46 protein-coding genes (2 of these 46 only partly in view) are annotated in these 57,671 nt (G+C 71.5%); 24 read left to right on the top strand and 22 right to left on the bottom strand.

From position 1 onward, the window contains the following. Positions 1-1,420 carry the 3' portion of a gamma-glutamyltransferase gene (gene ggt / locus AC07DF_RS38605; protein ID WP_478981756.1) on the top strand. The gene continues 386 nt to the left of window position 1, outside the view, so the window shows 1,420 of its 1,806 coding nt (coding positions 387-1,806); its start codon lies off the left edge, out of view; it ends in the stop codon at positions 1,418-1,420. 48 nt (positions 1,421-1,468) lie between these two features. On the opposite strand, the gene AC07DF_RS38600 is transcribed toward ggt, so the two are convergent. Together AC07DF_RS38600 and map are read right to left on the bottom strand one after the other, a co-directional pair. Then, on the bottom strand, positions 1,469-3,997 hold the full coding sequence (locus tag AC07DF_RS38600; RefSeq protein ID WP_478981754.1) for an ATP-dependent Clp protease ATP-binding subunit: 2,529 nt from the start codon (positions 3,995-3,997) through the stop codon (positions 1,469-1,471). Between the two features lie 187 nt (positions 3,998-4,184). Further along, complete coding sequence (map, locus tag AC07DF_RS38595; protein ID WP_478981752.1) at positions 4,185-4,952, bottom strand: type I methionyl aminopeptidase; 768 nt, start codon at positions 4,950-4,952, stop codon at positions 4,185-4,187. A gap of 32 nt (positions 4,953-4,984) precedes the next feature. Between map and AC07DF_RS38590 the strand changes: the two genes are divergently transcribed. The 9 genes from AC07DF_RS38590 to AC07DF_RS38550 all read left to right on the top strand — a co-directional run bounded on the left by AC07DF_RS38590 (position 4,985) and on the right by AC07DF_RS38550 (position 16,180). Next, positions 4,985-5,236 carry a helix-turn-helix domain-containing protein gene (locus AC07DF_RS38590; RefSeq protein WP_478981750.1) on the top strand — a complete coding sequence of 84 codons (252 nt, stop codon included), beginning with the start codon at positions 4,985-4,987 and terminating at the stop codon, positions 5,234-5,236. Between the two features lie 111 nt (positions 5,237-5,347). Then, positions 5,348-7,120 carry a hypothetical protein gene (locus AC07DF_RS38585; RefSeq protein WP_478981748.1) on the top strand — a complete coding sequence of 591 codons (1,773 nt, stop codon included), beginning with the start codon at positions 5,348-5,350 and terminating at the stop codon, positions 7,118-7,120. Positions 7,121-7,289: 169 nt separating this feature from the next. Next, on the top strand, positions 7,290-8,132 hold the full coding sequence (locus AC07DF_RS38580; RefSeq protein ID WP_478981746.1) for a nitrilase-related carbon-nitrogen hydrolase: 843 nt from the start codon (positions 7,290-7,292) through the stop codon (positions 8,130-8,132). Next, the gene (locus tag AC07DF_RS38575) at positions 8,129-9,415 is read left to right on the top strand and encodes an aspartate aminotransferase family protein (RefSeq protein ID WP_478981744.1); all 1,287 of its coding nucleotides are present in this window, start codon (positions 8,129-8,131) and stop codon (positions 9,413-9,415) included. The genes AC07DF_RS38580 and AC07DF_RS38575 overlap by 4 nt, the downstream gene beginning before the upstream one ends. Before the next feature lie 27 nt (positions 9,416-9,442). Further along, positions 9,443-11,008 (top strand): PucR family transcriptional regulator, encoded by a 1,566-nt coding sequence (locus AC07DF_RS38570; RefSeq protein WP_478981742.1) that lies wholly within the window; start codon positions 9,443-9,445, stop codon positions 11,006-11,008. A gap of 155 nt (positions 11,009-11,163) precedes the next feature. Next, on the top strand, positions 11,164-12,006 hold the full coding sequence (locus AC07DF_RS38565; protein WP_478981740.1) for a nitrilase-related carbon-nitrogen hydrolase: 843 nt from the start codon (positions 11,164-11,166) through the stop codon (positions 12,004-12,006). Positions 12,007-12,078: 72 nt separating this feature from the next. Continuing rightward, complete coding sequence (hydA, locus tag AC07DF_RS38560; RefSeq protein WP_478981738.1) at positions 12,079-13,479, top strand: dihydropyrimidinase; 1,401 nt, start codon at positions 12,079-12,081, stop codon at positions 13,477-13,479. 11 nt (positions 13,480-13,490) lie between these two features. Further along, positions 13,491-14,513, top strand: a complete 1,023-nt coding sequence (locus AC07DF_RS38555; RefSeq protein WP_478981735.1) for a TIGR03842 family LLM class F420-dependent oxidoreductase — start codon at positions 13,491-13,493, stop codon at positions 14,511-14,513. Between the two features lie 140 nt (positions 14,514-14,653). After that, positions 14,654-16,180, top strand: coding sequence for an NCS1 family nucleobase:cation symporter-1 (locus tag AC07DF_RS38550; protein ID WP_478981733.1), 1,527 nt, complete (start codon positions 14,654-14,656; stop codon positions 16,178-16,180). 24 nt (positions 16,181-16,204) lie between these two features. Here AC07DF_RS38550 and AC07DF_RS38545 read toward each other — a convergent pair whose 3' ends face one another. Further along, a complete protein-coding gene (locus AC07DF_RS38545) occupies positions 16,205-16,879 on the bottom strand; it encodes a hypothetical protein (protein ID WP_478981731.1) in 675 nt (224 codons plus the stop codon). A 273-nt stretch (positions 16,880-17,152) separates the two neighbouring features. Here AC07DF_RS38545 and AC07DF_RS38540 point away from each other — a divergent pair, with 273 nt between their 5' ends. The 3 genes from AC07DF_RS38540 (at position 17,153) to AC07DF_RS38530 (ending at position 21,509) form a co-directional block, all read left to right on the top strand. Next, positions 17,153-18,979, top strand: coding sequence for a gamma-glutamyltransferase family protein (locus AC07DF_RS38540; RefSeq protein ID WP_478981729.1), 1,827 nt, complete (start codon positions 17,153-17,155; stop codon positions 18,977-18,979). A 114-nt stretch (positions 18,980-19,093) separates the two neighbouring features. Then, positions 19,094-19,939: an inositol monophosphatase family protein gene (locus AC07DF_RS38535; protein ID WP_478981727.1), complete on the top strand. Its 846-nt coding sequence runs from the start codon at positions 19,094-19,096 to the stop codon at positions 19,937-19,939. A 160-nt stretch (positions 19,940-20,099) separates the two neighbouring features. Next, a complete protein-coding gene (locus AC07DF_RS38530) occupies positions 20,100-21,509 on the top strand; it encodes a phytoene desaturase family protein (protein WP_478981725.1) in 1,410 nt (469 codons plus the stop codon). A 202-nt stretch (positions 21,510-21,711) separates the two neighbouring features. On the opposite strand, the gene AC07DF_RS38525 is transcribed toward AC07DF_RS38530, so the two are convergent. Beyond that, positions 21,712-22,545, bottom strand: coding sequence for a class II glutamine amidotransferase (locus AC07DF_RS38525; RefSeq protein WP_478981723.1), 834 nt, complete (start codon positions 22,543-22,545; stop codon positions 21,712-21,714). Between the two features lie 239 nt (positions 22,546-22,784). Between AC07DF_RS38525 and AC07DF_RS38520 the strand changes: the two genes are divergently transcribed. From AC07DF_RS38520 to AC07DF_RS38510, 3 genes are all read left to right on the top strand, one after another. Further along, the gene (locus tag AC07DF_RS38520) at positions 22,785-25,457 is read left to right on the top strand and encodes a winged helix-turn-helix domain-containing protein (protein WP_478981721.1); all 2,673 of its coding nucleotides are present in this window, start codon (positions 22,785-22,787) and stop codon (positions 25,455-25,457) included. Next, a complete protein-coding gene (locus AC07DF_RS38515; RefSeq protein WP_478981719.1) occupies positions 25,454-25,984 on the top strand; it encodes a hypothetical protein in 531 nt (176 codons plus the stop codon). The genes AC07DF_RS38520 and AC07DF_RS38515 overlap by 4 nt, the downstream gene beginning before the upstream one ends. A gap of 114 nt (positions 25,985-26,098) precedes the next feature. Then, positions 26,099-26,296, top strand: a complete 198-nt coding sequence (locus tag AC07DF_RS38510) for a hypothetical protein (RefSeq protein ID WP_382578135.1) — start codon at positions 26,099-26,101, stop codon at positions 26,294-26,296. A 36-nt stretch (positions 26,297-26,332) separates the two neighbouring features. Here the strand turns inward: AC07DF_RS38510 and AC07DF_RS38505 are convergent, their stop codons facing one another. Both AC07DF_RS38505 and AC07DF_RS38500 read right to left on the bottom strand, forming a co-directional pair. Continuing rightward, on the bottom strand, positions 26,333-27,739 hold the full coding sequence (locus AC07DF_RS38505; RefSeq protein ID WP_478981716.1) for a DUF2252 domain-containing protein: 1,407 nt from the start codon (positions 27,737-27,739) through the stop codon (positions 26,333-26,335). A 3-nt stretch (positions 27,740-27,742) separates the two neighbouring features. Next, the gene (locus AC07DF_RS38500; protein ID WP_478981714.1) at positions 27,743-28,363 is read right to left on the bottom strand and encodes a potassium channel family protein; all 621 of its coding nucleotides are present in this window, start codon (positions 28,361-28,363) and stop codon (positions 27,743-27,745) included. Between the two features lie 262 nt (positions 28,364-28,625). Between AC07DF_RS38500 and AC07DF_RS38495 the strand changes: the two genes are divergently transcribed. Together AC07DF_RS38495 and AC07DF_RS38490 are read left to right on the top strand one after the other, a co-directional pair. Next, the gene (locus AC07DF_RS38495) at positions 28,626-29,066 is read left to right on the top strand and encodes an SHOCT domain-containing protein (RefSeq protein ID WP_478981712.1); all 441 of its coding nucleotides are present in this window, start codon (positions 28,626-28,628) and stop codon (positions 29,064-29,066) included. A gap of 25 nt (positions 29,067-29,091) precedes the next feature. Further along, on the top strand, positions 29,092-29,541 hold the full coding sequence (locus AC07DF_RS38490; RefSeq protein ID WP_478981710.1) for a DUF7144 family membrane protein: 450 nt from the start codon (positions 29,092-29,094) through the stop codon (positions 29,539-29,541). 69 nt (positions 29,542-29,610) lie between these two features. On the opposite strand, the gene AC07DF_RS38485 is transcribed toward AC07DF_RS38490, so the two are convergent. Next, positions 29,611-31,275, bottom strand: coding sequence for an ATP-binding cassette domain-containing protein (locus AC07DF_RS38485; RefSeq protein ID WP_478981708.1), 1,665 nt, complete (start codon positions 31,273-31,275; stop codon positions 29,611-29,613). Positions 31,276-31,510: 235 nt separating this feature from the next. Next, positions 31,511-33,556, bottom strand: a complete 2,046-nt coding sequence (locus AC07DF_RS38480) for a SpoIIE family protein phosphatase (protein ID WP_478981706.1) — start codon at positions 33,554-33,556, stop codon at positions 31,511-31,513. Positions 33,557-33,717: 161 nt separating this feature from the next. On the opposite strand from AC07DF_RS38480, the gene AC07DF_RS38475 reads away from it, so the two are divergent. Continuing rightward, positions 33,718-34,548 (top strand): alpha/beta fold hydrolase, encoded by an 831-nt coding sequence (locus tag AC07DF_RS38475; RefSeq protein WP_478981704.1) that lies wholly within the window; start codon positions 33,718-33,720, stop codon positions 34,546-34,548. Between the two features lie 218 nt (positions 34,549-34,766). Continuing rightward, positions 34,767-38,663 carry a glycoside hydrolase family 2 TIM barrel-domain containing protein gene (locus AC07DF_RS38470; protein ID WP_478981702.1) on the top strand — a complete coding sequence of 1,299 codons (3,897 nt, stop codon included), beginning with the start codon at positions 34,767-34,769 and terminating at the stop codon, positions 38,661-38,663. 30 nt (positions 38,664-38,693) lie between these two features. On the opposite strand, the gene AC07DF_RS38465 is transcribed toward AC07DF_RS38470, so the two are convergent. After that, entirely contained in the window at positions 38,694-39,056 is a 363-nt protein-coding gene (locus AC07DF_RS38465) for an ArsR/SmtB family transcription factor (RefSeq protein ID WP_454361444.1), read from the bottom strand. 131 nt (positions 39,057-39,187) lie between these two features. Here AC07DF_RS38465 and AC07DF_RS38460 point away from each other — a divergent pair, with 131 nt between their 5' ends. Together AC07DF_RS38460 and AC07DF_RS38455 are read left to right on the top strand one after the other, a co-directional pair. Beyond that, positions 39,188-40,657 carry an AlkA N-terminal domain-containing protein gene (locus AC07DF_RS38460; RefSeq protein WP_478981700.1) on the top strand — a complete coding sequence of 490 codons (1,470 nt, stop codon included), beginning with the start codon at positions 39,188-39,190 and terminating at the stop codon, positions 40,655-40,657. 9 nt (positions 40,658-40,666) lie between these two features. Next, positions 40,667-41,149 (top strand): methylated-DNA--[protein]-cysteine S-methyltransferase, encoded by a 483-nt coding sequence (locus tag AC07DF_RS38455; RefSeq protein ID WP_478981698.1) that lies wholly within the window; start codon positions 40,667-40,669, stop codon positions 41,147-41,149. Here AC07DF_RS38455 and AC07DF_RS38450 read toward each other — a convergent pair. The 4 genes from AC07DF_RS38450 to AC07DF_RS38435 form a co-directional block, all read right to left on the bottom strand. After that, entirely contained in the window at positions 41,146-41,877 is a 732-nt protein-coding gene (locus AC07DF_RS38450; protein ID WP_478981696.1) for an SIR2 family NAD-dependent protein deacylase, read from the bottom strand. The two genes, AC07DF_RS38455 and AC07DF_RS38450, sit on opposite strands and share 4 nt — an antisense overlap. A 99-nt stretch (positions 41,878-41,976) precedes the next feature. After that, positions 41,977-42,471, bottom strand: a complete 495-nt coding sequence (locus AC07DF_RS38445) for an NUDIX domain-containing protein (protein WP_478981694.1) — start codon at positions 42,469-42,471, stop codon at positions 41,977-41,979. A gap of 28 nt (positions 42,472-42,499) precedes the next feature. Continuing rightward, on the bottom strand, positions 42,500-43,015 hold the full coding sequence (locus AC07DF_RS38440) for a hypothetical protein (protein ID WP_478981692.1): 516 nt from the start codon (positions 43,013-43,015) through the stop codon (positions 42,500-42,502). Between the two features lie 277 nt (positions 43,016-43,292). Continuing rightward, complete coding sequence (locus tag AC07DF_RS38435; RefSeq protein ID WP_478981690.1) at positions 43,293-44,363, bottom strand: ADP-ribosylglycohydrolase family protein; 1,071 nt, start codon at positions 44,361-44,363, stop codon at positions 43,293-43,295. Positions 44,364-44,564: 201 nt separating this feature from the next. On the opposite strand from AC07DF_RS38435, the gene AC07DF_RS38430 reads away from it, so the two are divergent. After that, the gene (locus AC07DF_RS38430) at positions 44,565-45,683 is read left to right on the top strand and encodes a glycerate kinase family protein (protein ID WP_478981895.1); all 1,119 of its coding nucleotides are present in this window, start codon (positions 44,565-44,567) and stop codon (positions 45,681-45,683) included. A 256-nt stretch (positions 45,684-45,939) separates the two neighbouring features. On the opposite strand, the gene pssA is transcribed toward AC07DF_RS38430, so the two are convergent. From pssA to AC07DF_RS38385, 9 genes are all read right to left on the bottom strand, one after another. Beyond that, positions 45,940-46,719: a CDP-diacylglycerol--serine O-phosphatidyltransferase gene (pssA, locus tag AC07DF_RS38425; RefSeq protein WP_478981893.1), complete on the bottom strand. Its 780-nt coding sequence runs from the start codon at positions 46,717-46,719 to the stop codon at positions 45,940-45,942. Between the two features lie 58 nt (positions 46,720-46,777). After that, complete coding sequence (locus AC07DF_RS38420; RefSeq protein WP_003994082.1) at positions 46,778-47,434, bottom strand: phosphatidylserine decarboxylase; 657 nt, start codon at positions 47,432-47,434, stop codon at positions 46,778-46,780. A gap of 170 nt (positions 47,435-47,604) precedes the next feature. Then, a complete protein-coding gene (locus AC07DF_RS38415) occupies positions 47,605-48,810 on the bottom strand; it encodes an acyl-CoA dehydrogenase family protein (protein ID WP_399016321.1) in 1,206 nt (401 codons plus the stop codon). A gap of 2 nt (positions 48,811-48,812) precedes the next feature. Beyond that, positions 48,813-49,325, bottom strand: a complete 513-nt coding sequence (locus tag AC07DF_RS38410; RefSeq protein ID WP_478981891.1) for a MaoC family dehydratase — start codon at positions 49,323-49,325, stop codon at positions 48,813-48,815. Between the two features lie 5 nt (positions 49,326-49,330). Further along, positions 49,331-50,293 (bottom strand): HpcH/HpaI aldolase/citrate lyase family protein, encoded by a 963-nt coding sequence (locus AC07DF_RS38405; protein ID WP_382486804.1) that lies wholly within the window; start codon positions 50,291-50,293, stop codon positions 49,331-49,333. Next, positions 50,290-52,440, bottom strand: coding sequence for a protein meaA (locus AC07DF_RS38400; RefSeq protein ID WP_478981686.1), 2,151 nt, complete (start codon positions 52,438-52,440; stop codon positions 50,290-50,292). Before AC07DF_RS38400 ends, AC07DF_RS38405 begins: the two co-directional genes overlap by 4 nt. A gap of 8 nt (positions 52,441-52,448) precedes the next feature. Next, positions 52,449-53,786, bottom strand: coding sequence for a crotonyl-CoA carboxylase/reductase (ccrA, locus tag AC07DF_RS38395; protein WP_478981888.1), 1,338 nt, complete (start codon positions 53,784-53,786; stop codon positions 52,449-52,451). Positions 53,787-54,171: 385 nt separating this feature from the next. Beyond that, positions 54,172-54,981, bottom strand: coding sequence for a TetR family transcriptional regulator (locus tag AC07DF_RS38390; RefSeq protein ID WP_382486801.1), 810 nt, complete (start codon positions 54,979-54,981; stop codon positions 54,172-54,174). 115 nt (positions 54,982-55,096) lie between these two features. Further along, positions 55,097-56,902, bottom strand: coding sequence for a 3-hydroxyacyl-CoA dehydrogenase family protein (locus AC07DF_RS38385; protein WP_478981684.1), 1,806 nt, complete (start codon positions 56,900-56,902; stop codon positions 55,097-55,099). A 365-nt stretch (positions 56,903-57,267) separates the two neighbouring features. Between AC07DF_RS38385 and AC07DF_RS38380 the strand changes: the two genes are divergently transcribed. Next, positions 57,268-57,671, top strand: partial view of an adenylosuccinate lyase gene (locus tag AC07DF_RS38380; protein WP_478981682.1) — the 5' portion only. The gene runs 172 nt beyond the window's last position; only the first 404 of its 576 coding nucleotides appear in the window; the start codon lies at positions 57,268-57,270; its stop codon lies off the right edge, out of view.

Here is a 57,671-nt window from a genome sequence, read left to right as displayed (position 1 = left end):
GCCCATCCCGTTCGCCGAAGCCGTCAGCAGCGGCCTGAGCGTCGGCACGCCCGGCACGCCCGCCACCTGGCAGACGGCACTGGACCAGTGGGGCAGCAAGCGGCTCGCGAGCGTCCTGAAGCCGGCCGAGCGGCTGGCGCGCGACGGTTTCACGGTCGACGAGACCTTCCGCTCGCAGACGGCGTCCAACGAGACCCGCTTCCGCTACTTCCCGGACACCGCCGAACTCTTCCTGCCGGGCGGGCAGCTCCCGGTCGTCGGCTCCACCTTCAAGAACCCCGACCTCGCCCGCACCTACGCGGAGCTGGGAAGCAAGGGCGTCGACACGCTCTACCGCGGCGGCCTCGGCCGGGAGGTCGTCGACACGGTCGACAAGCCGCCCGTCGACCCGGCCTCCGGCTGGAACGCCCGGCCCGGTGACCTGTCGGCGAAGGACCTGGCCGCCTACCGCACCAAGCTCCAGGCACCCACCAGGACCTCCTACCGCGGCCTCGGCGTCTACTCCATGGCCCCGTCGTCCTCCGGCGGTACGACGGTCGGCGAGGCGCTCAACATCCTGGAGCGGACCGACCTGTCGAAGGCGAGCAGGGCGAAGTACCTGCACCGTTTCATCGAGGCGAGCCGGATCGCGTTCGCGGACCGGGGGCGGTGGGTGGGCGACCCCGCCTTCGAGGACGTGCCGACGAAGGAGCTGTTGTCGCAGAGGTTCGCCGACTCCCGCGAGTGCCTGATCAAGGACGACGCGGTGCTCACGAGTCCGGTGGCGCCGGGCGATCCGCGTCATCCTGCGCGCTGTGGCTCCGGTGGTGAGGCCGCTCCGACGACGTACGAGGGTGACAGCACCACGCATCTGACGGTGGCCGACAAGTGGGGCAACGTCGTCGCCTACACGCTCACCATCGAGCAGACCGGGGGCAGCGGGATCACCGTGCCGGGGCGGGGATTCATCCTCAACAACGAGCTGACGGACTTCTCCTTCACGCCGGCGAACCCCGCCGTGCACGACCCGAATCTGCCGGGGCCGGGGAAGCGGCCGCGGTCGTCGATCTCGCCGACGATCGTTCTCGACCGGCACGACAAGCCCGTGGTGGCGCTGGGGTCGCCGGGTGGGGCGACGATCATCACGACCGTCCTGCAGACGCTGACCGGGTTTGTCGACCGGGGGTTGCCGCTGGTCGATGCGATCGCCGCGCCCCGGGCGAGTCAGCGGAACGCCGCGCAGACCGAGCTGGAGCCGGGGTTGTACGACAACGCCGAGTTGAGGAAGCAGCTCGAGGCGATCGGGCATTCCTTCAAGGTGAACCCGGAGATCGGGGCGGCCACGGGTGTTCAGCGGCTGCCCGGTGGGAAGTGGCTGGCAGCCGCTGAGACCGTGCGGCGGGGTGGGGGGTCGGCGATGGTGGTGCGGCCTGTGCGTTGAGGGCCGGGTGCGGGTGTGCGGGGGCTGAGCGCGCAGTTCCCCGCGCCCCTAAGAGGGCGTTGCCGTCTGGAACGTCAAGTGGCCGTCCTCGGTGTCCACCGTGACCTGGCCGCCCTCGGACACCCTGCCGTCCAGCAACAGCCGGGACAGCTCGTTGTCCACCTCGCGCTGGATCGTGCGGCGCAGTGGGCGGGCGCCGTACTCCGGCTGGTAGCCGTGGTCGGCCAGCCACTCCACCGCTCGGTCGGTGAAGGTCACCGTGATGCCCTTGTCGTGCACGAGGGAACGGGTGCGGTCCAGCAGGAGGTTGGTGATCCGGCGCAGCTGTTCCGTGGTGAGCTGGCGGAAGACGACGATCTCGTCGATGCGGTTGAGGAACTCGGGGCGGAAGTGCTCGCGCAGCGGGCGCAGGATCTGCTCGCGCCGGGCCTCCTCGTCCGCTTCGTCGCCGCCTGACGCGAAGCCCAGCGTGGCGCCGCGGCGGGTGATCGCCTCGGAGCCGAGGTTGCTGGTCATCGTGATGACGGTGTTGGTGAAGTCCACCGTGCGGCCCTGGGAGTCGGTCAGCCGGCCGTCGTCGAGGACCTGGAGCAGGATGTTGAAGACGTCCGGGTGCGCCTTCTCCACCTCGTCGAGGAGGAGGAGCGAGTACGGGTGGCGGCGCACGACCTCGGTGAGCTGGCCCGCCTCCTCGTGGCCGACGTAGCCGGGCGGGGCGCCGATCAGACGGCTGACGGTGTGCCGCTCCTGGTACTCGCTCATGTCGAGGCGGACCATGCGGTCCTCGCTGCCGAACAGCGCCTCGGCGAGCGCCCGGGCCAGCTCGGTCTTGCCGACCCCGGTCGGACCGAGGAAGAGGAAGCTGCCGATCGGCCGGTCCGGGCTGGCCAGGCCGGCCCGGGAGCGCAGCACCGCGTCCGAGACGACCCGCACGGCCTCGTCCTGGCCGACCACCCGCTCGTGCAGATGCTCCTCCAGGCCCAGCAGCCGGTCCTTCTCCTCCTGGGTGAGGCTGCTGACCGGGATGCCGGTCTGGCGGGACACCACCTCGGCGATCGACTCGGCCTCGACGACGAGATCCTGGCCCTCGTCGATCTCGCTCTCGCCGCCCGCCTGGGCGATCCGCTGCTTCACGTCCAGGATCCGGTCGCGCAACTGGGTGGCCTGCTCGTACTGTTCGTCCGCGACCGCCTGGTCCTTGTCCAGGGTCAGTTGCTCCAGCTCCCGCTCCAGGGCCCGTACGTCCGTGCCCTTGGTCCGGGCCCGCAGCCGCACCCGGGCACCGGCCTGGTCGATCAGGTCGATGGCCTTGTCCGGCAGGCGGCGGTCGGTGAGATAGCGGTCCGACAGCTCCACGGCCGCCACCAGCGCCTCGTCGGTGTAGCGGACCTGGTGGTGGGCCTCGTAGCGGTCCCGCAGGCCGCGCAGGATCTCGATCGTGTCCGCGGCGGTCGGCTCCGGGACCATGATCGGCTGGAAGCGGCGGGCCAGCGCCGCGTCCTTCTCGATCCGGCGGTACTCCTCCAAGGTGGTGGCGCCCACGATGTGCAACTCGCCGCGTGCGAGGGCCGGCTTGAGGATGTTGCCGGCGTCCAGCGAACTGCCGTCGCCGCCGCCGGAACCGGCGCCCACGACCGTGTGCAGCTCGTCGATGAAGATGATCAACTGCTCGGAGTGGGAGCGGATCTCACTGACGATGTTGTTCATCCGCTCCTCGAAGTCACCCCGGTAGCGGGTGCCCGCGACGACGCCCGTCAGGTCCAGGGCGACCACGCGGCGCCCGATCAGGATGTCGGGCACGTCCCCCTCGGAGACGCGCTGCGCCAGCCCCTCCACGACGGCGGTCTTGCCGACGCCCGCGTCACCGATCAGCACCGGGTTGTTCTTGCCGCGGCGGGAGAGGACCTCGACGGTCTGCTCGATCTCCTCGTCCCGGCCGATCACCGGGTCGATACGCCCCTGCCGGGCCAGTTCGGTGAGGTCGCGGCCGTACTTGTCGAGGGTCGGCGTGTTCGTCACCCGAGGCCGCTCGGCCTGGGGGGCCTCTGGTGCCTCCGGCGGCTGGGAGGGCGCGAAGCGGGCCGCGTTCAGGATGTGCCCGGCGGCCGAGTCGGGGTTCGAGGCCAGGGCGCTGAGCACGTGCTCGGGGCCGATGTAGCCGTAGCCGCGGGCCCGGGCCATGTCGTGCGCGTCCAGCAGGGCCCGTTTGGCGGCCGGGGTGAGGGACAGTGCGGTCGGCGGCGGCGCGTCCTTCGGGCCGTGCTGGGCCGGACCCGACCGGTCGTCGATCTGGGACGCCAGCGAGTCGGGATTGGCCCCGGCCTTGCTGAGCAGGGTCCGGGTGGGCTCGGTGGCGAGCGCCGCCCGCAGCAGATGCTCCGTGTCGAGGTCCCGGCTGCCGTGCTCGGCGGCGTACTGGGCGGCGCCGCGGACGAGCTCCCGGGCCGGCTGGCTGAGCAGCCGTCCGAGGTCGATCTGCCGGGGACCGGGACGCGGTCCGCCGAAGAAGCGTGCGAGGAATTCTCCGAAGGGGTCCGAGCCGTAGCCGCCCTCCGGGCTGGTGAAGCCGCTGCTCATGGGCCTTCCGTTCCCGGCGTCCCCGGCGCCCGCGCGGGGGGACGCCCTCGCTGGTCGACGTGCCGGGGTCGGGTAACCCGGGTGGCAGCCGGTTACACCTGGGGCGCGCTCGTAGAACACCTTCGCACGATCGTCGGCAGCGGGCACCTTCGGGGCATTCCGGGGGATTCGGGCCGGCCGGTGTGGCTCAGCGTGCCGTCAGGATCCTCGGTCCAAAGTCCGTGATCGCCACCGTGTGCTCCGCGTGGGCCGCGCGGGAGCCGTCGTTCGTCTTGAGGGTCCAGCCGTCGGGTGCGGCGTGGTAGGCGTCCGTACCGCCCCCGATGACCATGGGCTCGATCGCCAGCACCATGCCGTGCCGCAGGCGCATGCCCCGCCCCGGCCGGCCCTCGTTCGGCACCCCGGGATCCTCGTGCATGCGGCGGCCGATGCCGTGGCCGCCGAAGCCGTCCGGGATGCCGTAGCCGGCGCCGCGGCACACCGTTCCGATCGCGTGGGCGATGTCGCCGATGCGGTTGCCCACGACGGCCGCCTCGATGCCCGCGGCGAGGGCCCGCTCGGCGGTCTCGACCAGGCGCAGATCGCCCTTGCGTGGGGTGCCGACGACGAAGCTGAGGGCCGAGTCGCCGACCCAGCCGCCGAGTTCGGCGCCGAAGTCCAGGGACACGAGGTCGCCGTCGCGCAGGCGGTAGGGGCCCGGGATGCCGTGCACGATCGCGTCGTTGACCGAGGCGCAGAGGACGGCGGGGAAGGGGGTCGGGGCGAAGGAGGGCCGGTACCCCAGGAACGGCGAGGTCGCGCCCGCCTCGCGCAGTACGTCGTGCGCCACCTCGTCCAGTTCCAGCAGGGAGACGCCCACGTCGGCGGCCTTTCGGGCGGCTGTCAGGGCGCGGGCGACGACCTGGCCCGCTTCGTACATGGCATCGATCGATGTATCGGTCTTGAGTTCCACCATGCCAATTACTATACCGGTATTAGAATGGGGGCATGGTGCGCACCCCTCTCACCCCCGAAGAGCGCGAACGCGGCGAGCGGCTGGGCCGGCTGCTGCGTGAGGCGCGTGGCGACCGGAGCATGACGGAGATCGCCGCGGAGGCGGGCATCTCCGCCGAGACCCTCCGGAAGATCGAGACCGGGCGGGCCCCCACGCCCGCCTTCTTCACGGTGGCCGCGCTGGCCGGCGTGCTCGGGCTGTCCATGGACGACGTGGCCGAGCGGTGCGTGCCTGCACCGGTCTGATGTCCTGGCACTGAGGCTCCCGCGTCCCGCGCGAAAACTCCCCGTAGCACTCCTGTAACACGACTGGTGTTGCCTACTGGGCGAAGCGCTCCGTCTGGCGGGAGTTGAGCGATGGCAGCGGATCAACTCCCGGGCAGGGTCCGGGAGTTCGCGAACTACCTGGACGGCCTGCTGGCACGGCTGGACCCGTCCGGCGGCTGGTGCGCGGTGTTCTGGCAGCGCGACCCGGAGGGCATGCGGGCCTGCCTCGACGGGCAGGAGATGCCGCCCTGGGACGTGGTGGAGGCGCTGCTGCAGGACCTCGCCGGGCAGTACGGCCCCGGGGGCGTGGGTCCGGAGACGGAACGCGCACGCTCCCTGCATGCGGCCGCGCTCGCCGCGTACGATGCCCGGCCGGGCGGCCGCGACGCCCTCGGGGACCGGCTGGACGTCATGCTCCGCGAGCAGAAGTACGCCGCCGAACGCCAGGCGGACCTGACCCGCCTCCTGGCCTCCGCCCCCACCCGCGAACAGGCCGACGCCCTCCGCCTCGACCTCGCCTGGGCCCACGACGATCACGAACGCGCGACGGCCCGCTGCGCGGAGCTCCGCGAGCGGATGGCCCACCTGGACCGCCACGACCGCGGCGAAGCCGCCTTCTTCGAGGGGCGGGGCGCGACGGCCGGGCCAGGTGGTGCCCCGGGTGCGAGGAGTGAGGGCGCGCCGGGGGCCTTCGGCAGCGGGGGAGGGGTCTGGGCCGAGGGCGTTGGGGCTGCTTCGGGGCGACCCGGGGGTGTGCGGGGCGGGGAGGCCTCAGGGCATGCCGCGCATGCGCGTGGCGGGGCGGCGCCAGGGGTTGCCGGGGGTGTGCGTGGTGGGCAGGCGCCGGGGGCTGCCGGGGGTGTGCGTGGTGGGCAGGCGCCGGGGGTTGCCGGGGGTGTGCGTGGTGGGCAGGCGCCGGGGGCTGCCGGGGGTGTGCGTGGTGGGCAGGCGTCCGGCACGGCCGGGGGCACCGGCCGGTATGGCACCCGGCATGCGGGCGCCGGCCCGGAGCCGGAGCACGACGCCCAGGAGCACCCGGCGGGCCGGGCTGTTCCCCCGGAAGCCGGCGGTACCCCCACCGCGCTTCCAGCCCCCGAGCCCCCGGCCCCCCAGCCGCCTACCCCCAAGCAGCGCAAACGGCGTCGGGGCAGTGCCCGCTTCGCCGGGATGGTCGAGGAGGAGGCCGCGCCCGTCGTCGTGCCGCCCGCTGCCGTGCCGGCGCTTCCCGAACCCGCCCCCGTCACCGGCCGCACCCGGCGCGGTGCCCGGTTCGCCGGGGCCGCCGAAGAAGCCGCGGTCCAGCACGTGGAGCCGCAGGGCGAGGCGGGCGGCGCGGCGGACCGGACGGAGGTCGCGCGGACCGTCGGCACGCTGGCGCGGCTGCGTGCCGAGGGGCGCAGCGGGGAGGCGCACGCACTGCTGGTCGAGCTCACCTCCTCCGCCCCCGCCCGGTTCCCGCTGCTCGCGGGCGAGCTGGAGCGGGCCGGGCTGGGCGCGGACTGGCAGACCCTGCTGTGGGAGGCTGCCTCGCTGCCGGCGGGGCGGCTGGTCGCCGCGGCGGACGCACTGGGCGCGGCCGGGCGCGCGGGCGACGGGCAGCAGATCCTGCGGCAGGGCGTCGCCCGGCCCCCGGCCGAGATCGGCGAGGCCGTCCTCGGACTGGCCGCCGAGGGCCGTCACCGCGAGGTGCGCGCGCTGCTCGACGCGTACGTCAGAGCCCGCACCCCAGAGGAGGCCGCCCGCAGCGCCGAGCCCGATCCGCAGCGGCTCGTACCGCTCCTGCTCCAGGCCGCCCAGGGCGTGTCGGACGAGCGCCGCTGGGATCTCGTGCACGCGCTCCGGGTCGCCGGGTTCGCCGCCTGACCGGCGACGCCGTGCCCCGGGCGACTCACCCACAGGAGTGCGAATCGCGCTCTGCCCAGCGGGTTGGGGACGATGGTCTTGGCAAGCCCGTGCCGGAGGCTTACGTTCGTGGCTCTACGCCCGTTTCTACGGGCGTAGAGACGCAGACGTCGCGTCGAAGGAGCAGCTCATGGCCAACGTCGTACGTGCCGCTCTGGTCCAGGCCACCTGGACCGGCGACACCGAGTCCATGGTGGCGAAACACGAGGAGCACGCCCGCGAGGCGGCTCGCCGGGGCGCGAAGATCATCGGCTTCCAGGAAGTCTTCAACAGCCCTTACTTCTGTCAGGTCCAGGAGCCCGAGCACTACCGCTGGGCCGAGCCGGTCCCGGACGGGCCGACCGTACGCCGCATGCGGGCGCTCGCACGCGAGACCGGCATGGTGATCGTCGTGCCGGTGTTCGAGGTCGAGCAGTCCGGCTTCTACTACAACACCGCGGCCGTGATCGACTCCGACGGCAGCTACCTCGGCAAGTACCGCAAGCACCACATCCCGCAGGTCAAGGGCTTCTGGGAGAAGTACTACTTCAAACCCGGCAACCTCGGCTGGCCCGTCTTCGACACCGCCGTCGGCAAGGTCGGCGTCTACATCTGCTACGACCGCCACTTCCCGGAGGGCTGGCGCGAGCTCGGCCTGAAGGGCGCCCAGCTGGTCTACAACCCCTCCGCCACCCACCGGGGCCTGTCGTCCCACCTGTGGCGTCTCGAGCAGCCCGCCGCGGCCGTCGCCAACGAGTACTTCGTCGCCGCGATCAACCGCGTGGGTCAGGAGGAGTACGGGGACAACGACTTCTACGGGACGTCGTACTTCGTCGACCCGCGCGGGCAGTTCGTCGGCGACGTCGCCAGCGACAGCAAGGAGGAGCTCGTCGTCCGCGACCTGGACCTCGGCCTCGTCGAGGACGTGCGGCAGCAGTGGGCCTTCTACCGCGACCGCCGCCCCGACGCCTACGAAGGGCTGGTGCGGCCGTGACCGACGACCTGCTGGGCCGCCACCGGACCGTGCTCCCCGACTGGCTCGCCCTCTACTACGAGGAGCCCATCGAGATCACCCACGGCGAGGGCCGCCACGTCTGGGACGCCCAAGGCAACCGGTATCTCGACTTCTTCGGCGGCATCCTCACCACGATGACCGCCCACGCGCTGCCGGAGATCACCAAGGCGGTGAGCGAGCAGTCCGCGCGGATCATCCACTCCTCGACCCTGTACCTCAACCGGCCGATGATCGAACTCGCCGAGCGCATCGCCCAGTTGAGCGGCATCCCGGACGCCCGCGTCTTCTTCACCACCTCCGGCACCGAGGCCAACGACACCGCCCTGCTGCTGGCCACGACGTACCGGCGCAGCAACACGATCCTGGCGATGCGCAACAGCTACCACGGCCGCTCCTTCAGCTCGGTCGGCATCACCGGCAACAGCGGCTGGTCCCCGACCTCGCTGTCCCCGCTGCAGACGCTGTACGTCCACGGCGGCGTGCGCACCCGCGGCCCCTACGCGGCCCTGAGCGACGGCGAGTTCATCGCGGCCTGCGTCGAGGACCTTGAGGACCTGCTCGGCCACACCCGCCCGCCGGCCGCGCTGATCGCCGAACCCATCCAGGGCGTCGGCGGCTTCACCTCACCGCCGGACGGGCTGTACGCCGCCTTCCGCGAGGTGCTGAACGAGCGCGGCATCCTGTGGATCGCCGACGAGGTGCAGACCGGCTGGGGCCGCACCGGCGAGCACTTCTGGGGCTGGCAGGCCCACGGGCAGGGCGGGCCGCCGGACATCATGACCTTCGCCAAGGGCATCGGCAACGGCATGTCCATCGGCGGCGTCGTCGCCCGCTCCGAGATCATGAACTGCCTGGACTCCAACAGCATCTCCACGTTCGGCGGCACCCAGATCACCATGGCGGCGGGCCTCGCCAACCTCAACTACCTCGTGGAACACGACCTCCAGGGCAACGCGCGGCGGGTCGGCGGCCTGCTCATCGAGCGGCTGCGGTCCGCCGCCGCCCAGGTGCCGGCCGTCCGGGAGGTCCGCGGGCGCGGGCTGATGATCGGCATCGAGGTGACCAAGCCCGGCACCGACGAAGCCGACCCGAAGGCCACCACGGCCGTCCTGGAGGCGGCCCGCGAGGGCGGGCTGCTGCTCGGCAAGGGCGGCGGCCACAACACCAGCTGTCTGCGCGTCGCCCCGCCGCTGTCCCTCAACGTCGCGGAGGCCGAGGAAGGCGCCGCGATCCTCGAGAACGCTCTGAGGAGCATCCGGTAGCAGCGCACTGACGCAAGGGAAGTCGCCATGGCCACCACCCCGGACACCTGGGAACCCGCTCTGTCGGTCCGGCAGGTCCTCACCCTGGAGCGGGTGCTCGCCGGGGAGCCCGAGGTGGTGGCCGGAGCGAGCCATCTGGACCGGCCGGTGCGCTGGGTGCACGTCGCCGAGGCCGCCGACGTCGGTGTGATGCTCAGCGGCGGCGAGATGGTCCTCACCACCGGCGTGCTGCTCGCCGGCGACGAGGACAAGCAGGCCGAGTACGTCCGGTCGTTGCACCGCGCGGAGGCCGCCGCCGTCGTCCTCGGACTCGGGCGCGCCTTCCCCGCAACCCCGGACGTGATGCGCCGGGCGGCCGAGCGGTGCGGGCTGCCGATGGTCGTCCTGCACCGGCCCTTCCCCTTCGCCGACCTCACCGAGGAGGTCCAGTCACGGCTCGTGCGGCGCAAGTTCGCCGCCGTCAGCCTCTCCGAGGCCGTCCGCACCGAACTCACCGCCCTCATCACCGCGGGCGCCCCGCTGCAACGCCTGCTCGACGAGATCGCCCGGCACGCCGCCTGCCCGGTCGTCGTCACCAACCTCGCCCACCGCGTCCTCGGCACGGCGGGGGAGCGGCCGGCTGTCGACGACGTCCTGCGCGACTGGGAACGCATCGCCCGACAGGCCGGAGGCACCGAGGGCGACGGCTGGATCCGGGCCGAACTGGGCGGACGCGGCGAGCGCTGGGGCCGCATCGTGCTGTGCGGCTACCGCGGCGACACCGCGACCGGACGGCTGCTGGCCGACCGCGCCGCCGAGGCCCTCGTCCTGCACCGCATGCTCGGCGGCACCGCGGCCTGCTCGTGGGAGGAGCAGTCCGCGCAGGGCCTGCTGACCGACCTGGTCAGTGGTGTCGTACCGGCACGCCAACTGCTGCCCCGGGCCCGCGCGGCCGGACTGCCCGTCAACCGGCGGACCTTCGTGCCGCTGGTCGTCCGCGACGGCGACACCGGCCGGCTCGACCGGCTGCTGCGGTTGCTGGGCCTGCCCGGTCTGGTCGCCGAGCTCGCCGACGGCGCCACCGCCGTCCTCCTCAGCCTCGCCCGCGACCAGGACGCGGGCGCCCTCGCCGCGCACTTCGCGGCCCGGCTGCGGACCGAGTCCGGCTCGGCCCGCACGATCGTCGCCGCCGCCGAACCCCGGGCCGTCTGGGACGACGTACCCGCGGGACTGCGCGAGGCCCAGCACGTGGCGGACGCGGTCGCCGACTCCACGGCGGCCCTCGACCTCCCGCCGGTCGTCCGCCTGAAGGACGTCCACCTGCGCGGTCTGATCCGTCTCCTGAGGGACGATCCGCAGGTGCAGTCCTTCGCGGAACGGGAGCTGGACGGGCTGCTGTGCGAGACCGACGAGGACCTGCTGTCCGTCCTGCGCACCTACCTCGCCACCGGCCGCAACAAGTCCCGCACGGCCCAGCTCCACCACGTCTCCCGGCCGGCCCTCTACCGCCGCCTTGAGGCCATACAGGGCCGCCTCGGGGTGGACCTCGACGACTTCGAGCAGGCCGCCTCCGTGCACATCGCACTCCTCGCGCACGACGCGCAACAGCAGTGAAACACGTGACCACCTGGGAAAACGGCGGTGAAACATGAACCCACTGCAGAGTGACACGGTGGCACGCCGCACGCCCCCAGACGTGACACGGTGCAACTCAAAGACGGCTCTCCCGGTTCCTAGGCTCACGGCACACCGAGCGACCGGAGGTCCCGATGAGCAGAGTGATCCGTGCCGCCGTCTTTCAGACCGCCTGGACGGGCGACAAGGAATCGATGATCCAGGTCCACGAGCAGGCGGCCCGCGACGCGGCCGCGCAGGGTGCTCAAGTCCTGTGCTTCCAGGAGCTGTTCTACGGACCGTACTTCTGCCAGGTCCAGGACCCTGCCTTCTACGAGTACGCCGAGCAGATCCCCGAGGGCCCCATCGTCCGGCGCTTCCAGGCACTCGCGAAGGAACTGGGCATCGTCCTGGTGCTGCCGATGTACGAGGAGGAGCAGCCCGGCGTCCTCTACAACACCGCCGCCGTGATCGACGCGGACGGCTCCTACCTCGGAAAGTACCGCAAGACCCACATCCCCCAGGTGCGCGGCTTCTGGGAGAAGTTCTACTTCCGCCCCGGCAACACCGGCTGGCCGGTCTTCGACACGGCCGTGGGCAGGATCGGCGTCTACATCTGCTACGACCGCCACTTCCCGGAGGGCTGGCGCGCACTCGGTCTCGCCGGCGCGGAGATCGTCTTCAACCCCTCGGCCACCTCGCGCGGCCTGTCGGCCTATCTGTGGCAGCTGGAACAGCCGGCGGCGGCCGTCGCCAACGAGTACTTCGTCGGCGCGATCAACCGGGTCGGCGTCGAGGAGTACGGCGACAACGACTTCTACGGCACGTCGTACTTCGTGGACCCGGAGGCCCAGTTCGTCGGCGAGGTGGCGAGCGACAAGGAGCCCGAACTGGTCGTCCGCGACCTGGACATGGCCAAACTCCGCGAGGTCCGCGACCGCTGGCAGTTCTACCGGGACCGGGCACCGGGGGCGTACGGGCCACTGACAGCACCGTAAGGAACCAGGGGCGCGGGGAACTGCGCGACCAGCCACGAACAACCGTCACGTGCACACCGCGAGGAGCGACCGATGAGCCGTACAGTCATTCGCGGCGGCCTAGTAGTCACCGCATCCGACGAGATCCACGCCGACGTCCTGATCGAGGACGGCCGCATCGCCGCCCTCGCCGCCTCCGGCACACCCGCCGCTGAAGCCTTCACAGCGGACCGCGTGATCGACGCCACCGGAAAGTACGTCATCCCCGGCGGCGTCGACGCCCACACCCACATGGAGCTGCCCTTCGGCGGCACCTTCGCCTCCGACACCTTCGAGACCGGCACCCGCGCCGCCGCCTGGGGTGGCACGACGACGATCGTCGACTTCGCCGTACAGAGCGTCGGGCACAGCCTGCGCGAGGGCCTGGACGCCTGGCACGCCAAGGCCGACGGCAACTGCGCCATCGACTACGGCTTCCACATGATCGTCTCCGACGTCAACGAGCACACGCTCAAGGAGATGGACCACCTGATCGAGGAGGGCGTCACCTCCTTCAAGCAGTTCATGGCCTACCCGGGCGTCTTCTACAGCGACGACGGCCAGATCCTGCGCGCCATGCAGCGCTCCGCCGACAACGGCGGCCTGATCATGATGCACGCCGAGAACGGCATCGCGATCGACGTCCTGGTCGAACAGGCGCTCGCCCGGGGCGAGACCGACCCGCGCTACCACGGCGAGGTCCGCAAGGCCCTGCTGGAGGCCGAGGCCACCCACCGCGCCATCAAGCTCGCGCAGGTGGCCGGTGCGCCCCTGTACGTCGTGCACGTCTCGGCGACGGAGGCGGTCGCCGAGCTGGCCCGGGCCCGCGACGAGGGGCTGCCCGTCTTCGGCGAGACCTGCCCGCAGTACCTGTTCCTGTCCACCGACAACCTGGCCGAGCCGGACTTCGAGGGCGCGAAGTACGTGTGCAGCACCCCGCTGAGGCCGAAGGAGCACCAGGCCGCACTGTGGCGGGGCCTGCGCACCAACGACCTCCAGGTCGTCTCCACCGACCACTGCCCGTTCTGCTTCGTGGGCCAGAAGGAACTCGGCCGCGGCGACTTCTCCAAGATCCCCAACGGTCTCCCCGGCGTCGAGAACCGTATGGACCTGCTCCACCAGGCCGTCCTCGACGGGCACATCTCGCGCCGCCGCTGGATCGAGATCGCCTGCGCGTCCCCGGCCCGGATGTTCGGCCTGTACCCGAAGAAGGGCACCATCGCGCCGGGCGCCGACGCCGACGTCGTCATCTACGACCCGCATGCCGAGCAGGTCATGTCGGCCGAGACGCACCACATGAACGTCGACTACTCGGCGTACGAGGGCAGGCGCACCACCGGCCGGGTCGAGACGGTCCTCTCGCGCGGCGAACCCGTCATCACCGAGCGGGAGTACACCGGCCACGCCGGGCACGGCGTCTTCACCCCGCGTTCCACCTGTCAGTACCTCAACTAGGAGTGGTGCGGATGGACTTCGGACTCGTCCTGCAGACCGACCCGCCGGCCTCGCGGGTGATCAGCCTGATGAAACGCGCGGAACGGAACGGCTTCTCGTACGGCTGGACCTTCGACTCCGCCGTGCTGTGGCAGGAACCGTTCGTGATCTACAGCCAGATCCTGGCCAACACGACGAAACTGAAGGTCGGGCCGATGGTGACCAACCCGGGCACCCGCACCTGGGAGGTCACCGCCTCCACCTTCGCCACCCTCAACGACATGTTCGGCAACCGCACGGTCTGCGGCATCGGCCGCGGCGACTCGGCGATGCGCGTGGCCGGCCGCAAGCCCAACACCCTGGCCCGGATCAGCGAGGCCATGAAGGTCATCCGGGACCTCGGCAGCGGACGGGAGGCCGACCTCGGCGGCGGCACCGTCGTCCGGTTCCCCTGGATCAAGCAGGGCGCCGAACTGCCCGTGTGGATGGCCGCGTACGGCCCCAAGGCCCTGAAGATGACCGGGGAGGAGGCCGACGGTTTCATCCTCCAGCTGGCCGACCTGTACCTCACCGAGTACATGGTCAAGGCCGTGAAGGACGCGGCCGTCGCCGCCGGCCGGGACCCCGCCGAGGTGACCGTCTGCGTGGCCGCCCCCGCCTATGTCACCGAGGACGACTCGCCCGAGGCGCTCGCCCACGCGCGCGAGCAGTGCCGCTGGTTCGGCGGCATGGTCGGCAACCACGTCGCCGACCTGGTCTCCAAGTACGGCGAGCACTCGGCCGCCGTCCCCGACGAACTCACCGACTACATCAAGGCCCGCGAGGGCTACGACTACTCCCACCACGGACGCGCCGACAACCCGGACACCCGGTTCGTGCCCGACGAGATCGTCGACCGGTTCTGCCTCATCGGCCCGGTCGAGAAGCACATCGAGAAGCTGGACGCGCTGCGCGCGCTCGGCGTGGACCAGTTCGCCGTCTACGACATGCACGACGCGCAGGAGGCCGTGATCGAGGCCTACGGATCCCAGGTGATCCCGGCCGTCAACGGCTGACCTCCCGCGCTGCACCACCCCGTGTGAACTCCCCCTTCCCAGCGGCTCGGGAAGGGGGCCCAGGACGCTCCCGAGCGCACCCCCCCATCGGCATCACCGCACGGCCTTTCCCGTCCCACCTCCCCTGATTGGCCCGGCCCATGACCGATACCGCTCCCACGGCCCCACCGCCGACCTCCCAAGTCACCCTCGCCGACGGCCGGGTGGAGATCGCCCCGGGCGCTCCCGCACCGACCGGCCCCTACGCCAACGAGGACCTGCTGCCGGTTCCCGTCGAGAAGCGCACCTGGACCACGTACAACTTCTCCGCGCTGTGGGTCGGCATGGCCCACAACACGGCCTCCTGGACCCTGGCCTCCGGGCTCATAGCCGTCGGCATGGACTGGAAGCAGGCGGTGCTCACCATCGCCCTGGCCAACGTCATCGTGCTGATACCGATGCTGCTCACCGGGCACGCCGGACCCAAGTACGGCATACCCTTCCCGGTCTTCGCCCGCGCCTCCTTCGGCATCCGCGGCGCCAACCTCCCCGCCGTCGTACGGGCGTTGGTGGCGTGCGGCTGGTTCGGTATCCAGACCTGGATCGGGGGCGAGGCCATCTACTTCCTGGCCGGCAAGCTCATCGGGAGCGGCTGGACGGACGTCGCGAAGGTCGGCGGTTACGCCTGGACCATGTGGCTGTCGTTCGCGATCTTCTGGGCGCTGCAGGTCGTCATCATCTACCGGGGCATGGAGACGATCCGCCGCTTCGAGAACTGGGCGGCGCCCTTCGTGCTCGTCGGCGCGTTCGTGATGCTGTGGTGGATGAGCGACAAGGCGGGCGGCTTCGGCCCGCTGTTCGACCAGCCCTCCAAGCTCGGCTGGGGCGCCGACTTCTGGAAGCTGTTCGCACCCGCCCTGATGGGCATGATCGGCTTCTGGTCCACGCTGTCGCTGAACATCCCCGACTTCACCCGCTACGGCAAGAGCCAGAAGGCGCAGACCCGGGGCCAGGCGCTCGGCCTGCCCACGACCATGACGCTCTTCGCGTTCCTGTCCGTGATGGTCACCTCGGGCTCGCAGGCCGTCTACGGCGAGGCCATCTGGGACCCGGTCCAGCTCGCGGCCAAGACCGACAACACGGTGGGCCTGCTCTTCGCGCTGGTCACGGTCCTGGTGGCGACCCTGTCCGTCAACGTCGCGGCCAACCTGGTCTCACCGGCCTTCGACTTCTCCAACATCGCGCCCCGCAGGATCAGTTTCCGGGCCGGTGCCCTCGCCACCTGCGTCCTAGGGGTGCTGATCTTCCCGTGGAAGCTGTACTCCGACCCGCAGGGCTACATCTTCACCTGGCTCGGCCTGGTCGGCGGACTGCTCGGCACCGTCGCGGGCATCCTCATCGCCGACTACTGGATCCTGCGCCGCGCCCGGCTGGACCTGGCCGACCTGTACCGCACGGGCGGCCGCTACTGGTACGAGGGCGGCTGGAACTGGCGGGCCGTCGTCGCCTTCGCGGCCGGCGGCGTCCTCGCCGTCGGCGGCGCGAGCTTCAAACCGCTGATCGACGGCCGCCCGATCCCGGCGCTCGCCGACCTGGCCGACTACGGCTGGGCGGTGGGCCTGGGCACGTCGATGGTGCTGTACCTGGTGCTGATGGCGCTGCGGGGCCGGCACCGCACCACGGTCTGACCGGGTGGGTGCGCTGGAGGGCGATCAGCCCTTGCCGCCCTCGGCCTCCAGCGCGGCCACCGCTTCCTTGGCGGCCTTGATGGCGCCCTTGTTGATCGTGTCCGTACTGGGCGCCTTCTTCGACTCGAAGTCACTGCCGTTGTACGTGATGGTCACCAGCGCGTTGGAGGCGCTGACGAACACCTGGCCCTCGCGGGTCTCCTGCTTGTCCTCGGTGGTGAGGTTGACGATGGAGTACGCGGTGTCGCCGAGGCCCGGGACGGCGCCGCCGCCGCTCTTCTCCTCGGTGTGCCTCTTGTAGGCCTTCTGCGCCGCCTCGTCCGACTCCATGACCTCGTAGGACACGTCGAGCCAGCGGTAGTCGTACCCCTCGAGCGCGTTCCAGGAGCAGGTGCGGCGCAGCTCCGAGTCCGTGGACGGGATCTCCTTGCCGGCCGTCTTGGCGCCCGGCACAAGCGACTCGACCGTCTTCTTGGCGACGCTCTCGCACGGCGCCGGCGCGGCCGAGTACGCCTTCGACACCGTCTCCGTCGACGGGCCGGACGCGGACTGGGTCTCGGTCTTCTCTTCGGCCGATGTGTGCTCGGCGGCCTGCGGCGTGGCGAGCGGACCGGACGACAGCGCCCAGCCCATGGTCGCGAGCACGACCACCGGGGACAGGCGTGCGGTCAGGGCCAGGGGCAGAGGTAGGGAACGCACGGCGCCCTTCTGTGGGGGACGGACGGTGCGGAGCGGGCCCGCACGGCGGACGGACGACAGTGTCACACGACTCCCTGTGGGGCGGAAGTGCGAACTCGCTCCGTGCTTGCGTGGTGACGGTGCCTCACTGTTCGCCGCCAGGTTTTCGGTCGGTTCGGCGCCGGGTGGGTGATTTGCCCTGGCCAGGTGGGCACGCAGGGTGCCGGAGTTTTGGCGGGACCACGACAGGGGGAGGGGACGGGTGGTGTACGACCACGAGAGGTGACAGCCCGTATGTTCACGACCCGCCCCACCCTCCAGGGCACCTTCGGCATGGTGTCCTCCACCCACTGGCTGGCCTCGCAGTCGGCGATGGCCGTGCTGGAGGACGGTGGCAACGCCTACGACGCGGCCGTGGCGGGGGCGTTCGTGCTGCATGTCGTGGAGCCGCACCTCAACGGCCCGGCCGGCGAGGTGCCGATCCTGCTGGCCCCGGCCGGGGGCGAGGTGCGGGTGCTGTGCGGGCAGGGTGTCGCACCGGCCGGGGCGACCGTCGCGCACTACCGGGGCCTCGGCCTGGACCTCGTGCCCGGCACCGGGCCGCTCGCCGCCGCAGTACCGGGCGCGTTCGACGCCTGGATGCTGTTGCTGCGCGACCACGGCACCAAGTCCCTCGCCGACGTCCTGAAGTACGCCGTCGGGTACGCCGAGCACGGGCACGCGCCCGTGGAGCGCGTCGGGGAGACCGTCGAGACCGTGCGCGAGCTGTTCGAGACGGAGTGGACCTCGTCGGCGGAGGTGTACCTGCCCGGTGGGAAGGCGCCGCGCCCCGGCGAGCTCTTCGGCAATCCCGTGCTCGCCGCCACCTGGAAGCGCCTGCTCGCCGAGACCGCCGGGGCCCAGGACAGGGAGGCCGGGATCGAGGCCGCACGGCAGGTGTGGCGCACCGGCTTCATCGCCGAGGCCCTCGTCCGCCAGGCCGCCCGGCCCACCCTGGACACCAGCGGCACCCACCACACCGGCACCCTCACGGCCGCCGACCTCGCCTCCTGGTCCGCGACCTACGAGACGCCGGCGACGTACGACTGGAACGGCTGGACCGTGTGCAAGCCGGGCCCCTGGAGCCAGGGCCCGGTCCTGCTCCAGCAGCTCGCCCTGCTCCCGCCCGAGCTGCCCCGGTACGGTTCGGCCGACTACGTCCACCTCCTGGTCGAGGGCTGCAAACTCGCCATGGCCGACCGGGAGGCCTGGTACGGGGACGCCGCCGACGTGCCGCTCGACGACCTGCTGTCCGACGAGTACAACACGGCCCGCCGTGCCCTCGTCGGCGAGCGGTCCGACCACGATCTGCGGCCCGGCAGCCCCGGCGGACGCACCCCCAGGCTGTGCGCGCACGCGCGCGTGGCGGCCGCCGCCCAGGAGGGCTTCGACGCCCTGGGCATCGGCGAACCGACCGTCGCCAAGAGCCCGGCGTCCCCCGTGCCGGGCGAACCGGAGATCCTCGCCGACGGGACCACCCGGGGCGACACCTGCCACCTCGACGTCGTCGACCGCTGGGGCAACATGGTCTCGGCCACGCCCAGCGGCGGCTGGCTCCAGTCCAGCCCCGTCGTGCCCGAACTGGGCTTCCCGCTCGGCACCCGGCTCCAGATGACCTGGCTCGAGGAGGGCCTGCCCAATTCCCTCATGCCGGGCCGCCGCCCCCGCACCACGCTGACGCCGTCGCTCGCCCTGCGCGAGGGCGTGCCCGTCATGGCGTTCGGCACCCCGGGCGGGGACCAGCAGGACCAGTGGCAGCTGCACTTCTTCCTCGCGGTCGCGCTGCGCGCCCAGGTCCGCGGCGGCCCCGACCTGCAGGGCGCGATCGACGCCCCGAACTGGCACAACGACAGCTTCCCCGGCTCCTTCTACCCGCGCGGCATGCGCCCGGGGAGCGTCACCGTGGAGTCCCGCTTCGACCCGGAGACCGTCGCGGAGCTGCGGCGGCGCGGCCACGAGGTGACCGTCGGCGGCCCCTGGTCGGAGGGCCGGCTGTGCGCGGTCGCACGGGACCCGGAGACGGGCGTCCTGTCGGCGGCGGCGAACCCGCGCGGTATGCAGGGGTACGCCGTCGGCCGGTGACCCGCGGGGCCCGCCGCCGTCCGGCCCGCCCGCACGCGTCGCTGTTCATCGTGATGCCATCCGCAGTGCACCCGGAGGGTGGGGGTTGTCAGTGCCACGTGTTGTCATGGAGGGGTGATCGACAGCAACGAAACCATCGAAGAGTTTCTCGTACAGCGCGCCTCCGACGTCGAGGAGGCCGTCCGCAAGGCCGCCGCCACCGAGATCATGCCGCGCTGGCGCCGGCTCGCCGCCCACGAGGTCGACGAGAAGGACGGCCCGCACGACCTGGTGACGGACGCCGACCGCAAGGCCGAGCTGTATCTGACCGACGTTCTGATCGACCTGCTGCCCGGCTCGGTCGTGGTCGGGGAGGAGGCGGTCCACGCCAACCCGGCGTCGTACGAGGCGATATGCGGCGAGGCCCCGGTCTGGATCGTCGACCCGGTCGACGGGACGCGGCAGTTCGTGCGGGGCGAAACCGGATTCTGCACCCTGGTCGCGCTGGCGCACGGCGGCACCCTGCTCGCCTCCTGGACCTACGCGCCCGCCCGCGACCAGTTCGCCACCGCCCGGCGCGGCAAGGGCGCCTACCTCGACGGCGAGCGGCTGTTCGCCGGTGTGCCGGAGCCCGGCCGTGACCTGCGCGTGGCCACCTCCCACCCGGACTACACGACGGACGAACAAAAGCACGCCCTGCTCGGCCTGCGTGCCGACGGTGTGGCGCCGCGCCCGTGCGGCTCGGCCGGACTGGAGTACCTCGCCATCGCCGGTGGCGAGTTGGACGCGACCGCGTTCTCCTGGGAAGCGGCGTGGGACCACGCCGCCGGGCTGCTCCTGGTCGAGGAGGCGGGCGGCACCCATCTGACCCGCTCGGGCGAGCCGTTCCGCATCACGGGCGGCAACGACCTCCCCTTCACCGCGGCCCGCGACGCGGCCACCGCCCGCCACGTGGCAGGACTGCTGTCAGGCGGAGCGTGACGGTCACCGAGCGTACGCACCCCGTCGCTCGAACGGCGCTCCATGCGGTCTCCAGGTGTGGTCCGGGCCGGAAATCACCCGCGGCCCGTGACTGTCAGTCCCCGGGCATATCCTGATCCTCAGTGGCCGTCGGCTGACGAAGGGGTCCGAGGTGCCGTCGATGCTCGATGCCGTCGTAGTGGGTGCGGGGCCGAACGGACTGACCGCGGCCGTGGAGCTGGCCCGCCGAGGTTTCTCCGTGGCCGTCTTCGAGGCGCGGGGCACCGTGGGCGGCGGAGCCCGCACCGAGGAGCTCACCCTGCCCGGCTTCCGGCACGACCCGTGCTCCGCGGCGCACCCGCTGGGCATCAACTCACCGGCGTTCCGCGCCCTGCCGCTCGAGAGGTACGGCCTTAAGTGGCTGCACGCCGAGCTGCCCATGGCGCACCCCTTCCCGGACGGCACGGCGGCCGTGCTGTCCCGGTCGGTGGGTGAGACGGCCGCCTCCTTCGGGCCGCGCGACGCCGGGGCGTACCGCAGGCTCGTCGAGCCCTTCCTGCCCAAGTGGGACACCCTGGCCCGGGACTTCATGTCCCTGCCGCTCACCGCGCTGCCCCGCGACCCGGTCACCCTCGCCCGCTTCGGACTCGTCGGCCTGCCCCCGTCCACCCTGCTGACGCGCCGCTTCCGCGACGAACCGGCCAGGACGCTGTTCGCCGGGCTCGTCGCGCATGTCATGGCACCGCTCGGCGGCTTCGCCACCGGCGCCATCGGCCTGGTCTTCGCCCTCGCGGCGCACGCCCGCGGCTGGCCCGTCGCCCGCGGCGGCTCCCAGACCCTCTCCGACGCCCTCGCCGCCTATCTGCGCGACCTCGGCGGCAGCGTCCACACCGACTACGAGGTCAAGCGCCTCGACGACCTGCCCCCGGCCCGGGCGTACGTCTTCGACACCTCGCCCACGGCCCTGGCCCGCATCGCCGGCTTCGGCGACCACTACGCCGGCTACCGGTACGGCCCGGGCGTCTTCAAGATCGACTATGCGCTGGACGGGCCCGTGCCGTGGACCGCGAAGGAGGCCCGCGTCGCCGGCACGGTCCAGATCGGCGCGAACAGCGCGGAGATCGGCACCGCACTGCGCGCGGCGTCCCGGGAGGGCCGGGCCCCCGACCGCCCCTTCCTGATCACGGTCCAGCCGAGCGTCGTCGACCCCACCCGGGCCCCGGCGGGCAAGCACGTCTTCTGGGCCTACGGCCACGTCCCGCACGGCTGGACCGGCGACCTCACCGACGCCATCGAGCGCCAACTGGAGCGCTTCGCCCCGGGGTTCCGCGACCGTGTCCTGGCCCGTGCCACCGCAGGCCCACGCGAACTCGCCGCCCGCAACGCCAATTACGTCGGCGGCGACATCGCCTCCGGCGCGGTCTCCGGACTCCAGCTCCTGCTGCGCCCCAAAGTGACCCCGTTCCCGTACCACACCCCTCACCCGGCCGTGTTCATCTGCTCGTCGGCGACCCCGCCCGGCCCCGGCGTGCACGGGATGTCGGGACACAACGCGGCGAAGGCCGTATGGAGGCGACTGAGGCAGGCATGACCTGATACCGAACACTTGCTCAGTGCTCCACCCTTCAGGGCGGAGGTGCAGGGCATCCTGCCCTCACCGGCCGGCGGTGGCCCGTGAAACAGGAACCCATGGTGGTACCGCGTAGCGGTACGGGCCGGAATCTCCTGCCCTCGGGCAGGAGAGGGCGTCAACGCGAGTCCCTCCGCACGGCTCCGCTGAGCCGCCCACGCACTCAGACCGGCTCGGGCTCGAAGTGCCGCAGCGTGTCCCGGCCCGGCTGGACGATGCCGTAGCTGCTCTCCGGTACGACGTTCCAGACCCCGGGCAGATCGCCCAGCGGCTCCGACACGACCAGCCGCGTCTCCTCGGAGATGTGCCTCAGGAACGCGAGGTCGGGGTGGAGCGCACGCACGTCGTCCACCCGGCTGCTGTAGTAAAGCGACCGCGAGTCCCCGCCGCTGGAGTACCGGAAGAACCACACCCGTTCGCCGTCGGTCACCGCGACCGTCATCTGGAGCGGCTGCGCCACTCCGTGCTCGTGCCCGAGCCGCTCCACAAGCCCCGCCATCCGGGCCACCGCGCCCGGCGGATCGCCGTCGAGCCCGAGGGTGAGGGCCACATGGAACATCACCTCGGAGTCCGTCGTGCCCTCCAGCGCCGGGAACAGCGCCGGGTCCACGGCCAGCATCAGGTCCCGGCGCAGCTCGTGGAACCCGGTGATCGCCCCGTTGTGCATCCACAGCCAGCGGCCGTGGCGGAAAGGGTGGCAGTTCGTCTGCTGAACGGCCGTCCCGGTGGAGGCGCGTACATGGGCGAAGAACAGCGACGAGCGGACGTGGTCGGCGATCTCCCGCAGATTGCGGTTGCTCCACGCCGGACCGGTGTCGCGAATGACGGCGGGCGTCCGCAGATGCCACGCGTACCAGCCGATCCCGAAGCCGTCGCCGTTGGTGGTCTCGACACCCATCCGCGCGTGCAGGCTCTGGTCGATCAGCGAGTGCTGCGGCCGGTAGAGGACATCGTCCAGCAGCACGGGGGTGCCCGAGTAGGCGAGCCAGCGGCACATGGCGGATACCCCCGTTCCGAGCCGCCCGGGCGGTGCCGCACGGCTTCGTAGGTGGTGCGGGTGGACCTCAGCGAACCCCGGCCGTCCTGCGGTCGCATCGCCCGTGGCGGGTGGTTGCGTGGCGGCCGCCGAGGCCGGTCACGGCCCGGCGGTGGGCGTGCGCAGGGGGGTGAAGCTTGAGATCCTGGGTGGTACGAGCGCTGCTTGTGATCCGTCGGACGGCGAACAGGGTGGGCTCCATGGCCGTGACCGAGGAGACCGGTGCGGAACCGGCGTCCGCAGGCGTCGACCCCACGGGCGATCCGCTGCTGCGCACCCGGTTCGCCCTGCCGAAGCGGCCCGCCACGTTCGTGCGCCGCGCCCGCCTCGTCCGGCACCTCGACCAGGCTCTCGGCACACCCCTGACGATGGTCAACGGGGCCGCGGGCGCCGGCAAGACCCTCCTGGTCGCCGACTGGGCAGCCGGCCTCGCGGAACCGGTCGCCTGGCTCACGGCCGACCCCGCCGACCAGGCCCCCGGGATCTTCTGGGCCTATCTGCTGGAGGCACTGCGCGCAGCGGGCGTCCCGGTGACGGGCGACGTGGGCTGCCCCGCGGAGGCGGCCCATGTCGACCAGCGGACGCTGACCCGCCTGGCCGCCGACCTGGAGCGCCGGGACCACACCACCGTCGTCGTACTGGACGAGTTCGACCGGGTGACCTCCCCCGAGATCGCGGAGCAGCTCGAGTTCGTCCTGCACCACGCCGGACGGGGCATGCGCCTGGTCCTGGTCTCCCGCACGGAACCCCTGCTGCCGCTGCACCGCTACCGGGCGTCGGGCGAGATCACGGAGATCCGGAACGCCGAGCTGGCCTTCACCTCCGAGGAGGCCCACGAACTGCTGTCGCGGCACGGACTGCACCTGCGGGCCGGCGCCGTGAGGGCCCTGGTGGAGCGGACCCAGGGCTGGGCCGCGGGACTCCGGCTGTGCGCCTTGGCCGCCCGGGAGGGCACGGACCCCCACGCCTACCTGAAACAGTTCGAGGCCGACCACAGCGCGGTGGCCGACTTCCTGCTGGCCGAGGTCCTCGACCGGCAGACACCCGGCACCCAGGACCTGCTGCTGCGCATCAGCGTCCTGGACCGCTGCTGCCCCGACCTGGTGAACGCGCTGACGCTGCGCACCGACGCGGAGCCGATCCTGGCCGCGCTGCAGCGCGAGAACGCGTTCGTCCACTACCTCGGACACTCCTGGTACAGCCTGCACCCCCTGTTCGCGGAGATCCTCCGCGCCCACCTGAGGGAACGCTTCCCCGGCCTGGAGCCGGAGCTGCGCGGCCGGGCCGCGCAGTGGCTGCGGCGATCCGGAGCCCTGCCCGACGCGCTCGTCCAGGGGGCCGCGGCGGACGACTGGGAGTTCACCGCCCGCGTCGTGGTCGACGATCTGGCGATCGGGCAGCTCTTCACCGGGCTGCGCTCCGAGGAGCTGTCCGCCCTGTTCGCGGGGATGAGCCCGGAGGTCACGGGCCCGGCGCCCGACCTCGTGCGCGCCGCCCGCGAGCTGGGACGCCGCGATCTCGAACGCGGCCTGGCCCATCTGCGCCAGGCCGAGGAGGAACTGGGCCGGGACGGAGCCGGTGCGGCCCCGGTGCGGCTCAGCTGTGCCCTCCTGGAAGCCCTGGCCGCCCGGCTGACCGGCTCTCCGGGCAGAGCGGAGCGGGCCGCCGAGCAGGCGAGGCTCCTTCGGCGGGAGGTCCCCGGGCAGCTCCTCGAGGAGCACCCGGAACTCACCGCCCTCCTGCTCACGCACCTGGGCTCCGCCCGCCTGTGGGCCGGGCGCTTCGACGACGCCCGGACCGCCCTGTCGGCGGTGGCCGGTTCCCCGGAGGAAGCGGCCACGGCCCTGCCCCGGTGGGAGGCCCTCGGCCACCTGGCACTGATCGACTACCTCAACGGCCGGCTGGGCCCGGCGGAGCACAAGGCCCTCGCGGCGGCCGGCCAGGCGGAGCGCTACAGCCTCCCGCGGAGCTCACGGTCCGGCATCGCCCCGCTGGTCCTGGCCGCCGTGGCCATCGACCGCGACGAACTCGACGAGGCGCAGGCGTTCCTCGACGAGGCGGCCGACTCCCACTCGCTCGTCGAGGACCCGGTGGTGGAGGCAGGCCGCACCCTCACCCGGGGGCGGCTGCTCCTGGCCCGAGGGAACGCCCGGGGCGCCCTGGCAGCGGCGGACGCGACCGTCCCGGCCGCTGTGAGCTCACCCTGGGCGCGGGACCACGCCGCCCTGCTGGCGTCCGCCGCCCACCTCGCCCAGGGCCGTCCCGAGCTGGCCCGGAAGACCGTGGAGCGGGTGGCCCGCGACCGGACGGCGTGCGCGGTGGAGGCGGCCCGCGTCCGGCTCGCGGCGGGCGATTCCGAAGGGGCGCTGGGCCTGCTCGACGGCCTGCCGGAGAACGACCGGCCCGGCCCGGCGGTGACCGTCCGCGCCACGCTGGTACGCGCCCGGGCCGCCCTCGACGCCGGGGACCCCGCCACCGCCCGTCGCCTGGTCGCCCGGGCACTCCTGGACGGCCGGCGCGAGCAGCTGCGCCGCCCGTTCCTGGAAGCCGGCCCCTGGATCCGGCCGCTGCTGAGCACCGGCCGGCCGCGGGAGCTGGCCGCCGGCTGGCTCCTCCCGGGCCCCGGCCCTCACCGCGCCCCCTGGCCCGCCGCGCCTGACGGGCCCCCGGAACTCGCCGTCGAGGAGCTGAGCGCCCGCGAGCGTGATGTGCTGCGGCGCGTGGCCGAGATGATGTCGACGGAGGAGATCGCCGCCGACCTCCATGTGTCCGTGAACACCGTGAAGACCCACCTCAAGAGCATCTACCGCAAGCTCGCCGTCACCCGGCGCGGCGACGCCGTCCGCAGGGGGCGCGAACGGCGGCTCCTGTGAGCGGGGCCCCGGCCGCGCCCGGTGGCGCCGGGCTGCCGGCACGCGGCGCCGTGCGGCGGTCCCGGGCCGACTACACCGGCGGCGTCTACGGCTCCATGCTCGCCGCCTCCGTGGTGATCGGCGTCGGAACCCTGGGTTCGCTGCCCCGGGTCGAGCTCGTGGCGCTGCTGCTGATGACCGGTGCGGTGTTCTGGCTCGCGCACGTGCACGCGCAGCTGTTCGGGGCCCGTCTGGCGCAGGGGGCCGTGGGGCGCCGGGCCGTGCTGCAGGTGTGCCGCGAGGAGTGGCCCATCCTGGAGGCCGCCGTCCCGCCCGCCGTCGCCGTGGCGATCAGCGCACTGCTGCCCCTGGACATGCCCGGCACCTTGTGGCTGGCGCTCTCCGTGGCGGTGGCCGGGCAGGTCGGCTGGTCGATGGCCGCCGCGGCCCGGGCCGGTGCCTCGGGGAGGCAGATGGCGGGCTCCGCCGCGGTGAACCTGCTGCTCGGGCTGCTGATCATCATTCTCAAGATCGTCTTGAAGGAATGAGGAGCGGGCGCGGATTCACCTGCGCCGGGTGAGGGCGGACGGCGCGCCGGGGCGGACCATCGCAAGGGAGGGGCGTGCACGGCCCGCCCCACGCCGCCCGCGGGAGAGCAGCTCATGCGCTACGAGATCCGCGTCGACGGACACATGTCGGAGACGCTGGCCAAGGTCTTCCCGGAGCTGGATCACGTGGTGATGTCCGGTCAGACGGTCCTGTTCGGCTCCGTCATCGACGAGGCCCATCTGTACGGGCTGCTGACCCGCTTCCAGTCGCTGGGTCTCCGGGTCGTGGAGATGCGCCAGCTGCCGGAGTGAGCGGGGCGGGGGCGAGCGGGCCGGGGCGAGCGGGGGTCACAGGACCGCCGTGGGGATCCTGCCGGAGCGCGCGGCCGCGCCCAGCGCCGCGAAATCGCGCTCGTTCTGATCGGCGTACGACTGGGCGAAGCCGGCGAGTGCGCGGTCGAACCGGTCGCCGCCGCCCAGGTACGCCGCGATGGCGACGGCGTCGCCCGAGCGGGCGTGGGCCCGCGCCAGGCTCGCCCCGCACAGCCGCGCGAACAGGCGGAGCATGGCCGGGTCCATGGTGTCCGCACGCGCGATGCCCTTCCAGTCCCGCAGCTGGCGTACGTAGAAGTCCCGCTCGTGTCCGTCGAGGCCGAGGGCGTGCGTCCAGCCCAGGAGGATGTCACTGGTCGTCTGGATCAGCCGCTGTCCCGCCACCACCCGGCGGCCCTGGTTGTCGTAGCCGTCCCCGCCGGTGTGGGCGGCGAGCACCGACTGCTGTGCCTCCTTGGCCTGGAGGAGCAGGGGATCGTCGTCGTCCCGGCCGAGCAGCAGCACGATCCAGCAGCGGGTGCCGACACTGCCGACCCCCACCACCTTGCGGGCGATGTCCACCAGTCGGTAGCGGCTCAACAGGTGCCTGCGCTCGGACGACAGACTGTCCGCATAGCCCTCAAGGACGGTGAGCAGTTCCTTCTCCTGGCCGGGCGAGGAGTCGGAAACCAGATCCCGCAGCGGGGTGATCAGCGGTGGGTCCGGTGTGATCCGCCGCCCCTCGGCCGTGGTCTCGGTGAGTTTCGCGAAGGCCTGGAGGTGGGTGCGGGTACGGGCTTTCCGTGTGGCCTCGGCGGTACGGCGCCTGGCCTCCTTGGTCATCGACGCGGCCATCAGCTCCCGCATGTGGTCGGCGTCGTCCTGGGCGTACCAGATGTCCAGGGTGCGCATACCGGCGAACTCCCGCATCCGCTGCCGGTAGGCGCGTACGCAGGTCTCCACCGCGCCGTTCTGCTCCGCGGTGTCGAAGCCGCCTGCCCGGCCCGCGATGGCGAAACTGGCCGCCAGCCGCTTGACGTCCCACTCGAACGGCCCGGCCAGGGTCTCGTCGAAGTCGTTGATGTCGAAGACCAGATGGCGCTCCGGCGAGGCCAGCAGCCGGAAGTTCAGCAGATGGGCGTCCCCGCACAGCTGCACCCGCAGCCCGGTGTCCGCGGCCGCCCCGAGATCGGCGGCCATGATCGCCGCGGCGCCCCGGTAGAAGCGGAACGGGGACTCGAGCATGCGGCCGTAGCGGACGGGCACCAACTCCGGTACCCGGGTGGCCGACTGGCGCTCCACCACCTCGACCGGGTCGGGCCGCTCCGGCCCCGCCTCGAGGCGGCCGTGGGACGAACGCGGCACCCGCCGCCGCACCGAGCGGCCCGACTCCGCCCGCTCGGCCGGGGACAGGAACGTCGTGGTGGGGCTCGGTACGGTCATGGCTCAGCCCTCCCGCCGGGAGGAGAAGTCCTCCGACGGCGCGTGGCCCCGCCTGCGCAGCCCGGCCTGCACCGCGCCGGCGAGGATCCGTGCCGCCACGCCCACCAGCAGCAGCCCGCCTGCCATCTGAAGCATCGTCAGGACCCGCCCCGTCTGGGAACGGGCGGCGATGTCGCCGTACCCGACGGTGGTGAACGTGGTGAGCGTGAAGTACAGGGAGTCCGTCTTGGTCAGGGGCTCGCTGAAGGAGCCCGGGGTGGAGTGTTCCAGCAGGAAGTAGGCGCCCGCGAAGAGCAGGAGGAACAGGACGAGCGTGGCGGCCAGTGCCTCGACGGCCTTCAGCCGGGGGAACGGCGAGTGGGCGATGGCCTGTACCTCCCACCAGAAGACCAGGACGACCAGCAGCAGGCCGCAGCCGAGCAGCACCGAGGTGCCGGTGCTGGTGCCGCGGCCGTCCAGGGGCAGTACGTAGTAGACGGTGACGAGGCCGATCGCGATGAGCGCCGCGCGCAGCAGGACGGCGGCCTTCGCGCGCCGTCTCGTCTCCGCTCGCGGCTGCGGCCGCCGCTCCCGCTCCTGCCGGGGCCGCGCGGGCTCGGTCCGTGCGGTGGCTGGATCGTTCATCTCGTCTCTCTCGGTCCTGTCGGCTGCCCTCTCCACCTCACCGCCACGGCGCCGGGAACGGATCACCCTTCGCGGGTGACCCGGCGGCCGGCCTGGCGCGCGACGGCGGCAGCCGCGCTGTCACTGGTGGCCGGACCGGTCCGGCTGCGTGTCCGGCACGCTCACCCGTCCCGGGTGAGGCGGCCCCGCGCCGGACATGGGCACGCTGAGAACGGCACGGAACGGCCTGCCGGGCGGTGTGCGCCCGGGACGGAGGAGTGACATGAGTGCGCAGACCTACCTGGCGTACGACTTTCCGTTGTTGAGCGCCTTCTGGACGATGCTGTGGTTCTTCCTGTGGATCATGTGGTTCGTGCTGCTCTTCCGCGTCGTCCTCGACATCTTCCGTGACGACGATCTGGGCGGTTGGGCGAAGACCGGCTGGCTGGTGTTCTGCATCGTCCTGCCGTTCCTCGGCGTGTTCGTCTACGTCGTCGCGCGCGGCAAGAACATGGGCCGCCGGGAGATGTCCCAGGCCCGCGCGCAGCAGGAGGCCTTCGACAGCTACATACGGGAGACCGCCAAGGGCGGCGAAGGACGGGGGAGCAGCGTCGACGAACTCGCCAAGCTGTCCGAGATCCGCGCCCGCGGCGACATCACGGACGACGAGTACCGCAGGGCGAAGGAGCTGGTCCTGAGCGGCTCCGGCCCGTCGGAACCCTAGCCCCCGACAGAAACGAGGCAGCAGGATGGCCGCCACACACCCTACGCACGCACACTCGACGGCGAAACGCGAATGGGCCGTCGGCCTGATGGTCTTCGCCGCCGTCATGCTCATGATCGGTGGGATCCTGGGCATCATGCGTGGCATCGCGGCGATCGCCGAGGACGAGGTGTTCCTCTCGACCCCCGACTACGTCTTCGCGTTCGACCTCACGAGCTGGGGCTGGATCCACCTGGTCCTGGGCGCGGTCGCCGTGCTCGTCAGCATGGGGCTGTTCCAGGCGTCGACGTGGGCACGCGTCGCCGGCGTGGGCATCGCCGGACTCATCATCATCGCCAACTTCCTCTCCCTGCCGTCCTACCCGGTCTGGTCGGTCGTGATGATCGCGATCTCCGGGTTCATCATCTGGGCCCTGTGCACGGTGAAGAAGGACGACGCCTGGGAGCCGTTCGAACAGACTCCTGGCAATCCGTGAGGTCCGCATGACGCCCGGGCAGGCGGACCCGCCCGGGCGTCATGCGGACGCGGCCGGGCGGGTCCCGGGTCAGCGGATCGTCGTACCCACCCCCGTCTCCGCCGGCCGCCGCTGCGACAGTGCGACCCGCGGCCACGTGGCGATGTCGCGCCGCAGCTGACGGTCGTGGGTGGCCAGGACGACGGCCGCCTCCGTGGTGTGCAGCGCTTCGGTGAGTTCGTCGACCAGGGCGATGGACAGATGGTTGGTGGGCTCGTCCAGCAGCAGGACGTGCGGGCGGGCGGCGAGGGCCAGGGCCAGGTCGAGACGGCGCTGCTGGCCCATCGACAGCTCGGCCACCGGCTTGTCGGTGTCGCGTGAGGTGAGCAGGCCCAGCGAGCCGAGCCCCACCACCTCGCCCTCCTTCAGCACACCCGCCGTGACCAGCTCGGCGGTGTGCGCCTCGTAGAGGTCACGGGCCCGCCGGTCCGTCGCCCGCGGCGACTCCTGCCCGAGCAGCCGAAGCCGCACCCTGCGCGCCCGGTGCACCCGGCCCGAGCAGGGGGCCAGACGCCCGGCCAGGACGGACAGGAGCGTGGACTTGCCCGCCCCGTTCGGGCCGGTGACGGCCAGCCGGTCGCCGGACGTCACCGACAGGCTCGTCGAGTCGTGCAGCCGCCCGCCGACCGTCACCTCCTCCGCCCGCAGCAGGACGACCCCCGGCCGGGCGGGCAGCTCGGGCAGCGAAAAACGCCGGGGCGGCACCGGCGCGGTGACCTGGTGCCGGTCCAGATCGTCCTGGCGCCGGTGGACGGAACGCACCAGCGCACCGGCCCGGGTGGCACGCTGGTGCTTGCCGGTGCCCTTGTCCGGGCGCCAGCCGGTGCTCAGCCGGTTCTGCGCCTCGGACAGCGCCTGCTTCAGACGGACGTGCTCGGTCTGCTGCTGCTCGTACTCCTCCTCCCAGCGGACCAGTTCGGCCTCCCGCCCCTCGCGATAGCCGGTGTAGCCGCCGCCGTACACGCCCGGCCGGCCGTCGCGGGTGGGGTCGAGATCGAGGATCGTGGTGGCCACGTCCGCGAGGAGCGCCCGGTCGTGGCTGACCACCACGACGCCGCCGGCATGGGCGCGCAGCCTGGCGGTGAGGTACTCGAGCCCCGCCAGGTCCAGGTGGTTGGTGGGCTCGTCCAGGAGCAGGAAGTCGTACTCGGCACCCAGCAGACAGGCCAGCCGGATGCGGTAGCGCTGGCCGACCGACAGCGTGGCCAGCGGACGGGCCCGGTCGCTCACCGCACCGAGTCCGTCCAGGGCGACGTCCACCCGCCGGTCTGCGTCCCAGGCGTCCAGCGCCTGCGCCACCTCCAGGGCGTCGGCGTAGGCCTGATCGGCCCCGGGACGCTCCGCCGCGAGCGCTTGCGCCGCGGCGTCCAGGTCCCGCAGGGCCGCGCGGGCGTCGGCCAGGTGATCGTCGATGAAGTCGCCGACCGTGCGCTCGTCCTCGGCCGGCATCTCCTGCTCGGCCAGGGCGAGCGTGCCCACGCGGTGCACGGTCCCCTCGTCCGGGGCCAGGAGCCCGGCCAGGACATGCAGCAGGGTCGACTTGCCGCGGCCGTTCTCGCCGACGACGCCCCAGCGCGACCTCGGGGAGACCTTCATGTCGACGTCGTGCAGCACCGTGCGGCCACCGCGGTCGACGCGGATCGAGGCGCAGGTCAGCTGGGCCCGGTCACGGGCAGGCAGAACAAGGGTGGTCACGTTCTCTCCTCGTTGAGGAGGCACACTTCACCCCCGGTTCGGGCGGGGATGCGAGCGGGCCATCGGATCCGACGGACGGCCGGGCCCAGAACAGGGCGGGCCGTGGGCGACGTCGCGGCTCCACGGCACCTCGGCCCGTGTTTCGACACGGCGTGCGAGGGTGGAGCCGGTGGCCCGGATCAGAGGTAGAAGACGTAACTCACACAAACATGCTAACAGTTGCCGCCGAGAGCGCTCAGGCGCGCGTGCGGACCAGCAGCAGCGCCACGTCGTCGTCGGGCTCCGGGCTCAGCGCGCTGAGGAGGCTGTCGCTGGTCCGCTGCAGGTTCGGGCCCGCGTTCCGCAGGAGGTGGGTCAGCGTGCTGAGCCCGGTGTCGATCGGCTCCCCGCGGTTCTCGACCAGCCCGTCCGTGTACAGGGCGAGCAGCGAGCCCGGGGGAAGTTCCACCTCCACGGTGCCGAACTCCACGCCCCCCACCCCGAGCGGTACGCCGCCGGGCACGTCGACGAGCTTCGCGCTGCCGTCCGCCCCGGCGAGCACGGGCGGCAGGTGCCCCGCGCTGGACAGGGCACAGGTGCCGCGCCCCAGGTCGCACACGGCGTACACGCAGGTCGCGATCGCGTCGCCGAGCGAGCCGGCGATGTCGTCGAGGTGCCGCAGCAGCTCGGCGGGCGGCAGGTCCAGCCGGGCCAGCGCCCGCGTGGCCGTGCTCAGCTGCCCCATGATCGCCGCGGCCTGGACGCCCTTGCCCATGACGTCCCCGACGACGAGCGCGGTGCGCCCCGGGCCCAGCGGCAGTACGTCGTACCAGTCGCCGCCGACCTCGCTGAGGGCCGGTCGGTAGCGGGCGGCGATGTCGAGCCCCTCCTGCTCGGCGGGCGCGGCGGGAAGCAGGCTGCGCTGCAGGGTGAGGGCGGTACCGCGCTCGCGTCCGTAGAGGCGGGCGTTGTCGATGCAGATGGCGGCGCGGGCGGAGAGCTCCGAGGCGAGCACCCGGTCCCGGTCGTCGAAGGGGCGTTCGTCGACGGTGCGGTACAGGGTGAGCGTGCCGAGCACCTTGCCGCGGGCCATCAGCGGCACCGCCATGTAGGAGTGCGCGCCCGCCTCGCGCAGGGTCTTCGCGGCCCGCCCGTCCCGGGCGATGCGCCGCATCATCTTCGCGTCCACGCGCTCGACCAGGACAGGACGGGCACTGCGGACGCACTGCGTGATGATCCGTGACGAGCCGTAGGTGGCGAGCTCGCCGACCGGGTCGGCGGCGTGGATGGCGTCGGTGGGGTAACCGGCGGCGACGGCCAGCGCTCTGAACTCGGCGGGGGCGCCGCCCGACACCGGCGCGATCGTGCCGTGGGTCACGACGGACTCCAGCACGTCCACGGCGGCCAGGTCCGCGAGCTGCGACACCACCACGTCGGCCAGTTCCCTGGCGGTCTGCTGGAGGTCCAGCGTGGTGCCGATCCGCACCCCGGCGTCGGCGATCACCGACAGATGCCGGCGGGCCTGGGCGACTTCGGCCGCGGCCTGCTGGCGCTCGGTGACGTCCAGTACGGCCATCGCGAGGCCCAGCACCCGCCCGTCGGTGTCCTCGATGCGGTGGTACGACTCCGAGTAGGCGCGGTCCTGGACGTCCGCCGCCGTACGGCCGATGGTCTGCTGGTCGAGCAGGGGTCTGCCGGTCTCCAGGACGTGCCGCATCCGGGCCTCGATGGCCTTCACGTCCAGGTCCGGCAGCACCTCGCCGACCCGGCGCCCCAGCACGGCCTCCTCGGGCACGCCGTTCATCCGCTCCAGCGCGGGATTGACCCCGACCCAGCGCAGGTCGTTGTCGAACACGGCGATGCCGAGCGGCGTCTGGTTGACGAGGCTGTGCGAGAGGGCGAGGTCCCGCTCCACGATCCGTACGGTCGTCGCGTCCGTGGCGAGGCCCAGCAGATGGGGCTGCCCCTCGGGGTCGAGGAGACGCATCGTGCGGAACTCCACGGCCCGGTCCGTACCGTCCTTGTGCCGCAGCGGGAAGACACCGGCCCACCGGGCCCCTGAGCTGACCTGGGCGAACAGTTCCCTGCCCCGGGTCCGGTTCTCGGGCGCGACCAGGAGCGTGTCGGCGCGCCGGCGCAGGGCCTCCGCCGCGGTGTAGCCGAGCAGCTGCTCGATCTCGGGGCTCCACAGGGCGATATGCCCGCCCGCGTCCAGGACCACGGCCGCGACCTTCAGAAGATCCAGCAGGCCGCCTGGCGCGGCCGTGACGGAGTCGCGATCCGAGGTCGCATACCCGTTCATGCGAGCCGCTCCTTCCGGCGCGGCAAAAGGTCCGGCCAAGATCCGTTGCGCAGGCTGTCCGATGAGGTCACAGTACGGTCGGTGGAGCGACGCTGTCGCGCCGAAATGACAAAAAATCGAGGGTCGGAACGCAGTTCCGACCATGGAGGGGGAGTGCCGTCATGAGTGACTGGTCGTTGCGGGAGAGTCTGGACACGGCGGCGGGCACCGTCCGCTGGGACCGGCTGGGGGATCCGGGCGGCGAGCCGGTCGTGCTGCTGCACGGGACGCCCTTCTCGTCGTACGTCTGGCATGAGATCGCTCCCGCACTCGCCGCCGTCGGGTACTCCGTCCACGTCTGGGACATGCCGGGCTACGGCGCCTCGGACATGTACCCGGGCCAGGACGTCTCGCTGGGCGTCCAGGGGGAGGTGTTCACCGAACTGCTGGCGCACTGGAAGCTCGCGGAGCCGTCCGTCGTCGCGCACGACTTCGGCGGCTGTGCGGCGCTGCGCGCGCACCTGCTGCACGGGGCCCGGTACCGGCGGCTCGCGGTGGTCGACCCGGTGGCCCTGGAGCCCTGGGGTTCCCCCTTCTTCCGGCTGGTCGGGGAGCACAGCCAGGTCTTCGAGCAGCTGCCGCCGCCCCTGCACGAGGCCCTGGTGCGGCAGTACGTGACGTCCGCGAGCAACCTGGGCCTGCGTCCCGCCGCGCTCGACGCGCTGGTCCGGCCGTGGACGGGGGAGCGGGGGCAGGCCGCCTTCTACCGCCAGATCGCGCAGGCCGACCAGCGCTACACCGACGAGATCCAGCCGCTGTATCCCACGCTCGATCTGCCCGTGACGGTGTGCTGGGGCACCGAGGACACCTGGATCCCGTTCGCCAAGGGGCAGGAACTGGCCGCCATGATCCCTGGCGCCAGGCTGCGGCCGGTACCGGGGGCGGGGCATCTCGTGCCGCTGGACGCCCCCGCGCGCCTGATCAGCGAGGTGCTCGCCTTCCTCACGGCCTGAGAGCAGCCGAACCATCAGGACCGCACAAAGTCCGACGCGGTCATTGCTTCGATTGTGTGCGAGTCCTAGGGTGTGCCTGCTCAGCAGTTGCTCCGTCACCGTCAGTTGACACGTATCCCAACAGAAACACCCATCGAGGGTGTGCAGTTGAGGATCGTGGCTGACGTGCCCTCAGTCCGTGCAGCACCGCACCTGTCGAACCGAGGAAGGCCACGGTCATGCCGCACCCGCACCCGCTCCCGTCTCCCGCCGACCGGCCCGTAGTCAGCCGCCGCCGGCTGCTCGAAGGGGGCGCCGCCGTACTCGGCGCGCTCGCCCTCTCGGCGTCGCCCACCGCAGCGCACGCGGCCGCCCGGCGCCCGGCGGCGGACGGCCCTCCGGAGTGGAACGACGGACTGGCCGTGTACCGGGTGGGCACGGAGCCACCGCACACCACGCTGATGCCGTACGCGGACCTCGGGCAGGCACTGGACGCCGACCGCACGCGTTCGCCGTACCGGCAGAGCCTCGACGGCAAGTGGAAGTTCGCCTACGCCGACCGGCCCGACGACCGGGACACCGACTTCTACCGCACCGACGTCGACGACTCCGGCTGGGACACCATCCCCGTGCCCTCCGCCTGGCAGTTGCAGGGCTACGACTTCCCGATCTACATCAACATCACCTACCCCTGGTGGGGCCCCAACGGCGGCGGCGAGGACGCCCAGCCGCCGGCCGCCCCGACCCGCTACAACCCCGTCGGCCAGTACCGCCGTACGTTCACCGTCCCGAAGAGCTGGTCGGGCCGCCGCACCTTCCTGCACTTCGAGGGCGTGAAGTCCGCCCACTACGTGTGGATCAACGGCGAACTGGTGGGCTACCACGAGGACTCCTACACCTCCGCCGAGTACGACATCACCCGCCACCTCAAGCCGGGCACCAACCAGATCGCCGTCGAGGTCTACCGCTACTCCGACGCGGAGTGGCTGGAGGATCAGGACATGATCCGGCTGAGCGGCATCTTCCGCTCGGTCCATCTGTACTCCACGCCCTCCGTGCACCTGCGCGACTTCAAACTGGACACCCCGCTCGGCGACGACTACGCCTCCGCCGACCTCAAGGTCACGGCACATGTCCGCGACTACGGCGGCGAGGGCGCGGGCCGCTACACCGTCGAGACCCAGCTCTACGACGCGCGCGGCCACGCCGTCTGGTCCCGGCCGCTCCAGCAGCCCGTCGACGTCCCGGCCGGCGGCGAGGCCACCGCCGAGGCGTCCAGAGCCGTCCCGTCGCCGAAACTCTGGTCGGCCGAGCACCCGAACCTCTACACCGCCGTCCTGCGGCTGCGCGACCCGGCCGGCAAGGTGGTCGAGACCCTCTCGCACCGGGTCGGCTTCCGCGAGTTCGCGCTCAAGGACGGCCTGATGCGCATCAACGGCAAGCCGGTGTCCTTCCGCGGCACCAACCGGCACGAGATGCACCCCGTCACCGGCTCGGCGCTCACCAGGGCCCAGATGATCGAGGACATCGAGATCATCAAGCGTCTCAACATCAACAGCGTCCGCACCTCGCACTACCCCAACAGCCCGCTGTGGCTGGAGCTCGCCGACGAGTACGGCCTGTACCTCGTGGACGAGACCAACCTCGAGACCCACGGCATCCGCGACAAGTTCCCCGGCAGCGGTCACCCCGAGTGGACCGAAGCGTGCGTGATCCGCGCCCAGAACATGGTCCACCGCGACAAGAACCACGCCTCGGTGGTCATCTGGTCCCTAGGTAACGAGGCGGGCGGCGGCACCACCTTCAACGCCATGTACGACTGGATCCGCGGCTACGACCCCACCCGCGTCATCCAGTACGAGGGCGACGACCGCCCGGGCATCAGCGACATCCGCTCCGAGATGTACGACAGCCCGCAGCGCGTCGAGGCCCGTGCCAAGGACACGAACGACACACGTCCGTACGTGATGATCGAGTACTCCCACGGCATGGGGAACTCCAACGGCAACTTCAAGAAGTACTGGGACATCGTCCGCCGCTACGACGTCCTCCAGGGCGGCTGGATCTGGGACTTCGTCGACCAGGCCCTGAGCTGGCCCACCCCGGCCCGTAAGCTGCTGACCGAGTCCGGCCCGGGCGCGCTGCGCGGCGAGATCATGGCGCCCGCCGGCACCTTCGACCGTGCCAAGGGCGTCTTCGGCGGCACCGTCTTCCCCCGCGACGCCCGCCTCGACCTCACCGGTTCGCTCACGCTGGAGGCCTGGGTCACCCCGCATGTGACCGGCTATCACCAGCCCATCATCGCCAAGGGCGACACCCAGTACGCCCTCAAACAGTCCGACAAAACGCTGGAGTTCTTCATCCACGGCGGCGGCCAGTGGGTCACCGCGAGCTGGGCGCTGCCCGACGACTGGACGGGCAAGGAGCACCACGTCGCCGGTGTCTTCGACGCGGACGCGGGCACGCTCACCCTGTACGTCGACGGCTCGGTGCGAGGCACCCGCACGACCACCCGGCGCCCGAGCGACAACACGGCGTCCCTGGCGCTCGCCACGGACGTCGACAACCCGACCCGGGAGTTCAGCGGCACCATCCGGCGCGCTCGCGTGTACGCCCGCCCGCTGAGCGCGGCGGAGCTGGCCTCGGACGACCGCGGCCCGGACGACGAGGGCGTGCGGTTCTGGTTCGACGCCGCCACCGTCGGGCTCACCGAGAAGCGCCCGCGCGACAAGACCTTCTACGCCTACGGCGGCGACTGGGGCGACAACCCCAACGACGGCGCCTTCTCCGGCGACGGCATCGTCACCGCCGACCGCGGCCACACGGGCAAGGCCGCCGAGGTCAAGCAGATCTACCAGGCGATCAACGCCGCCCCGGCCCCGGGCGGGCCCGGCGCCGTCAAGCTCACCAACGAGTACCTGTTCACCAACCTTCGCGAGTTCGACGGGCGTTGGTCCCTCGTCGCCGACGGCAAGGTCGTCCAGCGCGGCCGGCTGACTCGCGACCAGCTCGATGTGGCGCCGCTGAGCGGCAAGGACATCAAGGTGCCGGTGCGGCTGCCGGCGAAGCCCGAGCCGGGCACGGAGTACTTCCTCCAGCTCTCCTTCACCACCAAGGAACGCACCAAGTGGGCCAAGGCGGGCTTCGAGGTGGCCAAGCAGCAACTGGCCCTCGACGCCGGTACCCCTGCCGTGAAACCGGCGCCGCTCGCCGGCGTGCCCACCCTGCGCCACACGGACGGGGACCAGACCCTCTCGGTCAAGGGCAAGAACTTCTCGGTCACGTTCGACAAGAGCACGGGAACCATCACGTCGTACGAGGCGGTCGGCACGCGCCTGATCACCTCCGGCCCCGCCCCGAACTTCTGGCGGGCGCCCACCGACAACGACCGGGGCAACGGCCACCACACCCGCAACCAGGTGTGGCGCGACGCCGGGACGAAGCGGAAGGTGTCGGACGTACGGGTACGGCCCCTGGGCGACCGGGCCGTCGAGGTCACCGTCACCGGCACGCTGCCCACCGGCACGGAGTCCACGTACTCCACCACCTACACGGTCTTCGGCAACGGCGAGATCAAGGTCGACAACACCCTGCACCCGGGCGCCTCGAACCTGCCGTACATTCCCGAGGTCGGCACCCTGCTGTTCCTGCCGCGCCGGCTGGACCGGCTGCACTACTACGGCCGCGGCCCCGAGGAGAACATGTGGGACCGCAACAACAGCACCGACGTGGGCCTGTACTCCGGCACCGTCGCCGAGCAGTGGACCTCCTACCTGCGGCCCCAGGAGAACGGCAACAAGACCGACGTCCGCTGGGCCGCGCTGACGGACGGCGCCGGACGCGGACTGCTCGTCTCCGCCGAGCCGCTGCTGGAGGTCAACGCCTCGCGCTTCACCCCGGAGGACCTGTCGGTCGGCGCCCGCCACGACTATCAGCTCACCCCGCGGGACGCGGTGGTGCTGCGGATCAACCACCGCCAGATGGGCGTGGGCGGCGACAACAGCTGGGGAGCGCACACGCACGACGAGTTCAAGCTGCTCGCGGGCCGCGACTACGCGTTCACCTACCGGCTGCGTCCGCTGACGCGGGTGAGTGAGGCGATGGAGGCCTCACGCCGGCCGACGGCGACCGAATAGAACGAACGGTGGGACAGCGGCGCCGCCGCCTCAGTCGGCGGTGTCGCTGATCCCCAGGCGCAGATGCTCCACGTGGTACACGGCCTGGTCGAGCAGCTCGGCGACATGGTGGTCGTGCAGCGCGTACACGACCGAACGGCCCCGGCGCTCGCCCACCACCAGGCCCAGATTGCGCAGCAGCCGCAGCTGGTGCGAGCAGGCCGACTGCTCCATGCCCACCTCGGCCGCCAACTCGGTGGCCGGCAGCGGGCCTTCCCGCAGCCGCGCGAGGATCAGCAGGCGGGAGGGTGTGGACAGGGCCTGAAGCGTGGTGGCCACCTTCGCGACGTTGTCCGCGTCCAGGCGTACGCGCTCGCCGGCGTCCTGCGCGGTGGTGACGGCTCCATGACCCATGACGTCATCGTACCGGGCACACACGAACACATGAATGAATCTTCATCTGTCCCGGTCGGGGCAGGTCGATGTCGGATTCTCGCCAGACCCGCCCGCCGGTGGTGACCGATGCTGGACGTATGCAGATGGGGATGCACACCGACACCGAGCGTTGCGTACGCGCCGTCCAGTCCAAGGACGCGCGCTTCGACGGCTGGTTCTTCACGGCCGTCCTGACGACCCGCATCTACTGCCGTCCCAGCTGTCCGGTCGTGCCGCCCAAGCCGGAGAACATGGTCTTCCACCCGAGCGCGGCGGCCTGCCAGCAGGCCGGGTTCCGGGCCTGCAAGCGCTGCCGGCCCGACACCAGCCCCGGCTCCCCGGAGTGGAACCAGCGCGCCGACCTGGTGGCCCGCGCCATGCGGCTGATCGCCGACGGCGTAGTGGACCGCGAGGGCGTGCCGGGCCTGGCCGGACGGCTCGGCTACAGCACCCGGCAGGTCGAGCGCCAGCTGCTCGCCGAACTGGGCGCGGGCCCCCTCGCGCTCGCCCGGGCCCAGCGCGCCCAGACGGCCCGGCTGCTCATCGAGACGACGACCCTGCCGATGGCGCAGCTCGCCTTCGCCGCCGGCTTCGCCTCGATCCGCGCCTTCAACGACACCGTCCGCGAGGTCTTCGCCCTGTCCCCGAGCGAGCTGCGCACCCGCGCCCCGAAGCGGCAGGGCACGAGCACACCCGGCGCGCTCGCCCTGCGGCTGCCGTTCCGGACCCCCCTCAACCCCGACAACCTCTTCGGCCACCTCGCCGCGACGGCCGTACCCGGGGTGGAGGAGTGGCGCGACGGTTCCTACCGCCGCACCCTGCGCCTCCCGTACGGCCACGGCATCGTCGCCCTCACCCCCACTCCCGACCACATCGCCTGCCGCCTCACCCTCAGTGACCTGCGCGATCTGACCGTCGCCATCAGCCGCTGCCGCCGCCTGCTCGACCTCGACGCAGACCCGGTCGCCATCGACGACCAGCTGCGCACCGACCCGGTCCTCGCGCCACTGGTCGACAAGGCACCCGGCCGGCGTGTCCCGCGCACGGTGGACGAGGCCGAGTTCGCCGTCCGGGCCGTGCTCGGCCAGCAGGTCTCCACCGCCGCCGCCCGCACGCACGCGGCCCGCCTGGTCACCGCGCACGGCGAACCGGTCGACGACCCCGAGGGCGGGCTCACCCACCTCTTCCCGGCACCCGATGCCCTCGCGGCACTGAACCCCGAGTCGCTGGCGATGCCCCGCAGCCGCCGCACCACCTTCACCACCCTGGTCCGTCAACTCGCCGAAGGCGAGCTCCACCTGGGAGTGGAGAGCGACTGGCCGCGCAGCCGCGCCCAGCTCCTCGCCCTGCCCGGCTTCGGCCCCTGGACGGCCGACGTCATCGCCATGCGCGCACTCGGCGACCCGGACGCCTTCCTCCCCACCGACCTCGGCATCCGCCGCGCCGCACAGGAGCTGGGCCTGCCGTCCACGCCCGCGGCGCTCACCGCACGCGCGGCCGCCTGGCGCCCGTGGCGGGCCTACGCCGTCCAGTACCTCTGGGCGACGGACAGCCACCCGATCAACTTCCTCCCGGTATAAGGACGTTCGATGAAGCACCACACCGTGACCGACAGCCCCTACGGCCCCCTCACCCTCGTCGCCGACGACGGAGTCCTGTGCGGCCTCTACATGACCGGCCAGCGCCACCGCCCGCCTCAGGAGACCTTCGGCACCCGCGACGACACCCTGTTCGCGGAGGCGGAGGAACAACTCGAGGCGTACTTCGCGGGCGAGCTCAGGGAGTTCACCGTCGAACTCCGCCTGACGGGCACCCCGTTCCAGCGCACCGTCTGGGAGCGACTGAGCCGCATCCCGTACGGCGAGACCCGCACCTACGGCGAACTCGCCCACGCCCTCGGCACCCCCACCGCCTCCCGCGCGGTCGGCCTCGCCAACGGCCGCAACCCCATCGGCGTCATCGTCCCCTGCCACCGCGTCATCGGCGCGAACGGCAGCCTCACGGGCTACGGCGGCGGCCTGGAGCGCAAACGCCGCCTGCTGGAGTTCGAGAGCGGGGCCGCGCTGTTCTAGGCGGCGTCGCCGAGGCGGCGCAACAGCTCGGGCAGGGCCGTTCCGATGGGTTCCCGGACGATCTCGTCGGCGCGCTCGTCGTACGGCGTCGGCTCGGCGTTGACGATGATCAGGCGGGCGCCGTGGTCGGCGGCGACACCGGCGAGGCCGGCGGCGGGCTGGACCTGGAGGCTCGTGCCGACGGCGATGAACACCTGGCAGGCCTTGCTGATGGCGGCCGCCTCGCCGAGGACGACGGGGTCGAGCCGCTCGCCGAACATCACGGTCGCCGACTTCAGGACACCACCGCACTCCAGGCACGGCGGATCGTCCTCACCGGCCTCGACCCGGGCCAGCGCGTCCTGCATCGGGCCGCGGACGTGGCAGCCGGTGCACACGAAACTCCGTGCCGTGCCGTGCAGTTCGAGGACCTTGCGGGCGGGCATCCCGGCGAGCTGGTGCAGCCCGTCCACGTTCTGCGTGATCACCCGCACCGGCACCCCCGACCCCTCCAGGTCGGCGATGGCCCGGTGGGCGGCATTGGGCTCGGCCCGCAGCGTCCGGTTCTTGCGCCGCATCTGCCACGACCGCCGCCGGATCTCCGGATCGCCCATGTAGTACTCGTACGTCACGAGCTTCTCGGCCTCCGGATCCCGCCGCCACAGCCCGTTCGGACCGCGGTAGTCCGGGATCCCGGAGTCGGTGCTGATACCGGCACCGGTGAGCAGGGCGACGAGGGGCTTGGCCATGATCCGAGGGTAGGACGCCGGGCCACACGGAGCGAACGGATATCCGAGAGGCGTGCTGCGCCGATCGATCAGGTGGCGCGGCGCAGCCCCACCGCCCCGTCAGCCGACCCGCCGGCCGTTCTCCAGCTCCGCCGTGCCCGAGCCGTCCGCCAGTACGTCCAGGGCGGTGAGGACGCGGCGCCCGAGGGCGCCCGGGAGGTAGTCGGTCAGCTCCTCGCGCGGTACGAGGCGCCAGGACAGCAGTTCCTCCTCCTGGAGGCGGATCGCCTTGAGGGCGTCCTCGCCGAGCACCCCGCCGTCGTACAGATACGCCACCAGCGGCGGACGCCCAGGCCCGTGCACCCAGTCCACCGCCAGGAGCCGGCCGAGCTCACGGTCCAGGCCGATCTCCTCGGCCGTCTCGCGCCGCGCGCCCTGCCGCGGGGTCTCGCCGTCGTCCGACTCGATCGTGCCGCCGGGCAGCGTCCAGCCGTCCCGGTAGTTGGGCTCGACGAGCAGTACCCTGCCCTCGCCGTCCCGGAACAGCGCGGCAGCACCGGCCAGGACGCGGGGCAGGGACGCGATGTACGCGGCGAAGTCAGCAGAGGTGGTCATTGGGGCAGGGTAACCACCGGAAGCCGGCTCAGCCGCAGGGGAAGACCCGGTCGGACTTGTAGTTGATGTAGAGGCTGCTGGAGGTCGAGCCCATCTTGGCGGTCACCGGGGCGCAGGCGAAGCTGGAGACGCGCACCGGGCCCGCGTACTCGCTGAAGTTGCCCGAGTCCGGGTCGCAGGACGTACCGCCCACCTTGCAGACCTGCACGTACATGTACTGCGCCTTGCCGACGTTGTTGTCGAGGATGACGCAGCCCTTGCCGCCGTTCTCGTAGGAGAAGAGGGTCGCCAGGCGCTCGGCGGGGTCGGTGCCGAGGGGCAGCGGAATGCCCTTCTTCAGCGTGTAGCCGGTGCCGCAGACGTTGGCCGCGGCCGCGGCGGCAGCCGGGTCGGCCTGCGCGAGGGCCACGGTCTCGGCGTCGGCCCCGGCCGAGAGCGGCACCGACGGCTGTTCGACGGCGACGGCCTGCGGCGCGGTGAGCACGGCGGCGGACAGGACGGTCGCGGAGGCGGCGGCACGCAGGGCGGTTCTGAGACGAGACATGACAAGCAGACGCTTTCTGTCGGGCGCGAGGAAGCGGACCGGATGACTGGAAATGATCGACTGGCTCGATGGCCAGATCACTTTACGGTCGGGTTTGATCGACATCGTCAGGCGATGAGTAAGTGGCCGGAATCAGCCGAATGGAAGCGCTTTCAAGCGGAACGGCCGGGAGCGCCCGGAAGCCGTGGCCGATGCTGAGCCTCGATGAGCCCCGGATCCCCAAGCGGAAGACCAAGTCCGGCACCGCCACCGGCCGGGAATGGCCGGTTCTCCACGGTCAGGCCGCCGGCTCCGCCAGCCGCAGCGTCCGCTCCGCCAGCTCGCTGATCCGCACCCCGTCGAACCCGAACACCGCACTGCGGACCGTGTCCTCCAGCGGCGCCTTCCAGTGGTCCGGGATGGCGGCCGCCCCGCCGAACACGCCCACCACCGAACCCGCGGTCGCCCCGTTGGAATCGGTGTCCAGGCCGCCCCGGACAGTCAGGGTGATGGTGCGCGTGAAGTCGCCGTCTCCGTAGAGCAGGCCGGCGGTCAGCACGGCGGCATTCGGAACGGTGTGGATCCAGCCCATCCCGAGGGTCTCCTCGGTGATCGTGGTGAGCGTGTCCTCCCAGGACATCCGGGTGTCGTGCAGGGAGACCACCCGGCGTACCGTCCGGGCCAGACGGCTGCTCGCCGGGATCACGGTCAGGGCCTGGTCGACAGCGTGCCGCACGGTGGGCGCCGTGAACGCCGCCGAGATCAGCGCCGCCGCCCACATCGCCCCGTAGACCCCGTTGCCGGTGTGCGACAGCACCGCGTCCCGCCGGGCCAGCGAGGCGGCCCGGCGCGGCACGCCCGGGCAGGTCCAGCCGTAGATGTCGGCCCTGATCAGCGCCCCGATCCACTCCTGGTACGGATTGTCGTACGTCGCCGTCAGCGGCGGCTTGAGCCCGTCGGCCAGATTGCGGTACGCGGCCCGCTCGGCGGTGAACGTCTGCAGGTACGGCAGCCGCAGCAGCCACAGGTCGCCGACCTGCTCGGTGCTGAAGCCGAAGCCGTGGGTCTCCAGCAGGTGGAGGCCGAGGATCGCGTAGTCGACGTCGTCGTCGCGACAGCTGCCGTGGATCCGCCCGCGCACACACTGGCGCCACTCGGGCCGCAGCGCGGACTCGTCGTCGCCGATGGGCTCGGGCAGGTAGTCGGTCAGGGGGAGGGCGGCGGCCTTTCTGAGGTAGCGGTCGATGCGGTCGCGCGTCCAGACCTCGCCCTGTTCGACCGGCTTGCCGAGCATGTTTCCCGCGATACGGCCCAGCCAGCCGCCGAGGATGCGGTCGGCGAGCGCTGCTTCGGTGTCGACGAGCGTCATGGTTACGGTCTACCCGTTTCCACGGGATCGCCCGAGGGGGTGGGGCCGCAGGTCCAGGAGTCGGGCAGATGCTGACGGCCGGGGCGTCCTGAGGTTAAGGTCGCAGCGGCGCGACTGGCCCTGACGTGCGTGAGGGCCCGGAGAGCAAGGGGAGTGCAAGTGGCGGACGCTGCAGTGAGCGGTACCCGAACGACGCAGCGGGTGCTCGTCGCCGCGGACAAGTTCAAGGGGTCGCTGACGGCCGTGGAGGTCGCCGAGCGGGTGACGGCCGGGCTCCGCCGGGCCGTGCCGCACCTCGAGGTCGAGGCGCTGCCCGTGGCCGACGGCGGCGACGGCACCGTGGCCGCGGCGGTCGCGGCCGGGTTCGAGCGCCGGGAGGTACGGGTCGCCGGCCCCCTCGGCGGTGAGGTGACGGCGGCGTTCGCGCTGCGCGACGGCACCGCGGTCGTGGAGATGGCCGAGGCGAGCGGGCTCCAGCGGCTGCCCGCCGGCGTCTTCGCCCCGCTCACGGCGTCCACGTACGGCTCCGGCGAGCTGCTTCGGGCCGCCCTGGACGCGGGTGCCCGCACGATCGTCTTCGGGGTGGGCGGCAGCGCCACCACGGACGGCGGCGCCGGAATGCTGTCCGCGCTGGGCGCCCGGTTCCTGGACGCCGACGGTGAGCCGGTACCGCCGGGCGGCGGCGGCCTCGCCGATCTGGCCACGGCCGACCTCTCGGGCCTCGACCCGCGCCTGACCGAGGTCGAGCTGGTCCTCGCCAGCGACGTCGACAACCCGCTGACCGGCCCGAAGGGCGCGCCCGCGGTCTACGGCCCGCAGAAGGGCGCCTCGCCGGACGACGTGGCGGCTCTGGACACCGCCCTCGCGCACTTCGCGAAGGTGCTGGAGGGGCCGGCCGGTCCGAAGGCCGCCGAGTACGCCGCCTCGCCCGGCGCGGGCGCGGCGGGCGGCATCGGCTACGGCGCCCTGCTGCTGGGCGCCAGGTTCCGCCCCGGCATCGAGGTGATGCTCGACGTCCTGGGCTTCGCCCCCGCGCTGGACCGTGCCGACCTGGTGATCACGGGCGAGGGTTCCCTCGACGAACAGACCCTGCACGGCAAGGCCCCGGCGGGCGTCGCCGCGGCGGCCCGGGCCGCCGGCAAGGACGTGGTAGCGGTCTGCGGCCGCCTCGCCCTGCCCCCGGAGGTACTGGGCCGGTCCGGCTTCCGCCGGGCCTACCCCCTGACGGACGCGGAGCCGGACGTGGCGAAGTGCATCGCGGACGCGGGCCCGATCCTGGAACGGGTGGCGGAGTGCATCGCGAGGGACTTCCTGACCTGAGCGGACTTCTGTCCGGCTGATTCTGGCGGCCGGTGGGCCGGGTGCGGGCCGGTGGGCGTTGCTCGCGCAGTTCCCCGCCCCCCGGGGCGACGCCGCCCCCCCGGGGGCGCGGGGAACTGCGCGACCCGCCACGACGGCGCCGCAGCCGATGCCCGGGGGTCTGGGGGCGGAGCCCCCAGGGACATGACCCCCACGAACCCGGACATGCGAAGGGCCCCGAACCGAATCCCGGTCCAGGGCCCAAGCCAGTGCGACGCTACGGCTGCGCCGCCCGCGCCTCCCGCCGGCTGCCACGGAAGTTGTTCACCCGCCGAGCCGTCGCGAACAGCGGAATCACCGCCCCCATGACCAGCTGAAGCGCACACCCCGTCTGCAGCAGCAGCTGCCCGCTCGGCGCGTCGAACGCCCACGCCGCCAGCAGCCCCATGCTCAGCACGATCCACGACAGCATCGCCACGGCGAGCCGCCCTCGCGGCTTCGGGTACTCGACCCGGCTCACCATCAGCCACGCCGTCCCCAGGATCGCCAGCAGCGTCGCCACGAAGGGCAGCTCCAGCAGCACGATCGACACGACCGTCAGCGCCCCGAACGGCGACGGCATGCCCTGGAACGTGCCGTCCTTGACCGTGACGCAACTGAACCGCGCAAGCCGCAGCACCACCGCCAGCAGCACGACGATCGCCCCGACCGCCGCCACCCGCTGGTGCGCGTCGTCCGCGACCATGCCGTACACGAGGACGAAGTACGCGGGCGCCAGGCCGAAGCTGATCAGGTCGGACAGGTTGTCCAGCTCCGCGCCCATGGGGGAGGAGCGCAGCTTGCGCGCCACCAGACCGTCGAACAGGTCGAAGACCGCCGCGCAGAGCATGAGGATGACCGCCGTGGCCGCGCTGTGGCGGGCCATGCCGGTCTCCTGGCTGCCCGTGAGGTGCGGGATCAGGATGCCGGTGGTGGTGAAGTACACCGCCATGAAGCCGCACGTGGCGTTGCCGAGGGTCAGGGTGTCCGCTATCGACAGGCGAAGAGAGAGGGGCATCTCCTCTTCTTCGTCGACCTCGTCGGCCTCCGGGACCCAGCCGGCCTTGGTATCAGGATCAATCACGGTCAATGCGAGTCACCCCCGCCACGGTCTTCTGACCGACCTCGACCGCGACCTCCACGCCCTCGGGCAGGTAGAGGTCGACACGCGAGCCGAAGCGGATCAGGCCGATCCGCTCGCCCTGCTCGACCTTGGTGCCCTGGGGGACGTAGGGAACGATGCGACGGGCGACCGCGCCGGCGATCTGGATCATCTCGATGTCGCCGAGCTCGGTGTCGAAGTGCCACACGACCCGCTCGTTGTTCTCGCTCTCCTTGTTGAAAGCGGGAACAAAGCCACCGGGGATGTGCTCGACCGACGTCACCGTGCCGGCCAGCGGCGCGCGGTTGACGTGCACGTTGAGCGGGCTCATGAAGATCGCGACGCGGGTGCGGCCGTCCTTCCACGGCATGATGCTCTGCACCACACCGTCGGCGGGCGAGATGACCCGGCCCTGGGTGATCTCGCGCTCGGGGTCGCGGAAGAACCACAGCATTCCCGCCGCGAGCGCGGTGGCGGGAACGGCGACGGCCTTGGCGGCGCCGGAGCGGCGGGCACGGGCCAGGCTGAGGGCTGCGGTGGCGACGGTCGGAAGGAGCCACGGCGATGCTCCGCGCGCGAGGCGTACGCCGGCCCGGCTGTCGCGTGGTGCAGAGGTTTGGCTGTGGGGCATGGATGACCTTCGTAGCGGATGAGGCCGCACTCTGACGGGGGACGGCGGCTTTCCGGCGATCGTAGCGGCTCGGGGCCGTAACTGGGTAAGCCAGGCAGCCGAGTCGGCGGCTGAAGAGTGCTGACGGGGTGTGATCTTCTTCTCCAAGAAAACACCCCGTATCCGGACATCTAGCCCTGGAATCGATACTCTTCGAGCAGTCGCCGACCGATGATCATTTTCTGGATCTCGGCGGTACCTTCACCGATGAGCAGCATCGGCGCCTCACGGTAGAGGCGTTCGATCTCGTACTCCTTGGAGAAGCCGTAGCCGCCGTGGATCCGGAAGGCGTCCTCGACGACTTCCTTGCAGTACTCGGAGGCGAGGTATTTCGCCATGCCGGCCTCGAGGTCGTTTCGCTCCCCGGAGTCCTTTTTGCGAGCTGCATTCACCATCATCGCATGCGCGGCCTCGACCTTGGTAGCCATCTCGGCCAGCTTGAACTGGATCGCCTGGTGCTGGGCGATCGGCTTCCCGAAGGTGTGACGCTGCTGCGCGTACTGGACACCCAGTTCGAACGCACGCTGAGCGACGCCGCAGCCACGCGCCGCCACGTTCACGCGCCCGACCTCCACGCCGTCCATCATCTGGTAGAAACCACGGCCGGTGACCCCGCCGAGCACGCGATCCGCAGGAATCCGCAGGCCATCCATGATGAGTTCGGTGGTGTCGACCCCCTTGTAACCCATCTTGTCGATCTTGCCGGGGATGGTGAGGCCGGGCCGGACCTCACCGAAGCCGGGCTCCTTCTCGACGAGGAAGGTCGTCATCGACTTGTGGGGCGCGGTGCCCTCGGGGTGACCTTCGTCACTTCGGACCAGAACGGCCACCAAAGACGACGTTCCGCCGTTGGTCAGCCACATCTTCTGGCCGTTCAGGACGTACTCCTCGCCGTCCCGCACCGCCTTCGACGTGATCGCCGAGACGTCCGAGCCGAGGGCCGGCTCCGACATCGAGAACGCGCCGCGAATGTCGCCCGCCGCCATCTTCGGCAGGAAATGGTCCTTCTGTTCCTGCGTTCCGTGCTGCTTGAGCATGTACGCCACGATGAAGTGGGTGTTGATGATGCCGGACACCGACATCCACCCGCGGGCGATCTCCTCCACGCACAGCGCGTACGTCAGGAGAGACTCGCCCAGGCCCCCGTACTCCTCGGGGATCATCAGGCCGAACAGGCCCAACTCCTTCAGCCCGTCGACGATCTGCTGCGGGTACTCGTCGCGGTGCTCCAGCTCCGTCGCGACCGGGATGATCTCCTTGTCCACGAAGTCCCGGACGGTGGACAGGATCTCCTGCTGGATGTCCGTCAGACCGGCGGTCTGGGCGAGTCGCGCCATGGCTACTTCTCCTGCTCCTTGAGCTCGGGGCGGCCGGGCTGCTCGCCGCCGCGCTCCTTGATGTAGGTCTCGGTCGGCACCATGACCTTGCGGCGGAACACGCAGACCAGCGTGCCGTCCTGCTTGTAGCCCTTGGTCTCGACATAGACGATGCCGCGGTCGCTCTTCGACTTCGACGGCCACTTGTCGAGCACGGTCGTCTGGCCGTAGACGGTGTCGCCGTGGAAGGTCGGCGCCACGTGCTTGAGCGACTCGATCTCCAGGTTGGCGATGGCCTTGCCGGAGATGTCCGGGACCGACATGCCGAGCAGGAGGGAGTAGATGTAGTTGCCCACGACGACGTTCTTGCCGAAGTCCGTCGTCTTCTCCGCATAGTTGGTGTCCATGTGGAGGGGGTGGTGGTTCATGGTGAGGAGACAGAACAGGTGGTCGTCGTACTCCGTGACCGTCTTGCCCGGCCAGTGCTTGTACGTCGCCCCGACCTCGAACTCCTCGTAGGTGCGTCCGAACTGCATCGTCGTCACGCCTCCGGGATCTCGAACTTGCTGGTGCGCTGCATGCCGGCGGCGCGTCCCTTGCCGGAGACGACCAGGGCCATCTTGCGGCTGGCCTCGTCGATCATCTCGTCGCCGAGCATCGCGGAGCCCTTCTTGCCGCCCGCCTCGGACGTGTAGTAGTCGTACGCGTCCAGGATCAGCTCGGCGTGGTCGTAGTCCTCCTGCGAGGGCGAGAAGATCTCGTTGGACGCCTCGACCTGGCCCGGGTGCAGCACCCACTTGCCGTCGAAGCCGAGCGCGGCGGCGCGCTGGGCGACCTCGCGGTAGCCGTCGATGTTGCGGATCTGGAGGTAGGGGCCGTCGATCGCCTGGAGGTTGTTGGCGCGGGCGGCCATCAGGATCTTCATCAGGATGTAGTGGTAGGCGTCCGCCGGGTAGCCGGGCGGCTGCTCGCCCACGACCAGCGACTTCATGTTGATGGAGGCCATGAAGTCGGCCGGGCCGAAGATGATCGTCTCGACGCGCGGGGAGGCCGTCGCGATCTCGTTGACGTTGTTCAGGCCCTGCGCGTTCTCGATCTGCGCCTCGATGCCGATCTTGCCGACCTCGAAGCCCATCGTCTTCTCGATCTGCGTCAGCAGCAGGTCGAGGGCGACGACCTGCTGGGCCGTCTGCACCTTCGGCAGCATGATGCAGTCGAGGTTCTGGCCGGCGCCCTCGACGACCGTGACGACGTCCCGGTACGTCCACTCGGTCGTCCAGTCGTTGACCCGCACGACGCGCGTCTTGCCCGTCCAGTCGCCCTCGTTCAGGAACTTCACGATGGTGTGCCGCGCCTCGGGCTTGGCGAGCGGGGCGCACGCGTCCTCCAGGTCGAGGAAGACCTGGTCGGCCGGGAGGCCCTGTGCCTTCTCCAGGAAGCGGGGGTTCGAGCCCGGTACCGCCAGGCAGGAACGCCGGGGGCGAAGGCGGTTGACCGTGGTCATGCGGGGACCTCCAGGGGGTCGAGCTTGTTCGCTTTCCGGATCTCGTCGACGATGCGGCCGATGATTCCGGTGATGTCGAAGTCCTTCGGGGTGAAGACGGCGGCCACTCCGGCTTGCCTGAGCTGCTCGGCGTCACCATTCGGGATGATGCCACCGGCGATCACGGGTATATCTGTGGCACCGGCCACACGGAGCCGTTCGAGGACGTCCGGGACCAGCTGGGCGTGCGAGCCGGACAGGATGGACAGGCCGACCGCGTGCACGTCCTCCGCGAGGGCCGCGTCCACGATCTGCTCGGGCGTCAGCCGGATGCCCTGGTAGACCACCTCGAAGCCGGCGTCCCGCGCGCGGACCGCGATCTGCTCGGCGCCGTTGGAGTGCCCGTCCAGGCCCGGCTTGCCGACCAGGAAGCGCAGCTTGCCGACTCCCAGGTCCTTGGCCGTGACGTCCACCTTGCGGCGGACCAGGTCCAGCGTGCTGCCCTCCTCGACCGGGACGGCCACGGGCGCCGACGAGACGCCCGTCGGGGCGCGGAACTCGCCGAACACCTCGCGCAGGGCCCCGGCCCACTCGCCGGTCGTCGCCCCGGCGCGGGCGCACTCCAGGGTGGCCTCCATGAGGTTCTCCGTGCCGCGGGCGGCGTCCTTCAGCCGTTCCAGCGCCTTGCAGGGGCGCGGGTGGTTGAAGGGCGGCTGGTAGCGGTTGTCGCGCCACTGCTGGAGCGAGGCGATGACGCGGGCCTCGACCTCCGGGTCGACCGTCTGGATCGCGGTGTCCAGGTCGGCGGTCAGCGGGTTCGGCTCGGTGCCCTCGAAGGCGTTGACACCGATGATCTTCTCCTGGCCCGACTCGATCCGGCCCCGGCGTTCCGCGTGCGAGGCGACCAGCTGCGACTTGAGGTAGCCGGACTCGACGGCCGCCATCGCGCCGCCCATCTCCTGGATGCGGTCGATCTCCGCGAGGGCGGACTCGACCAGTTCCTCCACCTTCGCCTCGATCACCTTCGAGCCGTCGAAGATGTCCTCGTACTCCAGCAGGTCGCTCTCGTAGGCCAGCACCTGCTGGATGCGCAGCGACCACTGCTGGTCCCAGGGGCGGGGCAGGCCGAGGGCCTCGTTCCAGGCGGGGAGCTGCACGGCACGCGCGCGTGCGTCCTTGGAGAGGGTCACGGCCAGCATCTCGAGCACGATCCGCTGGACGTTGTTCTCCGGCTGGGCCTCCGTCAGGCCCAGCGAGTTGACCTGGACGCCGTAGCGGAAGCGGCGGTGCTTGGGGTTCTCGATGCCGTACCGCTCACGGGTGACCTGGTCCCAGATGCGGCCGAAGGCGCGCATCTTGCACATCTCCTCGACGAAGCGGACGCCCGCGTTCACGAAGAAGGAGATACGGCCGACCACGTCGCCCATGCGCTCCTGCGGCACCTGGCCGGAGTCGCGCACGGCGTCCAGCACGGCGATCGCGGTGGACATCGCGTACGCGATCTCCTGCACCGGTGTGGCGCCCGCCTCCTGCAGGTGGTAGCTGCAGATGTTGATCGGGTTCCACTTCGGGATGTGGGAGACCGTGTACGCGATCATGTCCGTCGTCAGACGGAGCGACGGCCCCGGCGGGAACACATGGGTGCCGCGGGACAGGTACTCCTTGACGATGTCGTTCTGGGTCGTGCCCTGGAGCTGGGTGATGTCCGCGCCCTGCTCCTCGGCGACGACCTGGTAGAGCGCCAGCAGCCACATGGCCGTGGCGTTGATGGTCATCGAGGTGTTCATCTGCTCCAGGGGGATGTCCTGGAACAGCCGGCGCATGTCACCGAGGTGCGCGATCGGCACACCGACCCGGCCGACCTCGCCGCGGGCGAGGATGTGGTCGGAGTCGTAGCCGGTCTGCGTCGGCAGGTCGAACGCCACCGACAGACCCGTCTGGCCCTTGGCGAGGTTGCGTCGGTACAGCTCGTTGGACGCCTCGGCCGTGGAGTGACCGGCGTAGGTGCGCATGAGCCACGGCCGGTCCCTTTCTTTTTGCGCCTGTGCCCGAGGGCGCTCTGTGCCCGTGTCGACGTTCCTCAGCCCGCGGTCGCTTCGCTCCCTTGTCTTCGTCTCTTTCGACACGGGCGCGCCCTCGGGCACAGGCGCGGTCTGACGCTCAGTCATCTGTGACCTCAGATGTTCCGGAAGCGGTTGATGGCGTCGATGTGCTGGGCGCGCTTCTCGTGGTCGCGCACGCCCAGGCCCTCCTCGGGGGCCAGCGCGAGCACGCCGACCTTGCCCTGGTGGAGGTTGCGGTGCACGTCGAACGCGGCCTGACCGGTGTCCTCCAGGGAGTACACCTTCGACAGGGTGGGGTGGATCTTGCCCTTCGCGATGAGCCGGTTGGCCTCCCAGGCCTCGCGGTAGTTGGCGAAGTGCGAGCCGATGATCCGCTTCAGCGACATCCACAGGTAGCGGTTGTCGTACTCGTGCATGTAGCCCGAGGTCGAGGCGCAGGTGGTGATGGTGCCGCCCTTGCGGGTGACGAAGACCGAGGCACCGAAGGTCTCGCGGCCGGGGTGCTCGAAGACGATGTCGATGTCCTCGCCGCCGGTGAGCTCGCGGATGCGCTTGCCGAAGCGCTTCCACTCCTTGGGGTCCTGGGTGTTCTCGTCCTTCCAGAACTTGTAGCCCTCGGCGTTGCGGTCGATGATCGCGTCGGCGCCCATCGACCGGCAGATGTCCGCCTTCTGCTCGCTGGAGACGACGCAGATCGGGTTGGCGCCGCCGGCCAGCGCGAACTGGGTGGCGTAGGAGCCGAGTCCGCCGCTCGCGCCCCAGATGAGCACGTTGTCGCCCTGCTTCATGCCGGCGCCGTTGCGGGAGACCAGCTGCCGGTAGGCGGTGGAGTTGACCAGGCCGGGGGCGGCGGCCTCCTCCCAGCTCAGGTGGTCGGGCTTGGGCATCAGCTGGTTCGACTTGACCAGCGCGACCTCCGCGAGGCCGCCGAAGTTGGTCTCGAAGCCCCAGATGCGCTGCTCGGGGTCGAGCATCGTGTCGTTGTGGCCGTCGCTGGACTCCAGCTCGACGGAGAGGCAGTGCGCGACGACCTCGTCGCCCGGCCGCCAGGCGTTGACGCCCGGGCCGGTACGCAGGACGACGCCCGCGAGGTCGGAGCCGATGACGTGGTACGGCAGGTCGTGGCGCTTGGTGAGCTCGCTGAGCCGGCCGTAGCGCTCCAGGAAGCCGAACGTCGACAGCGGCTCGAAGATCGAGGTCCACACCGAGTTGTAGTTGACCGAGGAGGCCATGACGGCCACCAGGGCCTCGCCCGGGCCGAGCTCCGGGACCGGAACCTCGTCCAGGTGGATCGACTTGCGGGGGTCCTTGTCGCGGGTCGCGAGGCCCGCGAACATCTCCGTCTCGTCCTTGTGCACGGTGATCGCGCGGTACGACTCGGGGAGCGGGAGGGCGGCGAAGTCCTCCGACACGGAGTCGGGCGACTGGATCGCGGCCAGGATGTCCTTCATGGTCACGGTGTTGCCTCCGGCGGTGTGCGCCCTGAGGGAGGGGCGCTGAGGGTTACGTCGTTGCTGCTGAGGGTTGAGGGTGTGCCGTCGGTTCGGCGGTGGTGCTGTTCGGCAGCGCTTGGTGGCGCGGGAGGTTGCCTGTGACGCAGGCGTCCGGGCGAGCAGGCGGTGGGCTTGCTGGGACGTCGCCCGGACCTCTCCAACGTATGACACCGCGTGTCACCCCGCAAGGCACTGAGTGCCAGAACTTGCTCTCAGATGAAATCTTTACGTAACAAATGAGCGATGATCGATCGAATGGCCTCGGCGAGGCACGTCAAAACGCCCTCTGACATGCCAAAACGGCCACCCCGGGGGTGGCCGTCATCACAGTGGTGCGAGCTGCTCAGCGCTCCTTGAGTGCCTGCTCGATCGTCCTCATGACCTCGTCCAGAGGAGCGTCGGTACGGGCGACGGTCACCAGCACCTCGCCCTGGGCCGACGCCGTGGCCGCGGCCGGCTGCGGGTCCGTGGAGCGCCCGGCCCCGATGCCCGTGCCGAAGGTCTTGCGCACGATCGCGAAGGCGTGGTCCAGCTGCGTCTCCACGTCCCCCTGCCCGCCGGCCCGCAGCCAGCGCCGCAGGACGTGGTTGTGGGCGGTGACCACGGCGGACGCGGCGACCTCCGCCAGCAGCGGGTCGTCGTTGGCGTCGTCGGCGTGCGCGCGCTCGTCGAAGTGGCCGAGGAGATAGCGGGTGAACAGCCGCTCGTAGCGGGCCACCGAGGCGATCTCCGCCTCGCGCAGCGTGGGCACCTCACGCGTCAGCTTGTAGCGGGCGACCGAGATCTCGGGCCGGGCCGCGTACATCTTCATGACTTCCTTGATGCCGCGGCACACCGTGTCGAGCGGATGCTCGTGCGCGGGCGCGGCGTTGAGCACCGCCTCGGCGCGGATCAGGGTGTCGTCATGGTCGGGGAAGATCGCCTCTTCCTTGGAGCGGAAGTGGCGGAAGAACGTGCGGCGGGCGACCCCGGCCGCCGCCGCGATCTCGTCGACGGTGGTCGCCTCGTACCCCTTGGTCGCGAAGAGCTCCATCGCGGCGGCCGCCAATTCCCGGCGCATCTTGAGCCGCTGGGCGGCGGCGCGAGAGCCTGCGGCGCTCTCCGGAGCGTCGGTCGTAGCTGGTGTACGTGAGGACTTGGCGGGCTGGGGCATGCCCTGAACGTACTGCATGTGCGCAGCTCGCTGCGCATGGCCTGGTTCGTGGAACCGGTCCGGGCCGAGCAGGCCACCCCACTCGGAGCCGGACCGGAACCAGTCGCCGGGACCCTCAGCGCTTGGCATATTCGCGGAAGCCACGGCCGGTCTTGCGGCCGAGGCAGCCCGCGGCCACCAGGTGCTCCAGCAGCGGCGCCGGGGCGAGCCCCGGGTCACGGAACTCGCGGTGCAGGACCTTCTCGATGGCGAGCGAGACGTCCAGTCCGACCACGTCCAGGAGCTCGAACGGGCCCATCGGATAACCGCCGCCCAGCTTCATCGCCGCGTCGATGTCGTCGAGGGACGCGTAGTGCTCCTGCACCATCTTGATCGCGTTGTTCAGGTACGGGAACAGCAGCGCGTTCACGATGAAGCCGGCCCGGTCACCGCAGTCGACCGCGTGCTTCCTGATCCGTCCGCAGACCTCACGGACCGTCGAGTGGACGTCGTCGGCCGTCAGCACCGTACGCACGACCTCGACCAGCTTCATGGCCGGCGCCGGGTTGAAGAAGTGCATGCCGATCACGTCCTGCGGACGCGAGGTGGCACGGGCGCAGGCGACGACGGACAGGGACGAGGTGGTGGTGGCCAGGATCGCGCCCGGCTTGCAGACCTTGTCCAGCGCGGCGAACAGCTGGCGCTTGACCTCCAGGTCCTCGGCGACCGCCTCCACGGCCAGGTCGACGTCGGCGAAGTCGTCGTACGTGCCCGTCGGCGTGATGCGCTCCAGGGTCTGCGCGGCGGCCTCGGCGGTCAGCCGGCCCTTGTCGACCGAGCGGGCCAGGGACTTGCCGATCCGGGCCTTCGCGGCCTGCGCCTTCTCCTCGCTGCGCGCCGCGAGGACCACGTCGTACCCGCCCTTGGCGAAGACCTCGGCGATCCCGGAGGCCATCGTGCCCGAGCCCGCGACACCGACCGAGCGGACCTCCCGGCCCGCGGTCAGGCTGCCGCCCTCCAGCGGGGTCAGCGCGTCCCGCACGACGACCGAGCTGCCCGGCGCCTCGTAGGTGTAGAAGCCGCGCCCCGCCTTACGGCCGGTCAGGCCCGCCTCGCTCAGCTGGGCGAGGATCGGTGCCGGCGCGTGCAGACGGTCGCGGGAATCGGCGTACATCGCCTCCAGGACCGTGCGGGCGGTGTCGACGCCGATCAGGTCGAGCAGCGCCAGCGGCCCCATGGGCAGCCCGCAGCCCAGCCGCATCGCGGCGTCGATGTCCTCGCGGGAGGCGTACTTCGCCTCGTACATCGCGGCGGCCTGGTTGAGGTAGCCGAACAGCAGTCCGTCGGCGACGAACCCGGGGCGGTCGCCGACCGCGACGGGCTCCTTGCCCAGGTCCAGGGCGAGGTCGGTGACCGCCGTGACGGCCGCCGGCGCGGTCAGCACCGAGGAGACGACCTCGACCAGCCGCATCGCCGGGGCCGGGTTGAAGAAGTGCAGGCCCAGCACCCGCTCCGGACGGGAGGAGTCGGCGGCCAGCCGGGTGACGGACAGGGCGTTGGTGCCGGTCGCCAGGATCGTCTCGGGGCGCACGATCCCGTCCAGCTCCCGGAAGATCTGCTGCTTGACCTCGTACGACTCCGGCGCCACCTCGATGACCAGGTCGGCGTCGGCCGCCGCCCGGAGGTCGGTGGAGGTGCGGACCCGGGCGAGGATGTCCGTACGGTCCTGCTCGGTGAGCCGCTCGCGCTCGACGCCGCGGGCGGTGGAGGCCTCCAGGGTGGCGAGGCACTTCGCGGCCTGGGCCTCGCTGATGTCGATGCCGACGACCTCGCGGCCGGCCTTGGCGAGGACCTCGGCGATGCCGGTGCCCATCGTGCCGAGGCCGACGACGGCGATGGTCTGCAGCGGGGACTGGGACGGGTCGGAAAGGGGAGTGGCCATCGCGGGACTCCAGGAATGAGGGTGACGACGGGGAACACGCCCGGGTGCGCCGAGGGGCGCACCGGGTGCGTGAGAAAAACGCGGGTGTTGCCGGGCCGCAAGCGCACACGCCCGGTGAAGGGAGGACCGGCCCTGTCCCGGGGCCGAGTCGCACCGCGGTACCTGAGGTACCGAACCGACTTCCCCCACTGCCTTAAGGGCGTGGGAGGTACCCCCATCACGGCGGCCGCGTCACCAGACCGCCGCGAGGAAATACGAGTGGGTAACTCGCTCGTCTGAGCTTAACTGGCGGGTAACGAGCGCGCCAGCCCTCGTCTTTGTGATGTACGTCCCGCGCAGCTCGCGGCCCACCTACCCTCTCACTCATGGACGAAGAGTTGCGATCACTCACGCTGCGCTTACGGCAGGAGTCGGGGGCGGTGCCCGCGTTCGAGCGGCTGGTGGCGACCGATGACGTCGACGCCCTGGCAGGTGTGCTGACCGAGCCCGGACAGCAGCTGTGGGCGAGGGAGCTGGCCGCGTTCCGGCTGGGGCTCGCGGGGGACCGGCGGGCCTTCGAGGCCCTGGTGCTGCTGCTGAACCACCGTGACCCGCCACGCTGCGCCTCCGCCGCCTACGCCCTCGCCCGGCTCGGCGACCCGCGCACCGCCCGCGCGGCCGCCGCGCTCGCCACCAACGAACTGCGCGTCGCCTACGCCCTCCACCCCGTACGGCTCCTGGTTGAACTGCGCGCCCCGGAGGCCGTGCCCGCGCTGATCACCACCCTGCG

This window comes from Streptomyces sp. NPDC044719 (genome assembly GCF_056433405.1).
The sequence above is the reverse complement of the archived record's forward strand: the minus strand, read 5'-3'. Positions and strand labels throughout refer to the sequence as shown.

Coding starts and splice junctions, on each gene's coding strand:
- AC07DF_RS38600 (WP_478981754.1), bottom strand. CDS start 3,997: ATGAGCAGCGGCTTCACCAGCCCGGAGGGCGGCTACGGCTCGGACCCC.
- map (WP_478981752.1), bottom strand. CDS start 4,952: ATGGTGGAACTCAAGACCGATACATCGATCGATGCCATGTACGAAGCG.
- AC07DF_RS38590 (WP_478981750.1), top strand. CDS start 4,985: ATGGTGCGCACCCCTCTCACCCCCGAAGAGCGCGAACGCGGCGAGCGG.
- AC07DF_RS38585 (WP_478981748.1), top strand. CDS start 5,348: ATGGCAGCGGATCAACTCCCGGGCAGGGTCCGGGAGTTCGCGAACTAC.
- AC07DF_RS38580 (WP_478981746.1), top strand. CDS start 7,290: ATGGCCAACGTCGTACGTGCCGCTCTGGTCCAGGCCACCTGGACCGGC.
- AC07DF_RS38570 (WP_478981742.1), top strand. CDS start 9,443: ATGGCCACCACCCCGGACACCTGGGAACCCGCTCTGTCGGTCCGGCAG.
- AC07DF_RS38565 (WP_478981740.1), top strand. CDS start 11,164: ATGAGCAGAGTGATCCGTGCCGCCGTCTTTCAGACCGCCTGGACGGGC.
- hydA (WP_478981738.1), top strand. CDS start 12,079: ATGAGCCGTACAGTCATTCGCGGCGGCCTAGTAGTCACCGCATCCGAC.
- AC07DF_RS38555 (WP_478981735.1), top strand. CDS start 13,491: ATGGACTTCGGACTCGTCCTGCAGACCGACCCGCCGGCCTCGCGGGTG.
- AC07DF_RS38550 (WP_478981733.1), top strand. CDS start 14,654: ATGACCGATACCGCTCCCACGGCCCCACCGCCGACCTCCCAAGTCACC.
- AC07DF_RS38540 (WP_478981729.1), top strand. CDS start 17,153: ATGTTCACGACCCGCCCCACCCTCCAGGGCACCTTCGGCATGGTGTCC.
- AC07DF_RS38530 (WP_478981725.1), top strand. CDS start 20,100: ATGCTCGATGCCGTCGTAGTGGGTGCGGGGCCGAACGGACTGACCGCG.
- AC07DF_RS38525 (WP_478981723.1), bottom strand. CDS start 22,545: ATGTGCCGCTGGCTCGCCTACTCGGGCACCCCCGTGCTGCTGGACGAT.
- AC07DF_RS38520 (WP_478981721.1), top strand. CDS start 22,785: ATGGCCGTGACCGAGGAGACCGGTGCGGAACCGGCGTCCGCAGGCGTC.
- AC07DF_RS38510 (WP_382578135.1), top strand. CDS start 26,099: ATGCGCTACGAGATCCGCGTCGACGGACACATGTCGGAGACGCTGGCC.
- AC07DF_RS38505 (WP_478981716.1), bottom strand. CDS start 27,739: ATGACCGTACCGAGCCCCACCACGACGTTCCTGTCCCCGGCCGAGCGG.
- AC07DF_RS38500 (WP_478981714.1), bottom strand. CDS start 28,363: ATGAACGATCCAGCCACCGCACGGACCGAGCCCGCGCGGCCCCGGCAG.
- AC07DF_RS38495 (WP_478981712.1), top strand. CDS start 28,626: ATGAGTGCGCAGACCTACCTGGCGTACGACTTTCCGTTGTTGAGCGCC.
- AC07DF_RS38490 (WP_478981710.1), top strand. CDS start 29,092: ATGGCCGCCACACACCCTACGCACGCACACTCGACGGCGAAACGCGAA.
- AC07DF_RS38480 (WP_478981706.1), bottom strand. CDS start 33,556: ATGAACGGGTATGCGACCTCGGATCGCGACTCCGTCACGGCCGCGCCA.
- AC07DF_RS38475 (WP_478981704.1), top strand. CDS start 33,718: ATGAGTGACTGGTCGTTGCGGGAGAGTCTGGACACGGCGGCGGGCACC.
- AC07DF_RS38470 (WP_478981702.1), top strand. CDS start 34,767: ATGCCGCACCCGCACCCGCTCCCGTCTCCCGCCGACCGGCCCGTAGTC.
- AC07DF_RS38465 (WP_454361444.1), bottom strand. CDS start 39,056: ATGGGTCATGGAGCCGTCACCACCGCGCAGGACGCCGGCGAGCGCGTA.
- AC07DF_RS38460 (WP_478981700.1), top strand. CDS start 39,188: ATGCACACCGACACCGAGCGTTGCGTACGCGCCGTCCAGTCCAAGGAC.
- AC07DF_RS38455 (WP_478981698.1), top strand. CDS start 40,667: ATGAAGCACCACACCGTGACCGACAGCCCCTACGGCCCCCTCACCCTC.
- AC07DF_RS38450 (WP_478981696.1), bottom strand. CDS start 41,877: ATGGCCAAGCCCCTCGTCGCCCTGCTCACCGGTGCCGGTATCAGCACC.
- AC07DF_RS38445 (WP_478981694.1), bottom strand. CDS start 42,471: ATGACCACCTCTGCTGACTTCGCCGCGTACATCGCGTCCCTGCCCCGC.
- AC07DF_RS38440 (WP_478981692.1), bottom strand. CDS start 43,015: ATGTCTCGTCTCAGAACCGCCCTGCGTGCCGCCGCCTCCGCGACCGTC.
- AC07DF_RS38435 (WP_478981690.1), bottom strand. CDS start 44,363: ATGACGCTCGTCGACACCGAAGCAGCGCTCGCCGACCGCATCCTCGGC.
- pssA (WP_478981893.1), bottom strand. CDS start 46,719: ATGCCCCTCTCTCTTCGCCTGTCGATAGCGGACACCCTGACCCTCGGC.
- AC07DF_RS38420 (WP_003994082.1), bottom strand. CDS start 47,434: ATGCCCCACAGCCAAACCTCTGCACCACGCGACAGCCGGGCCGGCGTA.
- AC07DF_RS38415 (WP_399016321.1), bottom strand. CDS start 48,810: ATGGCGCGACTCGCCCAGACCGCCGGTCTGACGGACATCCAGCAGGAG.
- AC07DF_RS38410 (WP_478981891.1), bottom strand. CDS start 49,325: ATGCAGTTCGGACGCACCTACGAGGAGTTCGAGGTCGGGGCGACGTAC.
- AC07DF_RS38405 (WP_382486804.1), bottom strand. CDS start 50,293: ATGACCACGGTCAACCGCCTTCGCCCCCGGCGTTCCTGCCTGGCGGTA.
- AC07DF_RS38400 (WP_478981686.1), bottom strand. CDS start 52,440: ATGACTGAGCGTCAGACCGCGCCTGTGCCCGAGGGCGCGCCCGTGTCG.
- ccrA (WP_478981888.1), bottom strand. CDS start 53,786: ATGAAGGACATCCTGGCCGCGATCCAGTCGCCCGACTCCGTGTCGGAG.
- AC07DF_RS38390 (WP_382486801.1), bottom strand. CDS start 54,981: ATGCCCCAGCCCGCCAAGTCCTCACGTACACCAGCTACGACCGACGCT.
- AC07DF_RS38385 (WP_478981684.1), bottom strand. CDS start 56,902: ATGGCCACTCCCCTTTCCGACCCGTCCCAGTCCCCGCTGCAGACCATC.